The organism is Flavobacterium sp. AC274 (assembly GCF_979258275.1).
The window spans coordinates 288358-346028 of sequence record NZ_OZ409852.1 but is presented as its reverse complement, the minus strand read 5'-3'; the positions used below and the strand labels follow the sequence as shown (position 1 = coordinate 346028).

General features: G+C 34.5%; 46 protein-coding genes and 4 pseudogenes (2 of these 50 only partly in view). 9 read left to right on the top strand and 41 right to left on the bottom strand.

What is annotated here, in order from left to right:
• The 13 genes and pseudogenes from ACZZZT_RS01535 to ACZZZT_RS01475 form a co-directional block, all read right to left on the bottom strand.
• Positions 1–1363, bottom strand: the 5' end (the start) of a protein-coding gene (locus ACZZZT_RS01535) for an Ig-like domain-containing protein (protein ID WP_463459203.1). The gene continues 1751 nt to the left of window position 1, outside the view; only the first 1363 of its 3114 coding nucleotides appear in the window; it begins with the start codon at positions 1361–1363; its stop codon lies off the left edge, out of view.
• A gap of 229 nt (positions 1364–1592) precedes the next feature.
• Entirely contained in the window at positions 1593–3773 is a 2181-nt protein-coding gene (locus ACZZZT_RS01530) for a glycoside hydrolase family 97 protein (RefSeq protein WP_463459202.1), read from the bottom strand.
• A gap of 47 nt (positions 3774–3820) precedes the next feature.
• A complete protein-coding gene (locus ACZZZT_RS01525; protein ID WP_463459201.1) occupies positions 3821–4102 on the bottom strand; it encodes an alpha-glucosidase C-terminal domain-containing protein in 282 nt (93 codons plus the stop codon).
• Positions 4078–5202, bottom strand: coding sequence for an alpha-amylase family glycosyl hydrolase (locus ACZZZT_RS01520; protein ID WP_463459200.1), 1125 nt, complete (start codon positions 5200–5202; stop codon positions 4078–4080). Before ACZZZT_RS01520 ends, ACZZZT_RS01525 begins: the two co-directional genes overlap by 25 nt.
• A 91-nt stretch (positions 5203–5293) precedes the next feature.
• A complete protein-coding gene (locus ACZZZT_RS01515; protein ID WP_463459199.1) occupies positions 5294–6376 on the bottom strand; it encodes a SusE domain-containing protein in 1083 nt (360 codons plus the stop codon).
• 13 nt (positions 6377–6389) lie between these two features.
• Positions 6390–7898 (bottom strand): RagB/SusD family nutrient uptake outer membrane protein, encoded by a 1509-nt coding sequence (locus tag ACZZZT_RS01510; RefSeq protein ID WP_463459198.1) that lies wholly within the window; start codon positions 7896–7898, stop codon positions 6390–6392.
• Between the two features lie 8 nt (positions 7899–7906).
• Complete coding sequence (locus ACZZZT_RS01505; RefSeq protein ID WP_463459197.1) at positions 7907–11119, bottom strand: TonB-dependent receptor; 3213 nt, start codon at positions 11117–11119, stop codon at positions 7907–7909.
• A gap of 189 nt (positions 11120–11308) precedes the next feature.
• Positions 11309–12433: a FecR family protein gene (locus tag ACZZZT_RS01500; protein ID WP_463459196.1), complete on the bottom strand. Its 1125-nt coding sequence runs from the start codon at positions 12431–12433 to the stop codon at positions 11309–11311.
• 438 nt (positions 12434–12871) lie between these two features.
• Complete coding sequence (locus ACZZZT_RS01495; RefSeq protein ID WP_073394580.1) at positions 12872–13435, bottom strand: RNA polymerase sigma factor; 564 nt, start codon at positions 13433–13435, stop codon at positions 12872–12874.
• Positions 13436–13816: 381 nt separating this feature from the next.
• A complete protein-coding gene (locus ACZZZT_RS01490; RefSeq protein ID WP_042564741.1) occupies positions 13817–14473 on the bottom strand; it encodes an aspartate kinase in 657 nt (218 codons plus the stop codon).
• Between the two features lie 115 nt (positions 14474–14588).
• A pseudogene (locus ACZZZT_RS01485) lies at positions 14589–14960 on the bottom strand (YraN family protein).
• 84 nt (positions 14961–15044) lie between these two features.
• Positions 15045–15944: a S66 peptidase family protein gene (locus ACZZZT_RS01480; protein WP_302094251.1), complete on the bottom strand. Its 900-nt coding sequence runs from the start codon at positions 15942–15944 to the stop codon at positions 15045–15047.
• Positions 15945–16107: 163 nt separating this feature from the next.
• Positions 16108–17184, bottom strand: coding sequence for a serine hydrolase domain-containing protein (locus ACZZZT_RS01475; RefSeq protein ID WP_463459195.1), 1077 nt, complete (start codon positions 17182–17184; stop codon positions 16108–16110).
• 132 nt (positions 17185–17316) lie between these two features.
• Here ACZZZT_RS01475 and ACZZZT_RS01470 point away from each other — a divergent pair, with 132 nt between their 5' ends.
• A complete protein-coding gene (locus ACZZZT_RS01470) occupies positions 17317–18423 on the top strand; it encodes an endonuclease/exonuclease/phosphatase family protein (RefSeq protein ID WP_463459194.1) in 1107 nt (368 codons plus the stop codon).
• A gap of 121 nt (positions 18424–18544) precedes the next feature.
• On the top strand, positions 18545–19084 hold the full coding sequence (locus ACZZZT_RS01465) for a 3-hydroxyanthranilate 3,4-dioxygenase (RefSeq protein ID WP_463459193.1): 540 nt from the start codon (positions 18545–18547) through the stop codon (positions 19082–19084).
• Between the two features lie 156 nt (positions 19085–19240).
• Here the strand turns inward: ACZZZT_RS01465 and ACZZZT_RS01460 are convergent, their stop codons facing one another.
• Positions 19241–20200 (bottom strand): MBL fold metallo-hydrolase, encoded by a 960-nt coding sequence (locus ACZZZT_RS01460; RefSeq protein WP_463459192.1) that lies wholly within the window; start codon positions 20198–20200, stop codon positions 19241–19243.
• A gap of 181 nt (positions 20201–20381) precedes the next feature.
• Here ACZZZT_RS01460 and amaB point away from each other — a divergent pair, with 181 nt between their 5' ends.
• On the top strand, positions 20382–21935 hold the full coding sequence (amaB, locus tag ACZZZT_RS01455) for an L-piperidine-6-carboxylate dehydrogenase (protein WP_463459191.1): 1554 nt from the start codon (positions 20382–20384) through the stop codon (positions 21933–21935).
• A gap of 71 nt (positions 21936–22006) precedes the next feature.
• Here amaB and ACZZZT_RS01450 read toward each other — a convergent pair whose 3' ends face one another.
• From ACZZZT_RS01450 to aspS, 18 genes and pseudogenes are all read right to left on the bottom strand, one after another.
• Positions 22007–24766: a pectate lyase family protein gene (locus ACZZZT_RS01450; RefSeq protein WP_463459190.1), complete on the bottom strand. Its 2760-nt coding sequence runs from the start codon at positions 24764–24766 to the stop codon at positions 22007–22009.
• 582 nt (positions 24767–25348) lie between these two features.
• Positions 25349–26122 (bottom strand): Bax inhibitor-1/YccA family protein, encoded by a 774-nt coding sequence (locus ACZZZT_RS01445; RefSeq protein WP_042563247.1) that lies wholly within the window; start codon positions 26120–26122, stop codon positions 25349–25351.
• 163 nt (positions 26123–26285) lie between these two features.
• Positions 26286–27677: an NADH-quinone oxidoreductase subunit N gene (locus ACZZZT_RS01440; RefSeq protein WP_463459189.1), complete on the bottom strand. Its 1392-nt coding sequence runs from the start codon at positions 27675–27677 to the stop codon at positions 26286–26288.
• A gap of 64 nt (positions 27678–27741) precedes the next feature.
• The gene (locus tag ACZZZT_RS01435; protein ID WP_463459188.1) at positions 27742–29181 is read right to left on the bottom strand and encodes a complex I subunit 4 family protein; all 1440 of its coding nucleotides are present in this window, start codon (positions 29179–29181) and stop codon (positions 27742–27744) included.
• A 10-nt stretch (positions 29182–29191) separates the two neighbouring features.
• On the bottom strand, positions 29192–31075 hold the full coding sequence (gene nuoL, locus ACZZZT_RS01430; RefSeq protein WP_463459187.1) for an NADH-quinone oxidoreductase subunit L: 1884 nt from the start codon (positions 31073–31075) through the stop codon (positions 29192–29194).
• A 6-nt stretch (positions 31076–31081) separates the two neighbouring features.
• On the bottom strand, positions 31082–31402 hold the full coding sequence (gene nuoK, locus ACZZZT_RS01425; protein WP_026982591.1) for an NADH-quinone oxidoreductase subunit NuoK: 321 nt from the start codon (positions 31400–31402) through the stop codon (positions 31082–31084).
• Positions 31402–31941 (bottom strand): NADH-quinone oxidoreductase subunit J family protein, encoded by a 540-nt coding sequence (locus tag ACZZZT_RS01420; RefSeq protein WP_042563250.1) that lies wholly within the window; start codon positions 31939–31941, stop codon positions 31402–31404. Before ACZZZT_RS01420 ends, nuoK begins: the two co-directional genes overlap by 1 nt.
• Positions 31942–32486 (bottom strand): annotated as a pseudogene (locus ACZZZT_RS01415) (NuoI/complex I 23 kDa subunit family protein).
• Between the two features lie 88 nt (positions 32487–32574).
• Positions 32575–33633 carry an NADH-quinone oxidoreductase subunit NuoH gene (nuoH, locus tag ACZZZT_RS01410; RefSeq protein ID WP_207384878.1) on the bottom strand — a complete coding sequence of 353 codons (1059 nt, stop codon included), beginning with the start codon at positions 33631–33633 and terminating at the stop codon, positions 32575–32577.
• On the bottom strand, positions 33633–34664 hold the full coding sequence (locus ACZZZT_RS01405) for an NADH-quinone oxidoreductase subunit G (protein ID WP_042563252.1): 1032 nt from the start codon (positions 34662–34664) through the stop codon (positions 33633–33635). The genes nuoH and ACZZZT_RS01405 overlap by 1 nt, the downstream gene beginning before the upstream one ends.
• 93 nt (positions 34665–34757) lie before the next feature.
• Positions 34758–36128: an NADH-quinone oxidoreductase subunit NuoF gene (nuoF, locus tag ACZZZT_RS01400; RefSeq protein ID WP_463459186.1), complete on the bottom strand. Its 1371-nt coding sequence runs from the start codon at positions 36126–36128 to the stop codon at positions 34758–34760.
• A 1-nt stretch (position 36129) separates the two neighbouring features.
• Entirely contained in the window at positions 36130–36660 is a 531-nt protein-coding gene (locus tag ACZZZT_RS01395; RefSeq protein ID WP_029271565.1) for a complex I 24 kDa subunit family protein, read from the bottom strand.
• A gap of 171 nt (positions 36661–36831) precedes the next feature.
• Entirely contained in the window at positions 36832–38070 is a 1239-nt protein-coding gene (locus ACZZZT_RS01390) for an NADH-quinone oxidoreductase subunit D (protein WP_042563254.1), read from the bottom strand.
• Positions 38071–38095: 25 nt separating this feature from the next.
• Positions 38096–38617, bottom strand: a complete 522-nt coding sequence (locus tag ACZZZT_RS01385; protein ID WP_463459185.1) for an NADH-quinone oxidoreductase subunit C — start codon at positions 38615–38617, stop codon at positions 38096–38098.
• Between the two features lies 1 nt (position 38618).
• Positions 38619–39167, bottom strand: coding sequence for an NADH-quinone oxidoreductase subunit B (locus tag ACZZZT_RS01380; RefSeq protein WP_042563256.1), 549 nt, complete (start codon positions 39165–39167; stop codon positions 38619–38621).
• A gap of 155 nt (positions 39168–39322) precedes the next feature.
• A complete protein-coding gene (locus ACZZZT_RS01375) occupies positions 39323–39688 on the bottom strand; it encodes an NADH-quinone oxidoreductase subunit A (RefSeq protein WP_463459184.1) in 366 nt (121 codons plus the stop codon).
• A 239-nt stretch (positions 39689–39927) separates the two neighbouring features.
• A complete protein-coding gene (locus tag ACZZZT_RS01370) occupies positions 39928–40122 on the bottom strand; it encodes a cold-shock protein (RefSeq protein WP_007137066.1) in 195 nt (64 codons plus the stop codon).
• A 360-nt stretch (positions 40123–40482) separates the two neighbouring features.
• Positions 40483–42234, bottom strand: a complete 1752-nt coding sequence (gene aspS / locus ACZZZT_RS01365) for an aspartate--tRNA ligase (RefSeq protein WP_463459183.1) — start codon at positions 42232–42234, stop codon at positions 40483–40485.
• Between the two features lie 157 nt (positions 42235–42391).
• Here aspS and ACZZZT_RS01360 point away from each other — a divergent pair, with 157 nt between their 5' ends.
• The 3 genes from ACZZZT_RS01360 to ACZZZT_RS01350 all read left to right on the top strand — a co-directional run bounded on the left by ACZZZT_RS01360 (position 42392) and on the right by ACZZZT_RS01350 (position 43943).
• On the top strand, positions 42392–42958 hold the full coding sequence (locus ACZZZT_RS01360) for a hypothetical protein (RefSeq protein WP_463459182.1): 567 nt from the start codon (positions 42392–42394) through the stop codon (positions 42956–42958).
• Positions 42955–43386, top strand: coding sequence for a TlpA family protein disulfide reductase (locus ACZZZT_RS01355; RefSeq protein WP_463462363.1), 432 nt, complete (start codon positions 42955–42957; stop codon positions 43384–43386). Before ACZZZT_RS01360 ends, ACZZZT_RS01355 begins: the two co-directional genes overlap by 4 nt.
• A 209-nt stretch (positions 43387–43595) precedes the next feature.
• Positions 43596–43943 (top strand): toxin-antitoxin system YwqK family antitoxin, encoded by a 348-nt coding sequence (locus ACZZZT_RS01350; RefSeq protein WP_042563260.1) that lies wholly within the window; start codon positions 43596–43598, stop codon positions 43941–43943.
• A 47-nt stretch (positions 43944–43990) separates the two neighbouring features.
• On the opposite strand, the gene ACZZZT_RS01345 is transcribed toward ACZZZT_RS01350, so the two are convergent.
• The 7 genes and pseudogenes from ACZZZT_RS01345 to ACZZZT_RS01315 all read right to left on the bottom strand — a co-directional run bounded on the left by ACZZZT_RS01345 (position 43991) and on the right by ACZZZT_RS01315 (position 51662).
• On the bottom strand, positions 43991–45106 hold the full coding sequence (locus ACZZZT_RS01345) for a PepSY-associated TM helix domain-containing protein (protein WP_463459181.1): 1116 nt from the start codon (positions 45104–45106) through the stop codon (positions 43991–43993).
• A gap of 62 nt (positions 45107–45168) precedes the next feature.
• Entirely contained in the window at positions 45169–46389 is a 1221-nt protein-coding gene (locus tag ACZZZT_RS01340) for a PepSY-associated TM helix domain-containing protein (protein ID WP_463462362.1), read from the bottom strand.
• A complete protein-coding gene (locus ACZZZT_RS01335) occupies positions 46338–46721 on the bottom strand; it encodes a PepSY domain-containing protein (RefSeq protein WP_463459180.1) in 384 nt (127 codons plus the stop codon). Before ACZZZT_RS01335 ends, ACZZZT_RS01340 begins: the two co-directional genes overlap by 52 nt.
• 1 nt (position 46722) lies before the next feature.
• Positions 46723–47025 carry a hypothetical protein gene (locus ACZZZT_RS01330; RefSeq protein WP_042563263.1) on the bottom strand — a complete coding sequence of 101 codons (303 nt, stop codon included), beginning with the start codon at positions 47023–47025 and terminating at the stop codon, positions 46723–46725.
• A gap of 15 nt (positions 47026–47040) precedes the next feature.
• The gene (locus ACZZZT_RS01325) at positions 47041–47373 is read right to left on the bottom strand and encodes a hypothetical protein (protein WP_073394596.1); all 333 of its coding nucleotides are present in this window, start codon (positions 47371–47373) and stop codon (positions 47041–47043) included.
• A 191-nt stretch (positions 47374–47564) separates the two neighbouring features.
• Positions 47565–48806 carry a 2-oxoglutarate dehydrogenase complex dihydrolipoyllysine-residue succinyltransferase gene (odhB, locus tag ACZZZT_RS01320; RefSeq protein WP_463459179.1) on the bottom strand — a complete coding sequence of 414 codons (1242 nt, stop codon included), beginning with the start codon at positions 48804–48806 and terminating at the stop codon, positions 47565–47567.
• Between the two features lie 82 nt (positions 48807–48888).
• A pseudogene (locus tag ACZZZT_RS01315) lies at positions 48889–51662 on the bottom strand (2-oxoglutarate dehydrogenase E1 component).
• 116 nt (positions 51663–51778) lie between these two features.
• Between ACZZZT_RS01315 and ACZZZT_RS01310 the strand changes: the two are divergent.
• On the top strand, positions 51779–52330 hold the full coding sequence (locus tag ACZZZT_RS01310) for a hypothetical protein (RefSeq protein WP_463459178.1): 552 nt from the start codon (positions 51779–51781) through the stop codon (positions 52328–52330).
• Between the two features lie 101 nt (positions 52331–52431).
• On the opposite strand, the gene ACZZZT_RS01305 is transcribed toward ACZZZT_RS01310, so the two are convergent.
• Positions 52432–52785, bottom strand: a complete 354-nt coding sequence (locus ACZZZT_RS01305; protein WP_463459177.1) for a hypothetical protein — start codon at positions 52783–52785, stop codon at positions 52432–52434.
• Positions 52786–52825: 40 nt separating this feature from the next.
• Positions 52826–53851 carry a LacI family DNA-binding transcriptional regulator gene (locus tag ACZZZT_RS01300; RefSeq protein WP_042563269.1) on the bottom strand — a complete coding sequence of 342 codons (1026 nt, stop codon included), beginning with the start codon at positions 53849–53851 and terminating at the stop codon, positions 52826–52828.
• A gap of 209 nt (positions 53852–54060) precedes the next feature.
• Between ACZZZT_RS01300 and ACZZZT_RS01295 the strand changes: the two genes are divergently transcribed.
• Positions 54061–56655, top strand: coding sequence for a TonB-dependent receptor (locus ACZZZT_RS01295; RefSeq protein WP_463459176.1), 2595 nt, complete (start codon positions 54061–54063; stop codon positions 56653–56655).
• A 97-nt stretch (positions 56656–56752) separates the two neighbouring features.
• Positions 56753–57671, top strand: a pseudogene (locus ACZZZT_RS01290) (MFS transporter) (it continues 301 nt past the right edge of the window).

Below are 57671 nucleotides of genomic sequence, written 5' to 3'. Positions count from 1 at the left end.
CCAAATATTCGTAAGCGGCAAACGATCTTGTTGCGCCAGCAGTTAAAGTTACTGAAGCATTATTGTTATACGGATTTACATAAGTTCCCGCCAATGCAGCCGGAATTACATACGATTTTGAAGCATTTCTTAAATTCGACATTACGATTACTTTTTCAGTACCTAATGTTTTAGTAAAAATACTGATATCATCGTTTGCATACATCGTTAAATCTCCACGTCTGATCGCTGCGCTTGCGGTTCTAAAGTTTAGAATTTTAGCAAAATCGGCTGCCGCAGTTGGGTTTTGCGACCAGTTGAATTTGAATCCCTGCCATGGCCAATCTGTTTTTGGTTCGTAATCAATTTCCTGACCGCTCATTAAAAACGGAACGCCTTTCATATAAGCAGAAACTAAAAAGTTTGCCACAATTCCGTTATGATTGTTGAAGATTACAAAAGGCCTTTGTACACCATTATCATTCGTATATGTATCATGATTTCCAGTATAACGAACGGCTTGATTTGAACCCGTTGCATTTGCATATTCGTAATCATTTATTGTTTGAAAACGCTGCGAAACCGGACCTCCGGCAGCAACATCTTTTAAGGCATTCCAAAACCATCTGTCGCCAAAATTCATATCAAAACCTGCCGTAAAATTGGCTTGTCTGTCTCCTTCGGCTAACATTAATAGTTTATGAGACGAAATTCCACGGATGTTTCCGATAACTTCTGACCAGAAATCAAGCGGAGGATTATTAGCATAATCACAACGGTATCCGTCGACGTTTGCTGCCAGAATCCAATAACGCATGGCATCTTTTATGGCATTTCTTGTAGCGGAACTATTAAGATCCAGAGCGGCTATATCTGAAAAGTTTCCTAATTGCTGGATGGTTGTTCCGCTTCGCAGATAATACTCAGGATGCGAAACGGTCCATGCATTATCCCAGGAAGTTCCGTTGATGGCAATATCTAAAATAACGGCCATTCCGCGGCTGTGAGCGCCATCAACCAAAGTTCTTAAATCTGCAAGTGAACCATATTCTGATCCTACGGCTTTAAAATCTTTGATACAATAAGGTGAAGGCGAACTTTTGGAATCGGTTCCGTGTGGGTAAATGGGCATTAAATAAATAACATTGGTACCAAGTGCTTTTATATTATCTAATCGGGCGGTTACTCCGGCTAAGTTTCCGTTGGCACTAAACGGACGAATATGTACTTGATACATGTTTACGTCACGAGTATCCGGAACGCCTGCAAATGGTGTTCCGTACTGAGGCGGATCTTGTGCGTAAAGGGAACTTGCAAATAATAATAGAAAACAGATTAGTGTTTTCGTGAAATGAAAAAATCTGGTGGTAATTGTAGTTTCCATAATTTCGGTTTTTGCATGCTTGTCGGCATCTTAACTAAAATTCATTCTCACTCGCATTGTTTTTTTAATTCGACAAACATTTTGTGGTTAATAGTTTTCAAGTAGTATAATTCTTAATTTTCGCCCATAAAAGAGCATAGATTTTTAGCCACGAATTCACGAATTAAGCATTTATTTAAAATCTTAATTTTGAAAAATTCGTGAATTCGTGGCAAAAAAACTTAGTAATTTATAACTTTTTCAATCCCTTTAATTCTGATGCATTTCCTTCTTTGATGCTGATGGCAACACCTCCGCCCGGAGCTAAATACTGTTTTAAAATTGTTTTTGAGGTTACAACAACTTTAGTCACCGTATATTTTTGTGGATTTTTGTCCCAATTCGCTTCTTTAGCATCGGCATAAATTGTGGCTATGAATTTTTTTCCGGCAGGTAAATAATCAAAAGTAATGTTGGCAGTTCTGGCATTTTCATCTGTAATTCCACCAAGAAACCAGGCATCTTTTCCTTTGGCTTTACGGGCAATTGTGATGTAATCTCCAGGTTCTGCTTCCAAAACATAACTGTTATCCCAATCTACAGCAACATCTTTAATGAACTGGAATGCATCTGGAAAACGCTCGTAATTCCCCGGAATATCTGCCGCCATTTGCAACGGACTATACATCGTAACATAATACGCCAATTGTTTTACCAAAGTCGTATTCACACGCTGTGAACTTCCTGTTCCGTAATAAGATAAATCAGTTTGGAAAATTCCCGGAGTATAATCCATTGGTCCACCCATTAAACGGGTAAATGGTAAAATAGTAGTGTGATCCGGTGCTAAACCTCCCATAGATTCAAACTCCGTTCCGCGCGCAGATTCCTGAGCAACCCAGTTAGGAAAAGTTCGGTGTAAACCCGTTGGTCGAACCGCTTCGTGACTGTCAATCATAATTTTATAATCGGCGGCACGTTTGGCTACGTTAATGTAATGATTGACCATCCATTGTCCGTCATGATGTTCGCCACGCGGAATAATTTTCCCTACATAACCTGTTTTTACAGCATCATAACCGTTGTCATTCATAAATTGAAAAGCACGATCTAAACGACGCTCGTAATTGGTTGCAGATCCTGAAGTTTCGTGGTGCATGATAATTTTCACTCCTTTTGAAGCAGCGTAGGCGTGAATAGCTTTTACATCAAAATCAGGATAAGCGGTTACGTAATCAAAAACTTCTTCTTTCCAGTTTCCAATCCAGTCTTCCCAACCAATGTTCCATCCTTCAATAAGGATTGCATCAAAACCATTTTTAGAAGCAAAATCAATGTATTCTTTTGCGCGTTCTGTTGTGGCTCCATGTTTTCCATTCGGCGTAAGCTTCGTGAAATCATCAGTTAATTTTACATTGTTTTCTTTTCCGAAAGCCCATGTACTTTTTCCGGCAACGAAATATTCCCACCAAATCCCGATGTATTTTACCGGTTTTATCCACGAAACATCTTTGTAGCTTGTTGGTTCGTTGAGGTTCAGAATTAATTTGGATGCTAAAATCTCAGTTGCTTTATCGCTTACCACAATGGTTCTCCAAGGCGATTGCGCATCGGTTTGCATATATCCTTTTGCTCCAACAGCATCTGGCGCCAAATGACTTTTCATTTTGTTGTTTACAGCATCAACTTCAAGATACATTGCCGGATAATTGATTAATCCTGCTTCGTGAATATTGATATATAAACCGTCGTCAGATTTCATCATAGTTGGCGTTTGCACTGATAATTCTTTTATCGGCCATTGCGAATTGATTTCGATCGTCGCTTTTTTCATCAACGAAGGAACTTCAGAAATTTTCGAAGTTGTATACGCATATTCATTGGTATCATAATCTCCCGGGATCCAGAAAATTTTATGATTTCCAGCCAGATTAAATTCAGAACGTTCTTCTTTTATAACAAAATAACTCAAATCATTTTGCTTTGGAAATTCATATCTAAAACCTAATCCGTCGTTGAATAAACGGAAACGAATTCTAATATATCTGTTATTGTTTTTAGCCTGAGCCAAAGTCACAACCAATTCGTTATAGTTATTGCGTATTGTTTTTTCTTCACCTAAAACAGGATTCCAAGAATCATCAACAGAGGATTGTGCTGTATTTGTGATGGTAAAACCATCCATAAACGAAGGCAAATTTTGCAGTTCTAAACCCAAAGAACTTGGCTTTATAACTGCTTTTTGTTTGTATGATAATTGGTAAGACGGAACTCCGCCTTCTTTTAATTCAAATTTTAAGGAAATATTTTTGTTTGGCGAAGTTATTTCCTGCGCGTGAATCCATAAGGAATTGGCACAGACAATAAAACACAACGCGATTTTTTTGCCTAAACGAATTTGAAGCAATGATTTGTGGGATTGAAAATTCATGTTTTATTTAGTTTTTTGCAAATCTAATTTATTAAAGTGCTTTTATCTTAGTTTTTCAATACTAAATATTGAAAAGGTTCTAATGTTATTTCTGCACTAACGGTTACAGTTGTTCCTGTGAAAGCATCTTTCCATGTTGCTTTTAAAGCAGACGGAACCAAATATTTTACAGCATTATTGGTTAAATTAGAAAGTACCAGCACTTTTTCAGTATCGTTTACCATTGTAAAAGCACTTACGGCATCGCTGCTATATCCTGTAAAAGTTCCTTTTTTAATAGCATTGCTTGTATTTCTAAAGGCGATTATCTTTTTGTATTCAGCAAGCATTTCTGTATCTGCAACAGACCAATTGATAGGGTGCGCGCGAAATAATTCAGTCTTTGCGCATACCCAATTTCCTGACCGTTGTAGATCATCGGAACAGATTTTAAATATGCTGCCACAACAAATGCTGCCACAGATCCTTTTTTACCTCCAAAAAGCTCTAGTGGTGTTCCATCTGAAAGATTTACGTCATGATTGGTTGTGTAACGTACAACTCTGTTTGATGAATTGTAATTATTGGCATATTCTGTAGCATTAGAATCCTGCATTGTAGTAGCAGATTTATTTTCTTTAAAAACTTTTTCTAATGTGCTAAAGAAATTGAAACCAAATGTATAGTCAAAACCAGAAACGAAATGGCTTACCTTAGAACCTTCGGCCAACATTAAAATAGTTTGATTTGGTTTGATGCTTCTTAGTTTTGTAATGGCATCTGTCCAAAAACCTTGCGGAACAAAATCGGCATAATCGCATCTAAAACCGTCTACATTTGCCGTGTAAACCCAATACGACATTGCGTCGATCATTGCGTTTTTCATTTCGGTATTATTGAAATCCAATTGTGCTACATCAGCATAATTTGTTCCCGGCGGCATTATAATTTCGCCTTTTTCATTTTTTTGATACCAGTCCGGATGTTGTGTAATCCAGGCGTTATCCCATGCAGTATGATTGGCAACCCAGTCCAGCACTACAGCCATGTTTTTTTTGTGCGCTTCTTCGACCAAAGTCTGAAGATCCTGCAAAGTTCCAAAATCCGGATTTACGGCTTTATAATCCTTTACGGCATAAGGCGAACCTAATTCTCCTGAAGCTCTTTCTTTTCCAACAGGAAAAATGGGCATTAAATAAATAACATTTGCTCCCAATTCCTGAATTTGGGTCAATCTGTCCTGAACTCCTTTTAAAGTTCCGGCTTCGCTAAAAGCACGAATATTTACCTGATAAATGATGGCGTCTTCTTTCTTTGGCATTTTTTCAAATGAAGCCCCAAATTGCGGATAGGCAGGTTCTGTATTTGTATTGTTATCATCTGATGAACTACAAGAAACAAACGCAAGTGTAAGCAGTAGTGTATGGATGATTTTTATATTAAATTTCATATTTTCTGAATTTTAAGCATTAAAAATGATTTAAAGTAACCTGCCTTTCAAAATCGAAAGACAGGTACAACTCAAACCAAACTAACTTTTGTTATTTTTTTGTAATTGTATAATTTGCTTCTGCAGGATACCCGAGACCAAGAGGATCTACATCATTTATCTTAAATGTGATTTCATAACTGCCGGCTTCACCAATATAATGCGCTCCCGAATTATCAAGATGAGCAACAAAGTCTGTATTGTTTTTAGAACCGTAGTTAATTGCCCAGTCATTATTTAGCCTGAATTTTACGTTTCCTGGTACTAAATTCACAGTCACTTTCCATGTTTTTGTCTGGTAATTGTAGTTCATTGGTGTACTGGTTCCCCAGCCTCCCGGTGTTCCGTCACCAACAACTCCCCATGAATATACAATTGAGCTCCATTTTAAAGTATTTAAATTTACTTTTACCTGATAAGAACCTTCTCCCGGAAGTGCAAAATCAGTAGTACTCATATTTTTCACGTCATTGTTTGTAGCACCTGCACCAAAATACTGATCCCAGCCTCTGGCCATATTTAATTTAAATACTGTACCATAACCCGGCAGAACAGTTACATAACCCTGATAAATGCCTTTTGAAATTTCTGGTAAAACCAAAGCCGTATCTATATTCCAGTCACCCTGATAAGCTCCCGGCATATAAATTTCGCCAAAAACTTCACTTTTTTCATAAGGTGTAACTGTTATTGTAGTGGTGTTTGAATAGATTTTGCGATCCATTGTAGCTTCTATACGAACCGCTAATTGTCCCGGAACATTTATAGGAAGTCCTAAATCTGTTGCGATTTTGTTTAAATCCCTGTCAAGGAAAGATTTGCTCAAAACATCTTCGCCCACAACAATTCGTTTTGCTTTTTGCCATGCCTGACTTCCGCTGATATCATTTACTAAATCAAATTGTATGGCGTAAGTAACGGGTGCAGCAATTGGAAAAGTAACTGCCGGCCACGAAACAAGCAAAGCCTGATCGTCTGCAGTCTCTTCACTAAGTACAATGTCGCTTGACGAAACTTCAAATGAAGAAGGAAAACTTGTCGCTTTTAAAGTTGTTAATTGACCATCGGTTTCGCAGGAAGTGCCTAAAAACAGCAAGCCGCCCAACAGGAGTAATTTATTTATATATTTTTTCATGATAGTTTTGTTTTTAGTAACCAGGGTTTTGTTTTAATCCTCTGTTGGCATCTAAAGCAGATGTTGGAATTGGGAACAATTTTCTATAAGCCGGAGAGGCTGGTCTGAACTCGCTTGCCAATAAAAACTTATCAAAACGAATCATGTCTTGTCTTCTGTGACCTTCCCAGTTTAACTCAAATCCTCTTTCGTTATAAACATCGTCCAAAGTTGGGTTTGCGGCTAATTCGTTTAAACCTGCACGAAGTCTGATTTCGTCAATAAAAGGTTTTGCGGTACCGGCGTTTCCTAAACGAACATGGCACTCGGCTTTCATTAAAATTACATCGGCATATCTAAAAATAGGGAAGTCATTTGAAGCTCCTCCACCGGATCTTGGTGCTGCAGGATAAAATTTAATATTACGAACACCTGCCTGTGGCGCAGCTCCGGGATTGTCTAAAGAAGCAACATCAAGCGTGTAATTAAATCCGCCAGGTTGTTCTCCTACTAAAAATTGTTTTATTCGAATATCGTTTGCATCATATTTCAGGAAGAATTCTTTAGGCACAATAGTCCCGTTCCAGCCATCATATCCAAATAAACTTTTACCATGTGGACCGTACAAACTACGAGTTGCATAAATATTACGGGAAACGACATCAAGCGTTGCGTAAATTGGCAGAATGGTTTCATCATCCGGAAGTACATCTCCAAACAATTCGTAATATTTATTTCCTAGCGGACTAGCGTCGTTTGCTGCACCAGAGTGAAGACTATATCCGCCTTCGCTAACTTTGTTACAAGCCGCTAAACATTCGTTCCATTTTGATTCTCCGGTATAAACTTCTGCATTCAAATATACTTTTGCTAATAAGGTATAACCCGCCCATCTGTTGAATCTTCCGTAATAATTTCCTCCTTTTGTGATAGAAAGAAGATCTACGTTTTCAGTAATTTCTTTTACAACAAAATCAAAAACTTCTTTACGGCTTGATTGCGGAATTTTATCAACTGTAATATTATTATCCGTATAAAAAGGAACATTTCCGAAATCATCAATCAATAAATAATAAAAGAAGGCACGCAATACTTTTGCTTCGGCAATTTTTGAAGCTTCGGCATCTGATTTTTCTAATAATTGAATGGCTAAATTGGCGTTAAAAATAGATTTGTACAACCAGTTCCACGTATTGTTAATAATGAAATCTGTTGGCAGCCATTCGTGTTTGTGTAAACGGGCAAAATCCTGTTGCCAGTCACCGGTATTTCTATGCGGAATTACCTGCTCGTCTGATGACATACAGTTCATGTCGTACCAGCCGTTATCTGCTCCGGCGTAACCAACACCCGGTACATTATTACGCTGAAAGTCACCCGGAATTTCTGCATAAACGCTGGCAAGAGCAATATCTGCCCCTTCCGGAGTTCCGTAAAAGCTGTCTGGCTGATATTTGTCGTATATGTTTTCGTTGATATCTGTACAGCTAAAAAGAGTTAGGAAACATGCGCTTCCTGCTATTAGTATATTTTTAATTTTCATTTCTTTTACTATTTAAATTTTACAGTCAAACCAAATGCAACACTTCTGGTACGCGGATAAATTCCGCGGTCTCCACCAAAATTATCATTAGGATCACCACTTCCGCTGATGTTCAATTCAGGGTCAACGCCTGTATAATCTGTAATCAGCAGTAAATTGTTTCCTGTAAGAGAAAGTCGAACATTGTCTATATATTTATCAGTAAAGCGGAAAGTATATCCTGCAGTAAGGTTTTCTAAACGTACAAATGAACCGTCTTCTAACCATACATCAGATCCGTATGGAGAAGAGTGAATTCCTTTGTCGACAGCACTTTCTAAAATGTTTGACTTACCTGTATTTTCCAGCATACTTAAGTTTTGATTAAGCGCGTTGTAAATTTTATTTCCTCCGGAACCTCTAACTAACATTGAAGCATCGAAGTTTTTGTAACGGTAAGATGGATTAAATGCAAAAGTGTACGTTGGCAATGCCGAACCTGCATAATAACGATCCGGACTTTTTACTCCCTGATCGATTAAACCGTTTCCGTCACGATCTGAAACTGTTTCAACACCATTGTCGTTTACGCCGGTATGCTCTAAAATATAAAACGCGCCAACAGGTTTTCCCTGAACTAGGTAAGAGTTTGCCGCTCCCCAGCCCACATAATCAGTATTTAAAGGAATACCGTTAATACTTCCGCTTAAATTAAGTACTTCATTTTTCATGAAAGAAACGTTTCCGGCTAATGTCAGCGTACTGTTTTCAGTTCTGATCACATCGTAGCCAAGGGCAATCTCCAAACCTTTGTTTGAAATACTTCCTACGTTTGCTTTAATTTCTTTGAATGGAAAAGGAGGCTGAGGTACAGTATAATTAAATAATAAATTATCTGTTCTGGAATCGTAAACATCTACGCTACCTCTTAATCTGCCATCTAAAAGAGAAAAATCAAGTCCGATATTAGTTTGTTTTTTGGTTTCCCATTTCAAATCGGCATTTGCGTTTTGAGAAATTCCAAAATTGGTAATAAGCGCTCCACCAAAATAAGTGTTTCCTGCACTATCTACAAGTGGCAATGAAGTTTGCGGATAAAGACCTTGCTGATTACCGGTTTCTCCATATCCTACACGTAATTTTAATTCGTTAAACAAGGTTTGATTGAGCATAAATGACTCTTTGTTGATTTGCCACGCCACAGATGCTGAAGGGAAATTTCCCCATTTGTTGTTTGTGCCAAATACAGATGAACCGTCTCGTCTGATACTTGCTGTAAGTAAATAGCGGTCTAATAAGGAGTAATTTAATCTTCCTAAATAAGAAACTAAAGATCTGTCGTTTTTATATGATCTAATATCTGATGGTCTTACTTTAGACAAATCACCAAACTGAAGCGCATTGTAAGTTGCTTCATCGCTTATAAATCCTCTTGCCTGAGCAAAATTTCCCTGATAAGTCTGGCTTTGCCATTCGTATAAAGCCAACGCGTTAAAACTATGAACTCCGAAAGTTTTTTTATAAGTAAGACTTAAATTGGTTAGTTTTTCGTTTTGTCTCTTATTTTCAATATTAGCATAACCTTTTTGTTCAACAGCAAAAGCTTCTGTAGATGATAAAGGCAAAAAATATCCCTGTGTTGAATTTGTTTTTCTCCAGCTTCCAAACCAGTTCGCAGAGAATCCTTTGCCTAAATCTAAATCTGCTTTTAAACTTCCAAATAAATTATCTTCCTGTCTTTCATTTTTTACCGATTGTGCAGCTGCATAAGGGTTTAAGTATTGAAATACGGTTGAATCAGTAAAATAAGATCCGTCAGTATTATAAACCGGATCTGTTGGTCTGGCCAATAACGAGTTTGTAATTAGGTTGGACTGATAGGAAACCGCACCAATTTTAGCAATACTTCCCGTTACATTATTTACACCTGTATTTAAATTAAAAGTCAGTTTTAATTTGTCATCAAGCGCCAATTGCGTTGCCTGAACACGGCCAATATATTTTTGATTACTAGAATTAATTACAACTCCATCCTGCATAATTGCTGTTATGGAAGCTCTGTAATTGAATTTATCAGTTCCTCCGCCAAACGATAACGTGTGCGTTTGTGTGATTCCGGTTTGAGTCAAAAGACCGTACCAATCTGTATCAGAACCGTGATTTGCAGATGCAGGAACACCAACGCTTTGAGCAGTTTCCCACCATTGGTTTGCGTTCAGCATTTCTAGTTTTTTCGGAATAAAATCGATAGAAGTATATCCAATATATTCCATAGTTGTTTTTCCTGCTTTATTTTTTTTAGTCGTTACAATGATAACTCCAGGCGCACCTCTGGAACCGTAAACTGCTGTAGCCGAAGCATCTTTTAGAACATCGATACTTTCAATTTCACTTGGTGGAACCTGATTTAGTAAATCCATGTTTCCCTGAATTCCGTCAACAACAACAAGCGGATCATTTCCTCCAATTAAAGAAGAAATACCACGAATACGAACGCTTGGTCCTGAACCCGGCTCATTACCAATTTGCGTAATATTTACACCCGCAGCTTTTCCTGAAATCAACGATAACGGATTTACAATTGCACCCTGATTCATGTCTTTTGCAGCTATTGAAGAAACTGCTCCAGTAACATCTTTTCTGGCTGTAGTTCCATAACCAACCACAACAATTTCCTGTAAGTTTGTAGCATCCGGAAATAATTGAATGTTGATATTGCTTTGGCTTGCCGTAACTTTTTTCTCTTTGTAACCAATAAAAGTTGCCACAATTACAGAGGCAGAGCTTTCAACGGTAAGTTTATATTTTCCGTCAAAATCAGTTACCATTCCGTTTTTAGTTCCTTCTTCGATAACAGAAGCACCCGGCAATGGCAGACCATTTTCATCGGTAATTATTCCTGAAACTGTTTCTTTTTCATCGCGAATAGTTTCGGTTCTCAGTTCCGGTTTTTTCAGTATAATTTGTGTGTCGCGAACTTTAAATTCGGTTGGAGTTCCTTTAAAAAGTTTATTTAAAACAATATCAATGGGCTGGTTTTTTACCGAAATTGAAATCACACGATCAAGATCAATGTCATTTAATTTGTAAATAAACCTGAAATCTGTTTTTTGTTCTATGGTCTCAATAACCTTTTCGATTGTTGAATTGTTTAATTCAAGGGTTACTTTTGTTTTTTGGGCATAAGTATTTCCTCGAATATTAAACATGGCGACCAAAATAAGTAGTGTAGTTAGTTTCAATTTTAGGTCATTTTGGAATATAGAGTATAGGAACCCAATATTCTTAGATTTTTTTTTCATAATTTTGTTAATTGATTGTAGTTAATTCGTTATATTCAATCACTTAGTAAATCGGAAATTGTTCGCAGCTCTTTCCGATTTTTTTATTCCTGTACTTTTAGTTCTTCATGTTTTTTCATTGGTTATTGGTTATTTAATTAGTATCTGATTGTTTTTTATGGTGTAATTAATGCCATGAATATCATTAAAATAACTCATCACATTTTCTATAGATTCTTCTTTAAAACTTGCGTTGAATTTTTCGTTAGCCAGTTTTTCGTTTTTATTGATGATCGTCACATTATAGCGTCTTTCCAATTTTGTTATGATATTTTTGAAAGTCATATTCCTGAAAGTCAATCCGCCATTAATCCATGAAGTGTAAATGTCTGTGATTACCGGTTTGGTCATAATTGAGGCGTTTTCTTTATTAAAACTTCCTTTGTAACCCGGCTTCAAAATCGTGTTTTTATCAGCATTAAAATCTTCATTACTATTGTACATTCCCACAGATCCTTCTACCAAAACAACATCTGTTGCAGCATCTTCGGGATAATTAGAAACATTAAAATGGGTTCCTAAAACACGCACATTTAAGTTGTCAGCATTCACTATGAAAGGGTGATTTTTATCTTTTGCAACATCAAAAAATGCTTCTCCGTCAAGAAAAACCTGTCTGTTTTCGCTCGCAATAAATTTTACAGGATATTTTAAAGTTGTTCCTGAATTCAAATGAACAAGTGTTCCGTCTGACAATTGCAATTGGAATTTCTTTCCGTACGGAATTTTAATCGTGTTATAAGAAACCTTTTCCAAATCTGAATTGTTTTCGTAAACCAGTTTATTTCCAGACTGATTTCCAACAACATTTCCTTTTGAATCTAAAACCTGAACAGAATTATCTTCATGAATAATCTGCAGTTTTCCATTTTCTAATTGTAAAACAATATCCGTGCTTTTAAAGTCGAATTTTGGCTGAATGGTTTTATTCTGAATATTTTGTTTGTAGAAAAATCCAATTCCCAATAAAACCACAACCGAAGCTGCGATTGCAATGTATTTTTTGAAGTGAGATTTTTTAGGAGCAATATCAATAGTAGTTTCATTTTCTTTTGATGAAGTCAAAATGTTCATAAAAATATCATCGGCCTTTTGCTGACTCATTTTCGGCATTTCTCCCAAAAGATTTTGAATATCTTCTACAGAAGGAAAATCATCCGTAAGTTTATTTTTTTGTAATATGCAATTACCTCGTTTGTTTCTTCGGGGGTACATTGGTTTAAAACAAACTTTTGTAATAGGTCTTTTATTTCAGAATTTGAATTCATTACGAATTGATTTTAGTTCGGGTTTTATATAATACAGTTGAAAGGAAGTTGAGTACTACTCAAACGTTGTAATTTTTTTAATTTTAACATATTGAAGAAAGGAAAAAACCTGTGAAGTGCTGATTTTGTTGAGGTTTTTAATAAAAAATATTTTTAAAATTTTTTCAGGTTTTTTGAAGAAACGAACCATTTTTGTCATCCTGACGAAGGAAGGATCACACTAGTAGATCGACAAAGATTGGTGATTTTGTTTGCGGAGTTTCTTGTGTGATTTCTCCCTTCGCTCGAAATGACAAAAATATAGCATAAACCCTGGCGTCCTTTGTGGTTAAAACAAAAAAATCACCCGGAAAGGGTGATTTTGATGGTTAAAGCGTATTTTGGTTTAGATAATTTCATCATGAACCTGAAAAAAGACTCGCATCGATTCTAATGCTTTGCTCATTTGATTCCTGACTGTATTTATAGAGATGCCGAGTTCCTGACTTATTTCTTCGTAACTCATGCCTTTCTTTCGTGACATTTTAAAAATTTGTTTCCGTTTAGGAGGTAATTGATTCATAGCTTCTTTTCGAAGTTTTTTGCAATCTTCTTCGCGAATCGAGTAATCGCCATATTCATGAGATTTTTGGCTTTCATAGAAAATCTCTTCTTTAAGAAGTACTTCGTTTGCTGCTTTGTTTAAGAAATTAAAAGCCTGATTTCGGGCAATTGTAAAAATATAGGCCTTAAAAGATTGTTCCAGATTTAAGTTTTCCCGATTTTGCCAGACTTTCATAAAAACATCCTGAACATTTTCTTCAGCAGCTTCTTTTGATTTTAAAATGCTAATGCTATAACCATAGATTTCCTGATAGTATAAATCAAAAAGTTGACGAAATGCTTTTTCGTTGCCATTTTTGAGTTCACTAACCAATAATTTTTCGCTATTGTTGTTCGCTTCTAACATTAATTTAATTAGTCTTTATTTAATTCTAATTATATTAGGATACTATCAAAATGAGTGGTCTTATTTGTTGACAGGTTAGCAAATATATAAAAATATAATTCGCAACAAATAGCATATAAAAAAAACTTAATTAAAGTTTTTTTAATAAAATTTTAACGAATCCCTAGCAACGGTGCATAGGAATTGATTTTACGGGTTTATAAAATTTTTGATGGAATTTGTTAAAAAGCTGTAATTGCTGATATTTACAAGGAATATTCTTATGCTGAACTTTAAACACAACTCAATTTACAATATGATTAAAAAGAAAAAATCCTTTTATCTAAAAGACAAAAGGATTTTATAAGTGCAGAATTGTAGGATTCTATTTTTTTATTTTAATTAGTTTTTCAAATCTTTAATTACTTTAAAAGCAACATCAACCTGATCTTCACCAACTAAAATGGTGAATTCATTTGAAGTTGAAATTACCTCATTTATAATAATTCCTTCCCAAGCCAAACGCTGGAAAATGAAATAATAAATACCAGGAACTACGATGTTTTCTTTTGGTAATTTTACTGTTATTGAAGCCAGATTATCTAATTTCTGAATTAGTTTTTCGCGCATAAAATGTTTTTCAACTAAATGATTTACGCTGCTGCTAACCACGATGTTAGTTTCATTTACACCACGGGATGAGGTATAAAAAATATCAGATAAAACATTAATATCAGAAATTAAATCTGCTTGTTTGTTCAATACAGTTTCTGAAGCTGCAAAGGTATAATCTGTTAATTCAGAACGAACTGTAATCTCACCAATATTCTTAATTACCTTATTAATTTTATGGTTCAATTTAAAATCTAATTCTTCTGTGAGCCGTTTTAGCGACATTACAACGGCGCCTTGTTTCACTTCTTTACCAAATTCACTTTCAAGCTCGGTCATAATGTTCCTGGACAGAGAAGTTAAGTTGATAATTCCAAGCGACAATGCATTTAATAAAAATGGCTTTGTTTTGATGTAATTTTCTACAATTGATGAAACGGTTTTCATAATTCTTTTTTTTTGTAACTTAATTGGGTTGGTTTAGTTTAATAGGGTTGTTATAAAACCTTGCAAATATAAATAAAAAAACAATTTGTTACAAATATAACAATAAAAAATTATGTTAAAAATGGTAAAAAGCATCTGTAAGATGTTCAATTGCAAATGTTTCATTGTTTTTTTGTACGGCAATTATGTCAAAACGAATTTCTAAATCTTCTTCAAAATCCTTTTCCCTATAGTTTATGTAGGCATTTATTGCTTTTACCAGTAATTGAATTTTTTTTGCTTGACAAAATCTTGAGGCAATCCAAAATCTGTACTTGATCTTGTTTTGACTTCTATTACAGCTAAAAAATTATCTTTTTGTGCGATTATATCTATTTCTGCCTTTTGAAAAACCCAGTTTCGATCGAGTATTTTATAACCATTTTCGCGAAGATATTCTACCGCAAGTTCTTTCTCCTTTTTTTCCGAGTTCGTTGTGTTCTGCCATTTTTGCTTTTTAGCCACGAAGTCGCAAAGACACAAAGTTAATTTCTTTGCGTCTTTGCGACTTCGTGGCTATTTTGAGTTTATATTATTTCTTAAAAGTAAGTGTGCTTCCGGATGCGTTTACATCAATTGTCACGGTGCTTCCCATAATTAAAGCTCTGTTATCCTGAATATGACCTGCCGGGAAATTAAAAATTACCGGGATATTGTATTTTTTAGTAACGTCATCAACAATTTCAACTGCATTTTTCCCCCATGGCACTTCGTTATCTTTCATTTTGGTCATGGCGCCAACTACAATTCCTTTTAGGTTTTCGATACAGCCATTTCTGCGTAAATTCATCATCATACGATCAATATGATATAGATATTCGTCTAAATCTTCAATAAATAAAATTTTATCCTTACAGTCTATTGCCGATTGTGAACCTAATAAACTGTATAAAATAGACAGATTTCCACCCACTAATTCGCCGGTTGCAGTTCCAAAACGGTTCATTTTATCCGGACCAACAGAGTAGGAAAGAGGTTCGCCAAATAAACTCGATTTCATTGAGCTAATAGCCGCAGGAGTCGCACGCGGAATCGTTACGGGCATTACACCATGAATTGATTTGTAACCCATCGTATTTAAATGGTTGTGTAAAACAGTAACGTCGCTAAAACCAATAATCCATTTTGGGTGTTGTTTAAATTTGGTAAAATCAAGTAAATCAATCATTCTAACAGTTCCATAACCACCACGAACACACCAAATTGCTTTGATATTTGGATTGTCTAATTGTTTTTGAAAATCAGCGGCACGCTGTTCATCAGTTCCTGCAAGTTGATTAAAATCGAGTCCAATTGTAGTTCCGACAACAGCTTCCAGACCCCAGCTATGCAATAAATCGATTGTAGGCTTTAAGTTGTCATCTATATTCTTTCTGGCAGTTGCTAAAATGGCTACTGTATCTCCTTTTTGTAAATAAGGTGGTGTGATCATGTTTTGTTGAGATTGACAGGTGAATGATTGTAAGGCAAAAATAAGAAATACGAATTTACAGCAAGCAAAGTGTTTCTTTAAGTGACGGAAATTATTCGTTTTCATGTTTTTTCTTTTGCTTAAAATTATAAATTATTTTTTAAATCAGATTTTGGTTAAATAATTAACCGCCATATTGGTTTTGCAATTTTTCTAAAAGCAGTATTAATCCTTTGTCGGCTTCTTCAGACTGTACATTTGCAAACAGAATAAAAGCTTTGTTTATTGCAGGGCAAATATACACTTTGGTTAAAAAAGTTCCCGGATTTCCATTGTGAAAAGAATATTGTAACTCATTATTCTTTTTAATTTCAGATTCCCATCCAAACGAAAATTCGAATAAACCAAAATGCATATAATTAAATTCTTTTGCGGTAAAATGTTTTGATTTTCCCAATAAACCCTGCAATTGCATTTGCGTAAATTTACAATAATCAGGCAAACTAACATTTACATTTCCTGCCGATGAAAGCCAGTTGAGTTTATAATTTAATGCCGGAGCTTCGGGCTTTAAATCTTCATCATGTCCCCAAGGCTGTTTGATGTCTTTTAAATTTGGCTGACTAAAATCAAAATCGATATGTAAACTTTTGCCTAAATCTTTTACCAGAGTTTCATAAGTTTTGCCTGTTGCTTTTTCGAGCATCAATCCCGCAGCAACATAACTTGGGTTTGACCAATAAACATCTTGTTTTTCTGAAATAGCAGGATTTTGTTTGAAAAACCAGGCGATAAATTCATAACGCTGTTGTTGATCGCTTCCCTTAATTTCTTTTTGGGTGGGCGTTTCATTTCCGTAAGACCATGTCGGTATGTGGGCTCTAAAAGTGATAAAATCCTGTAAAGTAAAATCGAAAGTTGCAGGATTGCTTTTTGCTTTTAGTTCCGGATAAAAATCAAAAAATTTTGTATCCCATTTTATTTTTCCTTCTTTAACCAACACAGCAGCAATATAACTTGTAATAGTTTTTGTAAGCGATCCTAAACGAAATTTATCATCCAGATTTGCTTTAAAATTGGTGTTAATTCGTTGATATCCCAAAGCTTCGATTTCTATAATTGAATCAGATGAAACAACGGCATAAGCCAATTCGGGAATATGATATTTTATTCTGATGCTATCTGCAAATGAACTTTTTTGCTGACTATGAGAAAGGTTGAAAACAATAAATAAAACAGCAGCAAAAAGATTTTTTTTCATTTTTTAATAAAGGAATTGAGTCAGCAAGTTACAAGACAAATTGCAATAAAAAAACACAAAACGAAAATTAAAATAAATATAATTTTCTTACAAATAATTAAATGCTTTACTTTAGATTTTTATTCAACACCAATGACACATAAGCGTAAAGTAAAGTTCTTATTCGTATTCTTTTTTTCAATTTCGTGTTTGTTTGCACAATCTAAAAAGTACACAATTCACACCGTAGCTTTTTATAATTTCGAAAATCTATTTGACACTATAAATGATCCAACTACACATGATGACGAATGGACGCCAACCGGAATTCAAAATTGGACAAAAGAAAAATATCAGCAAAAATTAAAAAACCTTTCAATCGTTTTGTCAGATATTGGAAGTCCGGAGAACCCAAACGCACCAACAATAATTGGTGGTTCTGAAATTGAAAACAGAGGTGTTTTGGAAGATTTAATCAAAGAACCCAAATTGCTTAAATTCGATTACGGAATCATTCATTTTGATTCTCCGGATAAACGAGGAATTGATGTGGCGTTATTGTATCAGAAAAAATATTTTAAGCCAACTTCATATTCAAACATACCTTTATATATTTTCAAAAATAAAGAGGCTATCAAAGAAGATGAAAAGGAAGAAACTGAAAACGAGGAAGTAAAAATAAAACATCAAAACAATAGGGTTTTTACAAGAGATCAGCTTTTAGTGACCGGCTATTTAGAAGGTGAAGAAATAAGCGTTATAATCAACCACTGGCCATCGCGCTCCGGCGGAGAAAAAGCTTCGAGTAAATTTCGTGAAGAGGCTGGCAAATTAAACAGAAGAATTATCGATTCGCTACAGCGTATAAATCCAAATGCAAAGGTAATTACGATGGGAGATTTAAATGATGGTCCTTATAATAAAAGTGTAAAAGAAGCTTTGGGCGCAAAAGCAAAAAAAGCAGATGTTCCTGAATTTGGCGTTTATAATCCTTTTGAAGAAATGTTTTATAAAGGAATGGGAACTTTGGCTTTTCGGGATTCCTGGGATATTTTTGATCAGATTATAGTATCAAAATCATTGATTGATCCTGATTTTGAATTATTTAAATTCTGGAAAGCCGGTATTTTCAACAGATCTTATCTTATCCAGACTTCCGGAAAATATAAAGGATATCCGTTGCGGCATACATTGACAGAAGTTGGTTTTAGCGATCACTTTCCGGTTTATATTTATTTGATAAAAGAAATGCATCTCTAGGGGTAATTGTAGAGGCGAACCGCAGTGCGTCTACGTTCCTATAATAAAATCTGATAAGGTGTTCTGCGGTGCGTCTCTACAAATTTCACTATCTTAGCTTTTCATAAAATTCTGAAAGAAAATGTCAATAGCAAAACCCTTTAACCTTACTAAATGGATCGACGAAAACCGTCATTTACTTAAACCGCCTGTTGGAAACAAAAATCTTTATGTAGATTCCGGTGATTATATTGTAATGATTGTTGCAGGTCCAAATGCCCGAAAAGATTATCATTATAACGAAACCGAAGAGCTTTTTTATCAGCTTGAAGGAAGTATAAAAGTGGTTATTCAGGAAGATGGTGAACGCAAAGAAATGGAATTACATGCGGGTGATATGTATCTTCATCCTGCAAAAATCCCACATTCTCCTGTTCGTTCCGAAGGTTCAATAGGTTTGGTAATCGAGCGCAAACGTGCCGGAAAAGGGTATACTGATGGATTGCTTTGGCATTGTGATAATTGCAATCATAAACTATACGAAGTGTTTTTTGAATTGCATAATATAGAGAAAGATTTCCTGCCACATTTTGAACATTTCTATAACTCTGAAGATTTAAGAGCCTGCGATAATTGCGGAACTGTAATGGAAAGTGATCCTAGATTTGTTGCGAAGAAATGATAGTTTTTTGAACCATTAAGAGATTAAGAAAAATTAAGTTTTTATACTTAAATAACTTAATTTTTTTAATGCTCAAAAACCTTTGTCAAAGTTTTAAACTTTGACAAAGGTCTACACAACAAAAATCTTTTTAATCTAATAATCTGTGGCAAAAAATTACAATTCAAAACGTTTCCCTTGTTCAGGATAAATAATTTTCAATCCTAAATCGTTTTGATTTTTGATTTGCTCTTTAATTTTAGTGATGTTTTTTGTTGGAGGTTTTAAATGTGTAATGATAATTTTAAAACCTTTTAAAGTATCTTTTCCTGCAAGTTCTTCCAAAACATGCATTTCCTGCATTAAATAATTAGGAGTCAAATGACCAAACAAAAATTTATCTGGTTGTTCATTCGGGAACGAAACTTCAATAAAAATTCCTTTCAATTGTTTGCTTTTTACCAGCGGAGCAATTGCTGTCCATAAATCTCGTAAATCGTTGCTTTTTTCTACAGCGTCTGGTCCTGTATCGCCGAGATATAGTGCATAATCTTCATTATTTTTAATTAGAAAAGCCGTGCTCTCAAAAGGGTTTACATGACTTAACGGAAACGCTTTTACCGTCATTGTTGTATTTGTTAAAGGAGTTTCTTCGTCAATATTTAAAGTTTGAAAGTGATATTTTTTCAAAGGAAAACCAACTCCGGCATCTCCAAAATTTGCCCAGGTTTGATCGTTAAAATAATGGTTTTCCATCATTTGCATGCATTTGTCAGTTGCGTAAACTGTTTTTGAAGAATCGGCAGGAGAATTAATGATTAAACCTGAAACGTGATCTAAATGTGCATGCGAAATCAAATATCCTTTTATATATTTTCGTAAAACTTCACTTATAGAAACTTTAAATACCTTGTTTTCAATTGCTTTTTCAATTCCCGCATTTACAGTTCCGGCGTCAAGGCAGATATAATCCTTTGTATTTATTGGAGCCAATAAATATGCAGAAAGATTTTTTTCGTCGATTCCGCCCTTTATTCCCAATGGAACAACTTGAAAAGAAGCTTTTTGTTCTTTTTGAGAAAATGCATTAAATGAGATTAAAAGGAAACAAAGTAAAAGCCTGTTGAAAGTGGTCATGTCCGTATTTTTTAGGATACAAATTTCATTAATTAAAGTGAATAAATAGAGGCTTATTCCTGAAATTCATATGAAATAACGCTAAATTTACGTTTATTTTAAAAGATCATTTAAATTGTATTTCAATTCGAAAATAATATCTTTACATAAAAATATAACAATTTTAACTAAAAAAGTTACAATGACAACAATAGCATCGCAATTTGGAATGAATGAGGCTCTGGATAAATTGGGCATCAAATTGATAAATGAAGGAACATCAACAGGAATCAATAATTTTTCATCAGGAGAAATTTTAGATAGTTTTTCACCTGTTGACGGAAAATTGATTGCTTCGGTAAAAATGTCAACTCAGGAAGATTACGAAAAAGTAATGCAGGCTGCAACAGAAGCTTTCAAGACATTTCGCTTAATTCCGGCTCCGCAACGTGGAGAAATTGTACGCCAGTTTGGAGAAAAATTACGTCAGAATAAAGAAGCTCTTGGTAAATTAGTTTCTTATGAAATGGGTAAATCATTGCAGGAAGGCTACGGTGAAGTTCAGGAAATGATTGATATCTGTGATTTTGCCGTTGGTTTATCAAGACAATTACACGGATTAACCATGCATTCTGAAAGACCGGGACACCGTATGTATGAGCAATATCATTCATTGGGAGTTGTGGGGATTATTTCAGCATTTAATTTTCCGGTTGCAGTTTGGGCCTGGAACACAGCTTTAGCTTGGATTTCAGGAGATGTTTGTGTTTGGAAACCTTCTGAAAAAACACCTTTATGCGGAATCGCTTGTCAAAATATTATTGCTCAGGTTATCAAGGAAAACAATTTACCAGAAGGTATTTCGTGCCTGATTAATGGCGATTACAAAATAGGAGAATTAATGACGGCAGATACACGAATTCCGTTAATTTCTGCAACAGGTTCAACCAGAATGGGAAAAATCGTAGCTCAGGCAGTTGCAGGGCGTTTAGGGAAATCGCTTTTAGAATTAGGAGGAAATAATGCCATAATTGTAACTCCGGATGCAGATATTAAAATGACCGTAATTGGTGCTGTTTTTGGTGCTGTAGGAACGGCAGGACAACGTTGTACATCGACGCGTCGTTTGATTATTCACGAAAGTATTTATGATAAAGTAAAAGATGCTTTGGTTGCGGCCTACAAGCAATTACGCATAGGAAATCCGCTTGACGAAAATAATCACGTTGGCCCCCTAATCGACACTCATGCAGTTGAAATGTATGCAATTGCATTAAATAAAGTTGTTGCCGAAGGAGGAAAAATTCTGGTTGAAGGTGGAGTTCTTTCAGGAGAAGGTTATGAAAGTGGATGTTACGTAAAACCTGCAATTGCCGAGGCTCAAAATTCATTTGCAATTGTACAGCATGAGACATTTGCTCCGGTTTTATATTTAATTAAATATTCGGGCGATGTAGATAGTGCTATCGAAATTCAAAATGGAGTAGGTCAGGGATTGTCTTCGGCTATTATGACAAATAATTTGCGTGAAGCTGAGAGATTTTTATCAGTAGTTGGTTCTGATTGTGGTATTGCAAATGTAAATATCGGAACTTCAGGAGCTGAAATAGGTGGAGCTTTTGGTGGAGAAAAAGAAACCGGAGGCGGACGTGAATCAGGTTCTGATGCCTGGAAAATTTATATGCGTCGTCAAACCAATACCATTAATTACACAACAAGTTTGCCATTGGCACAAGGTATAAAGTTTGATTTGTAATTAAATTAAATGATAATTAAGAAAAAAGGCTTCCAAATACGGAAGCCTTTCTTTTAAAATTTAGTTAGCAATTATTTCTTTAGAATGGTTTGATTAATTGTACCATTGGATGTGTAAATTTTCGCAAGATAAGTTCCGTGAATAAGTTTGCTTATATCGATACTTTCGGTATTTTTCCCTGATGAATTGACCAATGTTCCCGAAATATTATAAATCTCAATTTTTTCTACTGTTTGGTCTGAATTAGAAAGGTATAATACATTAGTAACAGGATTAGGGTATAAAACAACTTTTGCGGTTTCTGTTTCTGCAGTTGGTATTTGTGCTATACGTAAAGTGCTTCCGCTATATTGCGTGTTCATATAGAATAAGTTAGCTGTATCTTTTTTTGTTATTGTATGGTTTCCTGCAGCAAGTGTCACAGTCACAATTCCTCCTGAAGCAGTTTTATCTACGTTGTCCACTTTAATTGTTCCCGCCGTTTCAACAAATACCAAAGTCAAAGTGCTTGACTGAGTTGTTGTAAAAGTTATACTTGTAGATGACTCAATTTTAAGGCATTGTGTCAATGTCAAGCCGTTGTATGTTGCAGTTCCTTTTGTTGTAGATAGATTTCCCGTTATGTTGTAGAAAGAACTCGTTTTTCCTGAAGCTGTAAAATTGTGTATTTCATTTCCACCTGGATTATTTGTTGTTACCGTTATTGTTCCAGATCCTGTTGCAGCTGTTCCGGATGATCCGGTTGTAGCGATTGAATAAGATAAAGTTGCAGTTGGTGTTCCCGTAATAGTAATCGTTTTTGCAGTACTGTTTTTCACAAAACTAATTCCCGATGCCGGTAATCCTGTTACTGTTGCATCTGTTGCGCTACCTCCCCATGTAAATACGATTGAACCTATTGCAGTTCCGCTCGCAACTGTTTGATTATTATTGGCAGTTGAAGTTAAAGTTTGTGTTGAAGTTGCTGTAACAGTTATAGTTCCAGATCCCGTTGCTGGTGTTCCTGTTCCTGTTGTAGCAATAGAATAGGTTACAGTTGCAGTTGGTGTTCCTGTAATTGTGATTGTTTTTGCTGTTGTGTTTTTCACAAAGCTTATTCCTGATGCAGGTAAACCGGTTACAGTTGCATCAGTAGCATCTCCTCCCCATGTAAATACAATAGAACCAATTGCTGTACCACTTGTAACGGTTTGGTTATTGTTTGTAGTTGAAGTTAAAGTTTGAGAGCTTGCAGGAGGATTATTTGTCCCATCCTGAACAAATACTAAAGTTGTCTGATAATTCACAAGGGCAGCTTTAAGAGCTGTATTAACAGCATCTGCAGTATCATCTACAGCATTATTGAAAGTCCATTTTAAATCTCCGCCAGAAACGCGCCCTGCATATTGCATTACATTTGTTTTTGCAGTTTCAGGGCTATCAGGAGTGTAAGAATACATAACACTCGAATTAGTATCAAAATTGTTGTAAGTATTAGCGCCCTGTTTAGATTTTATACTGCTGCTGATAGTTTCGTTTCTTGTTGAAGCAATATAAGCATCAAATTCAACCGGATTTGTGCTTGCGTCATAACCTACAAAACGTGTTTGCCCGCTAATCGTGTTGTTGAATGCTTTTATTGTTCCGCCATTTTCACTTGAAAAAGTTCCTTCAGCCCCGTTATATACATCAGTTCCCTGCATCGAAGTTAGCATTGGATATTTGCAATTACGGAAAAAGTTATTTTCAACAAAAACAGATGAACCTAATGTTGATCCTACGCCGTATTTTGAATTTCCGTCATAATAATTATTGTAAACGTGAGCTGAATAATAGCGCACACGAGGATGACGAGAATCAGAATGGTCGTACCAATTGTGATGATACGTGATGTATAATCCCGCAGTTGTTCCTTCGCTTAATCCTAATAGATTTGATTTTCCCGAATCCCAAAAGTGATTATATGAAAACGTAACATAAGTTGACTTTTTGCAATCCATTGCTCCGTCTCCTTTTACCTGATCAGCATCACTTCCTGCATCTCCATAGAATAAATCGCAGTTGTGTACCCAAACATAATCGTTGTTTTGCTGTAATCCGATATTATCACCTTCGCTGCTGTTACAGTTCATAGTTCCAATATTTCTAACTTCGATATTAGAAGCGTTTTTAATTCTTATTCCCCATCCGTCTGCTACAGCATCGTTTCCAATACCTTCAAGAGTAATATAGCTGGATGCGTTTTTATTATTTTCTATCGCTATATCGCCACTTTGCATATACGATAGATCTGTAATTTGTCCCACCAAACGAACAATTAGTGGGCGTAAATCCTGGCCTTTCTTGTATCCATCCAAAATAGTTTGTAAACCTACGCAGGGATTTGTTGTTGCTCCCGTAACATTTAGTGATACAGTATTTTTTGTTTGTTCTGTAATGTATAGGATTACAGCATTACTTTTTATCGTACCATCAGCATTGTAACCACCTGGCACACGTCCGTTTGAAAAAGCGAAGCCAGTTCGATCCTGTGCTTTCACAGTAAGTGAGCCTGTTGTTGTGCCTGTTCCTTCTGTTCCTGAAATTACAGGTTTTATTTTTACGGTGTAGGTGCCGGCTTTTAGCCCGGGAATGTCCGCACGGAAATAAGATCCATAACTGCGAATAAGCTGATTGTCAATTTTTCGATCAGTAATTCCTTCGCCTGTATAGTATACATTATACGATTGAGCATTGCTTACAGGTTGCCATTTTACAAATACAGATTCGAGCCATCCTGTAGATTCGGTAATTTGTTGCGCCCATGATTGCATAGATAGCAAAAAAATCAAAATTAGTAAGTTTTTTTTCATAATAGTTGGTTTAAGGTTAGTAAAGAATAATTTGTGGTTATTTACTAATTACAAAAAGTGGTTTTATTGTAATCGATTACACAAAAATAAATAAAATTTCGATATTCAAAATATTTTTATCATAAAAAAACATATATAATAAAAAATATTATGTTAAATTATGTATTATGTAATAAATTGCATTAATTGTAATTTATTACATAATATGAAAAATATTTCTTAAGTATTATTTTTACTACACTTTTAAGTACGGGTTAAATTTTATAATCAAATTATTTTAATTATAAATAGGAGATTTTAGAGTAATAAAAGAAAAGGAATAAAGTACAGAAAAAGACTGTTAATTTGTTTTAAATAGTATAACTGCAATGAGTTTTTTGTCTCAATTTGGACTTAAATTTTGATAAACAAGAATGGAGTTTTGCTTTTTGGCGTTAAAAACTTTATTGATAATAGTATTGTGAAAAGTTAATTCACAACATAATTTCAATTAAAAAAAGATGTGGAGAACTAATATTTTGCAATAAAAAAGGCCTTTTTGAATTTTCAAAAAGGCCTTAGATTTTATGATTAAAAAAGAGATTAGTCTTTACTGGATAATTTTGATAATAATCTTAAAAATTCAATGTATAACCAAACTAATGTTACCATTAAACCCATTGCACCGTACCATTCCATAAATTTTGGCATTCTTTGCTGTACTCCTTTTTCAATTTGATCAAAGTCTAAAAATAAGTTCAAAGCAGCAATAATAATAACAAAAACACTAATTCCAATACTCATCATAGAATTTCCATGATGTACAGGAGTAAAGCTTGTAAACATAGATACCAGCCATGAAATTAAATAATAAGTTGCTATTGCTAATGTAGCGGCAACCACTACTGACTTGAATTGTTCTGTTACTTTTACGATTCTAAATTTATATAAACCTAAACAAACTAAAAAAGTAACTAAAGTTGCACCAACTGCGTTAATCACAATTCCAGGATACATTGCTTCAAAAATAGCAGATATACCACCAATAAATAGTCCCTCAAACAAGGCATATCCGGGAGCCAGATAAGGAGAAAGATGTGGTTTAAATGCAGAAATTACAACTAAAATAAGTCCAACAACGGCACCACCAATCGCTGGCAGCATAATATTAATTCCGTTAAACGCCATCCACCATGTTACCATAGCAGCTCCGCATAAAATTAAAAATAAAATTGCTGTTTTATTGATTGTACCCGAAACACTCATTTCCTGATTGTAATCAATAATTTGTGCTTGGTGTACCTCTTCAGCTTTTGACACAGCATTTGATGAAAAACGCTTGTTGCTTAAAAATGGATTTTTTGAATTGAAGTTCATATTTTAATACATTTAATTGACCCCAAATATATGGAGTTTTTTTGATGTGCAATTAGTTCTTCATTTTTTTTAACATGATTTTTTCTTCGGAATAAATTCATCTTAAAATAAAAAATCCATTCGTTAAGAGAATGGATTTTCTATATATTTTTTAATGAATTTTTTATCTCAATAAATCTAAAACTAATGAAGGAAATAATCCAAGTACAATATTTAATGCAATAGAGATTACAGCAACAGCATATATAAGAAATGGTTTTCCGGTACGTTCTTCGTTAGCTTCTTTAGAATACATTGCCAGAATTAGTTTAAAATAATATCCAACACTAATAATTGAATTAATAACTGCTACAATTACCAATGCTATATAACCAGCCTGAATCGTTTGGTCAAACAAGAATAATTTAGCAAAGAAACCTGAAAAAATTGGAATACCAGCCATAGATAACAATGATCCTGTTAAAATAGCAGCCAATAATGGATTCGTTTTTCCAAGACCGTGGAAGTTGGTAATATCTTCGTTATCCTGATTTTTACAAACATATAAGATAACACTAAAAGATGCAATTCCTGCTAAAGCGTATGCTGCAGTATAATATAACAATACACCCGCAGAAGTTGAAATAGTCAAGAAAGTCATCAACATAAAACCAGCATGTGAAATTCCTGAGAATGCCAGCATACGTTTTACATTTACCTGGCGTAATGCCATAATGTTTCCAACAGTCATTGACGCAATAGATACAATCACGACAATATTTTCAAAAGTTCCTAAAAGTTCCTGATTTTCAAGCGATGGAATAAAATTTAATCCCGAAATTAATTTAAAAAGGGTTGCTATAGCTATTACTTTAGCTAATGTACTCATTAAGGCAGTTGTTAAAGCCGGAGAACCTTCATAAACATCCGGAGCCCAAAAGTGAAATGGAACTGCTGCTATTTTAAAGAACATACCAATAATCATCAAGATCATTCCGATAGGAAACCAGATTGGTAATTCTGCAGATAATGAACTTTCGTGAATTTCGGCAACATCAAAACTTCCCATTGCTCCGTAGATCAAACAAATTCCAAATAAAATAATTCCTGATGCAAAAGATCCCATCAAAAAGTATTTCATACCAGCTTCGTTACTCTTTAAATTCAAACGGTCACTCGCTGCTAAAACATATAATGCAATAGATAGAATTTCGATTCCTAAGAAAAACATAGCCAGATTGCCAAAAGAAACCATTGCTACACCACCAGCTAATAAAAATATTTTTATAGCAATAAAATCTGAGATTTTAGTGGGATGGTTTTCATAAAAATTATGACTTAGCGCTACCAGGAAAATGGTCAGAATAATAAACAACGATGAAAAAGCAGTAGAGAATTTACTCACTGTAATCATGTTATTATAATAACTTTCTGTTGTGCCGAATTCTGAAAAATTAAGTGCCAAAACAGCCAGTAATCCAATTATCGTAAATGGAATAATGGCTTTTCTTAAATTAAGAATTTCAAATAATAGGCAGAAAATACCCAATCCTGTTATAGCTATTAATGTATTCATTTTTGTTTTTTTGATTTAGGAAACCGAAAACTAATGATGCCCTAATTTATTTTTATTTAAAATATTAATTTTTATTGATAACGTTTAAGATAGTTTCTAAACTTGGTGTTATCAAATCTGTAATTGGTTTTGGATAAAATCCGAAGAATATTAAAACCGCAATAATTACTAGAAATGATATTCCTTCATTAACAGAAACATCTGCAAAAGTTTTAGAATTTGTATCTCCCAACATTACATTCTGAAACATTTTAAGCATATAATAAGCTCCTAATATAATCGTTGTTCCGCCTAAAACAGCAAACCAAACATTAATTTGAGAAAGGCTATATAAAACGGTAAATTCTCCAACAAAGTTAAAAGTACTTGGTAAAGCAACTGACGCTAAAACCAAAATCAAAAACATTGAAGTAAATTTAGGAGATTGAATACGAATTCCGCCCATTGCGTCAATTTCTCTTGTTTCAAATCTTCTAAAGATAATCTCAGCAGCAAAGAATAAACCAACTACAACAAAACCGTGTGCAATCATTTGCAAAACTGCTCCGCGTAAACCGTCTATTGTTAAAGTGTAAGTTCCGGCAGCAATTAACCCAACGTGCGCTAATGATGAATAAGCCAATAATTTTTTTAAATCTTTTTGTCTTAAAGCAACAATAGATCCGTAGATAACTCCAGCGATTCCCAAAGCAATAAAAATGTTCATATATTCTTTTGCTGCAAGTGGCGCAATTGGCAATTGCCAACGAATAACACTATACAATCCCATTTTTAGCATAATACCAGATAAAAGCATTGTTCCAACTGTTGGTGCTTTTTGGTAAACGCTTGCCTGCCATGTATGAAATGGAATGATTGGAATTTTAATAGCATAAGCTAAAAAGAATGCAAGGAAAATCCATAATTGCTCACAAGCAGATAAATTCAATTTGTATAAATCTTCGATAAGGAAGCTTTTTGCTTTTGTATATAAATAGATAAAACCAATCAACATAAATAAAGATCCTGCAAGTGTGTAAATAAAGAATTTTACAACTGCTTTTCTGCGTTCTTCAGCATCACCATTCCCCCAAATAAGGGCAATAAAATATATAGGAATAAGTGATAATTCCCAAAAAATATAATATAAAAGTCCATCTGCCGCAAGGAAAGTTCCTGTCATAGCAAAGGCCATAAATAAGATTAAAGCATAAAAACCTTTAGCATTTTTATATTCATTTCCAAAAGAAGAAAATATAATGATTGGCGTTAGTGCAACAGTTAACAAAAGCATTGCAATTGCTAATCCGTCGGCATTTAAAACGAATGAAATTTTAGGTTGTGTAATCCAGGCGTTGACAAAACTAATGTTTTCGCCTGCATTAAAATGACTTAACAATACTAAAGAACAGCCTAAAGCCGCTAAACTAAAGAACAAAGCAACTTTTGAAGCTAGTTTGTCACCAACAAAATAAGTGGCAAATGCACCAATTAAAAGAATAATTAATATAAGAGAAACGTTCATAGTTGTTAAATTATTTAGCTAAAAATATATAGGAAACAATGGCGCAAAGACCTAAAACAAAGGCAAAAAGATATAATCCGATGCTTCCGTTTTGTAATTTTTTACCTTGAAAACCTATTTCATTGGTTACTTTTCCTAATCCGAATACAAGTGATGATAAACCTGTTTCGATAGTATCTCTAAAGAATCTTGATAATCCGTTTATAGAACGAACAAATATTGCGTCGTAAATTTCATCAACATAATATTTGTTGTAAAGTACTTTTGTTAAACCAGTAATGTTTTCATCTGCTTCAGGAACATTATCTTGTTTGAAGTATTTGATGTAGGCAATTAAAATCCCTAACAATCCGCCTAAAACAGCAACACCCATTAAAGTATATTCTGTAGTTCCTAAATGATGTTCTTCACCTGCCACTTTCGTGAAAAGCGGAGCCAAATATTCGTTTAACCAACTATTTTCAGGCAAACTAATTAATCCGCCAAAAGTAGCTAAGACTGCAAGAATCATTAAAGGGAAAGTAATTAAACCGTCACTTTCATGTAAATGATGTTTTTGCTCTTCAGTTCCTCTAAAATCTTTAAAGAAAGTAAGGAACATCAATCTGAACATATAAAATGCCGTCATGATTGAAGCAACAGATCCAATAACGTAAAGTGGAATACTGTGGTGAAAAGCAGTCATTAAAATTTCATCTTTAGAGAAGAAACCAGAGAAAAATGGCACACCTGAAATCGCTAATGATGAAATCAACATAGTCCAGAAAGTGATTGGCATTGCTTTACGCAAACCACCCATTTTACGCATATCTTGCTCTCCGTGCAATCCGTGAATTACAGATCCTGATCCTAAGAACAAACAAGCTTTAAAGAAAGCATGTGTAATTACGTGGAAAACAGCTACTTCATAAGCACCGAATCCTAAGGCTAAAAACATTAAACCTAATTGAGACACGGTAGAGTAGGCCAATACTTTTTTAATATCAGTCTGAACCAAACCAATTGTTGCAGCAACTAATGAAGTTACAGCTCCAACTATTGCAATTACAGTCTGAACATCTGGCGCTAAATCAAAAACAAAGTTTAATCTCGTTACCATAAAGATACCTGCAGTAACCATCGTCGCTGCGTGAATCAATGCCGAAACCGGAGTCGGTCCAGCCATCGCATCAGGTAACCAAGTGTATAACGGAATTTGAGCTGATTTACCACAAGCTCCAATAAACAAACATAAAGCTGCTAACGAAAGCAAAGGTATGTTTAGATTTGTCGCTCCGGCAATCGCCGTTTTTAAAGTTGCATAATCTAAGGTGGAGAACATTGCACCAAGAATGAACATTCCGATTAATAAACCTAAATCTCCAATTCTGTTCATGATGAAAGCTTTTTTCGCAGCATCATTGTAATCCTGGTTTTTATGCCAGAATCCAATTAATAAGTACGAACAAAGTCCAACGCCTTCCCATCCAATAAATAATACTAATAAGTTACTTCCGGTTACCAATGTAATCATGAAGAATATGAACAGATTCAAATATGCAAAAAACTTATGCATATTCTCATCGTCGTGCATGTAACTGATAGAGTATAAGTGAATCAATGATCCAATTCCGGTTACAAAAAGCAACCAAAGAACAGAGAGTTGATCTAATAAAAATCCTAAATCAATATGAAGATTACTGATCTGGATCCAGTCAAATAAAGTTACCTGAATGGCTTTTCCAGTTGAAGTAATTTGATTAAAAAGTATAAGAGTAACCACAAAAGAAACTGCTACGGCAACTGTTCCGATAATACCCGAAACCGTTTTTCCTAAGCTTTTCCCGAAAAAAACATTGATTAAAAATCCTAAAAAAGGAGATAAAACTAAGACTAAAGCTAAATTGGTATCCATTTCCATTTATCCTTTTAAATTTTTTAAATTATCGATACTAATCGAACCTAAATTTCTAAAGATCGAAACTAAAATAGCCAATCCAACTGCAACTTCTGCCGCAGCAACTGCCATCGAGAAGAATACAAAAACTTGTCCTTGCGCATCTTGATGATAAGTTGAAAAAGCAACAAATAAAAGGTTAACAGCATTCAACATGATTTCGATAGACATGAATACAATGATTGCATTTCGTCTATACAATACACCAAAAACACCAATACAGAAAAGCACAACACTTAAAAAGATGTAGTTTTCAATACCTATTTGATTTAATATATTACCCATTATTTATTTAATTTTTCTTTTTTAGACAATAGTACAGTTCCAATCATCGCTACTAAAAGTAAAACTGAAGCAAATTCAAACGGAACCATATATTCATTCAACAATATTTTACCCAATACTTTAATAGATTGGAAATCTTCTCCGGTCGAATCGTAATCACCAACAATTGGTTTTGAATTAATGAAAATTGCAATCAATACAATGCAAATCAAACAAAAAGAGACAATTGCACCCAAGCGTGTAATTCTTGGTCTGTGTACTTGATGACGTTCGTTAAGATTCATCAACATAATTGTAAACAGGAACAAAATCATAATTGCTCCGGAATAAACTATAAGATGTACTATAGCTAAAAATTGAGCATTCAATAGTAAATAGTGGCCAGCAATTGAGAAAAAACAAATCACTAGATAAATAGCACTATGAATTGGGTTTCTGCTAAAAATGGTCAGGAAAGCGGTGATTACCGTAATAAACGCTAAGAAACAAAATATAATTTGTACAGTTGTTGCGTGTGCAAAATCAGGAATATGTATCATTTAGTTAGCATTATTAAGTTGAGCATTTTTGATTGCCACATCAAGAGGCATCACTAATCTGTCTTTTCCAAAAATAAAGTCTTCTCTTTCATAACTTGATGGAACCAAAACTTTTGAAGTAGTCAGGTAAATTGCATCTTTCGGACATGCTTCTTCACATAAACCACAGAAAATGCAACGCAACATATTGATTTCATATATAGATGCGTATTTTTCTTCTCTATACAAATGTTTTTCATCTGCTTTACGTTCTGCAGCTTTCATCGTGATTGCTTCAGCAGGACATGATAAAGCACATAATCCACAAGCTGTACAGTTTTCACGACCTTGTTCATCACGTTTTAACTGGTGTTGACCACGATAAACCGGACTCATTTCACGCACTTGCTCAGGATAGTGAATCGTCACTTTTTTCTGAATAAATGTTTAAGGGTGATATATAATCCTTTCACAATCGCCACAAGATACAATCGCTCCCAAAAAGTCATCTCTTTATTAGAGACCATCTTTTTTCTACCCGATAATGATATAGTTTCTATTGACATTTTATAATGTATGATTTACGATTCGCAATTTGACGGTAAAATCAAATTCTAAATCTATTTATTTTTATTTGAAGCTGACAATACGGTTTTAGAATCCTAAAGCGGCAGCTATATCGTGTCTCAAAATAACAGCACCCGTAATCATTATATTAATAATTGAAAGCGGAATCAAAATTCTCCACCCTAAATTCATTAATTGATCGTATCTAAATCTTGGAATTGTCCAACGTACCCACATATAGAAAAATATGAAGAAACATAATTTTGCAAACAATGCTGCAATTCCTAATATATTAGCAATATTTACTCCTGCATGTTCTACCATCCAGCTCATTCCAGGATAGTTATATCCTCCAAAGAATAAAACAGATATGATAGTAGCTGAGATAAACATACTCGCATATTCAGCAAATAAATAGAATCCCATTTTCATTGATGAATATTCTGTGTGATAACCTCCAATTAATTCATTTTCACATTCTGCTAAATCAAAAGGAGTTCTGTTAGTTTCTGCAAACGAACAAATCAGGAAAATCAAGAAAGATAAAGGTTGGTAAAATACGTTCCAGTTCATTTCTTGTTGTTGAAGAGAAATTTCTCTTAAACTTAAAGTTCCGGTCATCATCAACAAAGCAATCATTGATAATCCCATTGCGACTTCGTAAGAAACCATTTGAGATGCTGCACGAACAGCTCCCATTAAAGAGAATTTATTGTTAGAAGCCCATCCACCAATCATGATGCCATAAACTCCAATAGAAAGTACTCCAAAAATATATAGAATACCAATATTAATATCAGTTGCTTGTAAAAGAACATCACGACCAAAAATGTGTAATTTGTCTCCCCAAGGAATTACCGCACTTGTCATTAAAGCTGTACTCATGGCAATTGCCGGTCCTACAACAAATAAAAATTTGTTAGGTGTGTTTGGAAAAAACTCTTCTTTTGAGAATAATTTCATACCATCTGCAAGCGGTTGTAATAACCCTCCCCAACCGGCGCGGTTTGGTCCTACACGATCCTGAAGAAAAGCCGCAACTTTACGTTCAGCCCAGGTAGAATACATTGCCATGATCATTGTTATGGCAAAAACCACAACAATTACAACACTTTTCTCTATAATAAACGTACCATCTACCATCATTAAGAAATTTTGTTGTTAGTGTTTAATGGAATTTCAGCCATACTAATTTTTTTACGGTCTATGTCTCTACCCATAAGGATAGTTTTTTCAGTATCGATTTCTACTTTCTCTAATTTTTGAGTGTAGTTATTTTGATTGATAACAGAATCTTTTTCAAATTCTCTTGGTCCTTCAATTGTCCAATCGTTTACATTTTTATGATCAAAACGACAAGAGTTACAGATAAACTCTTCCACTTCATGATATTCGTCTTTACGACCAGTTACACGCTGAATTTCTCCTCCAAACATCCAAACTGTTGTTTTTCCACAACATCCTGGAGTTGTACATTCTCTGTGAGCATTATAAGGTTTGTTGAACCAAACTCTTGATTTGAAACGGAAAGTTTTATCGGTTAATGCTCCAACCGGGCAAACATCGATCATATTTCCAGAAAACTCATTATCAATAGCTTTTGAGATACCAGTAGAAATATTAGCATGATCTCCACGATCTAATACTCCATGTACTCTATTGTCAGTCAACTGATCTGCAACTTGTACACATCTTTGACATAAAATACAACGGTTCATATGCAATTGAATATTCGGACCAATATCTTCTGGCTCGAATGTTCTTTTTTCTTCTATAAAACGTGATTTCGGATTTCCGTGCTCGAAACTTAAGTTTTGTAAATCACATTCACCGGCTTGATCACAAACTGGGCAATCTAATGGGTGATTGATCAATAAAAATTCTGTTACAGATTTACGGGCTTCCGTTACTCTGTCAGAAGATTTACTGTTTACTTCCATTCCGTCCATACATCCTGTTACACAAGATGCCATTAATTTTGGCATTGGTCTTGGGTCAGCTTCACTTCCTTTAGAAACTTCAACTAAACAACAACGACATTTACCGCCGCTGCCTTTTAATTTTGAGTAATAGCACATGGCTGGCGGTACCAAATCTCCACCAATCATACGTGCAGCCTGTAGAATCGTTGTTCCTGGCTCTACGTCTATACTTTGACCGTCTATGGTTACTTTCATCTCTTATTGATTTGAATGTTGAAAGTCGGAATATTGAAAAGAATTGCTGTCCTTTTTTATATTGTTAACTTTATAACTTTCTGCTTATATTTTTTATACGATTACTTTACCGCCTACTAAATGCTTAACTTGCGAAAAAGGTTCAGCAACAAAGTGATCTCTATGTTTAATTTTTTCAGGGAAACGAACATGGTATTCAAATTCATCTCTAAAATGACGAATAGCTGCTGCTACCGGCCAAGAAGCTGCATCTCCAAGCGGGCAAATTGTGTTACCCTCGATTTTACTTTGAATACTCCACAATAATTCGATATCTTCTTCGCGGCCTTGACCGTTTTCGATTCTCCACAATATTTTTTCTAACCAGCCTGTTCCTTCACGACAAGGTGTACATTGTCCACAAGATTCGTGGTGGTAAAAACGTGCAAAATTCCAAGTGTTTCTTACTACACAAGCAGTATCATTGTAAACGATAAATCCTCCTGAACCTAACATCGATCCGGTAGCAAAACCACCATCACTTAAAGATTCGTAAGTCATTAAACGATCTTCACCATTTGCTGTTTTGAAAATTAATTCAGCAGGTAAAATTGGCACTGAAGATCCTCCAGGTACAAACGCTTTCAAAGGTCTGCTCGAAGACATTCCTCCTAAATACTCATCAGAATTCATGAATTCGTCAACACTCAATCCTAATTCAATTTCATAAACACCAGGATTTTTAATGTGTCCTGAAGCAGAAATTAATTTAGTTCCCGTTGAACGTCCAATTCCGATTTTAGCATAATCATCACCAGAATTGTTGATGATCCAAGGCACAGTTGCGATAGTTTCAACGTTGTTTACCACTGTTGGATTTGCCCAAAGTCCTGAAACTGCCGGGAATGGCGGTTTAATACGAGGGTTTCCTCTTTTACCTTCCAAAGATTCAATAAGTGCAGTTTCTTCTCCACAAATATAAGCTCCGGCTCCACAGTGAACATGAAGTTCTAAATCGTAACCTGTTCCTAATATATTTTTTCCTAACCAACCGGCAGCTCTTGCTTCGTTGATTGCTCTTTCTAAAATTTTGAAAACCCACATATATTCTCCACGAATGTAGATGTAGGATAAGTTAGCGCCTAAGGCAAAACTTGAAGTAATCATTCCTTCGATCAATAAATGAGGAATAAATTCCATCAAATAACGATCTTTAAAAGTTCCTGGTTCAGATTCGTCGGCATTGCAAACTAAATGTCTTGGTTTTCCTGATTTTTTATCAATAAAACTCCATTTCATTCCAGCTGGGAAACCAGCACCACCACGACCACGAAGTCCTGATTTTTTTACTTCTTCAACAACTTCGTCTGGCGTAAGTGTTTTCAAAGCTTTTTCTACAGAAGCATAACCACCATTTTGGCGATATACTTCGTAGGTTTTAATTCCTGGAATGTTGATTTTATCTAATAATATTTTTTGTGACATATTATTTATCGTGTAATATTATTTTATCATCTCTGCAATCAGCAATTAACTGATCGATTTTTTCTTCTGTCAATTTTTCTTTGTAGAAATCGCCTAATTGCATCATCGGAGCATATCCGCAGGCACCTAAACATTCTACTCCGGCAATGGTAAACATTCCATCTGGAGTTGTTTCTCCCATTTTAATACCTAATTTTTCAGAAGTATAATCCATTAAATTTTCGGCACCATTTAAACAACAACAAGAAGTCTGGCAGAATTCGAACATGTATTTTCCAATTGGTTTCTGGTTGTACATGGTATAAAAAGTAACCACTTCGTAAACCTCAATTGGTTTGATGTGCAAAATTTCAGCAACCTTATCCTGCAACTCAATACTTAGCCAGTTGTCGTGTGCGTCCTGCACTTCATGCAAAACAGGCAACAAAGCTGATTTTCTTTTGTCTTCAGGATAATGACTGATCAATTCATTGATGCGAGTCATCAATGCTTCAGTCATGTTTATTTCTTGTTTGTAATGTTTTCTTTCCATTCTTAATTTTAGATTTTAGATTTCTGATTTTAGATTTTTCAATCTGCAACCTATAATCTACATTCTGCAATCTTTTATTAGTTTTTAGATTTTCCAATCTGAATTCTTCAATTCTTAATGTTTAGTTTAGGTTTTCCAATCTACATTCTAAAATCTAAACTCTACAATTCTTTAGGCGTCTAATTCTCCGGCAATTACATTTAAACTCGAAAGGATAACAATTGCATCTGATAGTAAAGAGCCTTTAATCATTTCAGGATATGCTTGGTAATAAATAAAGCAAGGTCTTCTGAAATGTAATCTATATGGAGTTCTGCTTCCGTCTGTAACTAAATAAAATCCGATTTCTCCATTTCCACCTTCAACAGGATGATAGATTTCTGCAACCGGTACAGGAACTTCTCCCATTACAATCTTAAAGTGATAAATTAATGATTCCATAGAAGTATAAACATCTTCTTTTGGAGGAAGATAGTAATCAGGAACTTCAGCATGATATTCGTTTCCTGCCGGCATTTTATCCAACGCTTGACGAATAATGCTTAAACTCTCCCAAACTTCAGCGTTACGTACACAGAAACGATCATAAGTGTCACCTGATTTTCCAACAGGAACAGCAAAATCGAAATCCTCGTAAGAGGAGTAAGGCTGTGCAACACGAACGTCGTAATCAACTCCGGCAGCACGTAAGTTTGGACCTGTAAATCCATAAGCCATTGCTTGCTCTGCTGAGATTGCACCTACGTCTACGGTTCTGTCAAGGAAAATTCTGTTTCTTTCGAATAAGTTTACAAATTCTTGCCAAGCGACAGGAAAATCTTGTAAAAACACATCTAATTTGCGGAATGCTTCTGGTGACCAATCTCTTTCGAAACCACCAATTCTTCCCATATTTGTTGTTAAACGAGCACCACAAATTTCTTCGTAAATCTCGTAAACTTTTTCTCTAAATTGAAAAACGTACAAGAAACCAGTATATGCACCAGTATCTACACCAAGAATCGAGTTACAGATTAAGTGGTCTGTAATACGTGCCAGCTCCATTACAATTACTCTTAAATATTGAGCTCTTTTAGGAACTTCAATATTAAGTAATTTTTCTAATGTCATCCACCATCCCATATTGTTTATAGGAGAAGAGCAATAGTTCATACGGTCTGTAAGTGGCGTAATTTGATAAAAAGGACGATTTTCGGCAATTTTCTCGAAAGCTCTGTGAATGTAACCAATAGTTGGTTCAGCCTCAAGGATTCTTTCTCCATCCATCAACAGGATATTTTGAAAAATACCGTGTGTAGCTGGGTGTGTTGGCCCTAAATTTAGGACAGAAAGCTCGCTTCCGTCTTCGTTTAGTTTTTCCTTTATTATTTTAGCATATCTATGCTCTGGTGGTAATAATAGTTCTGACATTTTATAATGTTGAATTATTTATTTTTTAGCAATTTGTTGTTGTTCTTCCAAAGAATCTGTCATCCTTATCTGTTCTTCCGCTGTCTTCCATTGGGAATTCTTTTCGCATTGGGAACGATATCATTTCATCCATATTCAAAATACGTTTCAATTGCGGATGTCCAATAAAGTTAATCCCGTAGAAATCGTATGTTTCTCTTTCCATCCAATTTGAACTCAGGAAAATATTTGAAATGGTTTTTATCTCTGGTTTTTCACCGTTTAAGAATACTTTGATTCTAATACGTTTATTTTCGTACCAATTGTGCAAATGATATACTATTGCAAACTGACGATCTGTTTCGTTGTCCGGATAATGAACACCACATAAATCGGTTAAAAAATGAAATCGTAAATCAGAATCGTTTTTCAAAAAAAGAATCAGGGCTGTGATTTTGTCAGCAGTAGTTTCTAGTGAAAAAATATCTCTTTCTTGTTGAAAGTTAAAAACACTTGCGTCAAATGTTTCTGTAAGTTTATCTTGGATCAGGGTATTTTCTAAAGCCATCTTATGAAATGTTATATGAAGCTAGTAATTCTTGGTATTCTGGAGAACTTCTGCGTCTCACAGATTCGCTTTTTACCAATTCCTGAAGTTTCATTACTCCATCAACAATTTGTTCTGGTCTTGGAGGGCATCCGGGAACGTAAACGTCAACAGGAATTACTTTATCAATTCCTTGTAAAACAGAATAAGTATCGAAGATTCCGCCTGATGAAGCACAAGCTCCAACTGCAATTACCCAGCGAGGTTCAGACATTTGTTCGTAAACTTGTCTTAAGATAGGTGCCATTTTTTTAGAAATAGTTCCCATAACCAGCAACATATCTGCCTGACGAGGAGAAAAACTCACACGCTCAGAACCAAATCGTGCTAAATCGTAGTGTGAAGCCATTGTGGCCATGAATTCGATACCACAGCATGAAGTTGCAAAAGGCAAAGGCCATAATGAATTGGCTCTTGCTAAACCTACAACATCATTTAGTTTTGTAGCGAAGAAACCTTCTCCTACAACTCCTTCTGGCGCTGCAACCATATTTACATTTGAATCGCTCATTTTATTTTAGATTTTAGATTTCTGATTTTAGATTTTGTAAACCTGAAAATCGAAATCAATTTTAAAAATCGATTATATTTTTAAGAAACTTATTTTTTCAAACCTAAAATTCTAAATCAAACAATCTAAAATTTAAAATCTGAAATCATAAATTATTATTCCCAGTCTAAAGCTTTCTTTTTGATGATATAGAAGAAACCAACTAAAAGCAAAGACATAAAGACAATCATTTTAAGCATTCCCTCAACACCAAGCTCTTTAAAGTTTACTGCCCAAGGATAAAGGAAAATTACCTCTACATCAAACAATACAAATAAAATGGCTACTAAGAAGTATTTTACAGAAAAAGGAATACGGGCGTTACCAACAGATTCGATACCACACTCAAAGTTTTTATCTTTAACTTCTGAAGTTCTTTTTGGACCTAATTTTCCGGAAACAATGATGGTTCCTACCACAAAACCTACAGCTAAAATAAACTGCATTAAAATAGGAAGATAACTGTATTGATCAGATTGCATAATCTTGGGGGTTTTTACTTAAAAAATGAGCCACAAAGATAGCTTTCAACTCTGTAAATCACAAGCTAAAAAAGGATTTAAGTGTATGACAAAAGGGTTAATAATTGTAATTTTTATTCATTATAAATAACAACGATCCTTTTTAAGTTTTTTTTAAGATTTGAGCAAAAAAAACGTCTCGAAATTAATCGAGACGTTTGAACCATTCAGAGGCAAAAAAATAAATTGCTATATTTTTCTTAGATTACTGCTACTTTAGCAGCAACTTTCCCTTTTCTTCCTTCTTCTTCTTCATAGCTTACACGGTCACCTTCGCGTAATTCTTCCGCGTTAATTCCTGAAGCGTGAACGAAGATATCTTTTCCTGTTTCTTCGTCTGTAATGAATCCATAACCTTTAGATTCATTGAAAAATTTTACTGTACCTGTACGCATTGTAATTGTAATAATAATTTATAATGTAGCAAATGTAACATATAAATTCATACAAAAGACAATAAGGTGTTAATTTTTTGTAAAAATTATTGATTCACAGTGTTTTCGCTATTTATATTGCATCAATTGACTTATGGATATGCTTTAATTGAGAATCATTTATTGTAAGAATAAAAAGTAGGAAATTTTTAAATTATCTTCAAAATTATTTTTTAATTGAATGATTCGTCCGATCATTATAAATCTTTAGTTTAGAAAATCCTATTTCTCCTTTAAAATAGGTATTGCTTCATTATCAAGCATAAAAAAACTGCAGTTAATTTTTTAACTGCAGTTTTTAATTTTAAATTTCTTTAGAAATTATATTGTATCTACTTTAATATGTAGTTCTTTTAATTGAGCATCATCAATTTTGGCTGGTGCATCAATCATTACATCACGGCCTGAGTTGTTTTTTGGGAAAGCAATAAAGTCTCTAATAGTCTCTTGTCCTCCTAAAATGGCAACTAATCTGTCTAAACCAAAAGCCAGACCTCCGTGTGGCGGTGCTCCAAATTGAAATGCATCCATTAAGAAACCAAATTGTGCTTTTGCTTCATCTTCGGTAAAACCTAAATATTTAAACATCAATTGTTGTGTTGCTTTATCGTGAATACGAATAGAACCTCCACCAATTTCATTTCCGTTTAAAACCATATCATAAGCGTTTGCACGAACTTTTCCCGGTTCTGTTTCCAACAAAGCCATATCTTCTGGTTTTGGAGATGTAAACGGGTGGTGCATCGCATGATAACGGCCAGTTTCTTCGTCAAGTTCTAATAACGGGAAATCTACAACCCATAAAGGTGCAAATTCTTCTGGTTTACGTAATCCTAAACGAGTTGCTAATTCCATACGAAGTGCAGAAAGCTGTCCACGAGTTTTATCGGCAGGACCTGAAAGTACAAAAATCATATCTCCGGGTTTTGCTCCTGTAATTTTTGCCCATTGTGCTAAATCGTCCTGATCGTAAAATTTATCTACAGATGATTTAAAAGTTCCGTCGTCGTTGCATTTTGAATACACCATTCCTGATGCTCCAACTTGCGGACGTTTTACCCAGTCAATTAATCCGTCAATTTCTTTACGGGTATAATTCCCTGCTCCCGGAACTGCAATTCCAACTACTAATTCTGCGGCGTTGAATACAGGAAAGTCTTTATGTTTTGCAAATTCGTTTAATTCTCCAAATTCCATTCCGAAACGAATGTCCGGTTTGTCATTTCCATATGTTTTCATGGCATAATCGTAGGTAATTCTAGGGAATTTATCTACTTCAATACCTTTAATTTCTTTTAATAAATGTCTTGTCAATCCTTCAAAAACATTCAAAATGTCTTCTTGTTCTACAAATGCCATTTCGCAATCGATTTGTGTAAACTCAGGCTGACGGTCTGCACGTAAATCTTCATCACGGAAACATTTCACGATTTGGAAATATTTATCCATTCCACCCACCATCAACAATTGTTTAAAAGTTTGTGGAGATTGTGGCAATGCATAAAATTGTCCTTCGTTCATTCTACTTGGAACAACGAAATCTCTTGCGCCTTCCGGAGTCGATTTAATTAAGTAAGGAGTTTCTACTTCGCAGAAATCTAAATCAGATAGATATTTACGAACTTCCATCGCTACTTTATGACGGAATAATAAACTGTTTTTTACAGGATTACGACGAATATCCAAGTAACGGTATTTCATTCTGATATCTTCACCGCCATCAGTTTCATCTTCAATTGTAAATGGAGGCGTTAATGCTGCATTTAAAATATTCAGTTCAGAAACTAAAATTTCGATTTCACCAGTCGGAATGTTCTTGTTTTTGGCTTCTCGCTCAATAACAGTTCCTTTTACCTGAATCACAAACTCTCTACCAAGTGTTTTAGCCAGTTCAAAAACGGTTTTATCAGTACGGCTTTCGTCGAAAATAAGTTGCGTAATTCCGTAACGGTCGCGTAAATCAACCCAATTCATAAATCCTTTATCGCGTGATTTTTGAACCCAACCTGCAAGTGTAACCTCGGTATTAATATTTGAAGCGTTTAACTCGCCGCAATTATGACTTCTATACATGATCTAAATTTTAGACTGCAAAAGTAAACACAAAATTCAAAATAATATAGTAAAGTGATAACTTGATGCTCAATAATTTGAAATATTTTGTTAATTGTTAAATTTCAAACCATGAATTTCTTTAGATTTGAATTACTAAAAACAAACTTTAATGTATATGAAGAAATTTTTCGTTTCCGGAATGTTGATTTTGAGCACTTTGAATATTATAGGTCAAGCCAAAAATCAAATTGCTTTTACGGCCAAAATTACCAATAGAAACAGCGATACCTTAGTAATTAAAGGAGCGAATAATTTTAAACAAATAATTCCCATTAATAAAAAAGAATTATTTGTTGCCAATTTCGAGGCTCCAAAAGGATTTTATATGTTTTCTGATGGTGTAGAATCATCTAATTTTTATTTAAAACCAAATTCTGAAGTAAATCTGACAATGAATGCCAAAGAATTTGACGAAACGATAGTGTATAAAGGTAAAGGGGTAAATGAAAGTAACTTTCTTGCGCAATATGCTTTATCTAACGAAAAGTTTATTAATGAAGCTTCTGGTAAAGAAGCAGCCGAATTTGCAGCATCATTAGAAACAAAGAAAAAAACGGATTTAGAAAATATCGAAAAAGGAGATTATGATCCTGAATTTAAAGCCGCTTTAAAAGATCTTTTGAAGAATTTAATCAATATGCCGTACAAGATTATGAAAGAACATCAAAAGCTAAAAAGCTGAACGGGAAACCTTCTGTAATATTTGATTATGAAAATCATAAAGGAGGAAAAACAAAACTCTCTGATTTAAAAGGAAAGTATGTTTATATTGATCTTTGGGCAACCTGGTGTGGACCTTGTAGAGCAGAGATTCCTTATTTGCAAAAAATAGAAGAGAAATATCATGGCAAAAATATTGAGTTTGTAAGCATTTCTGTTGATGTTCCGAAGGATCATGATAAATGGAAAAAGTTTGTAACAGATAAGCAATTAGGCGGAATTCAGTTATTTTCTGATAACGAATGGAAATCAGAGTTTGTAACAAGTTATGAAGTAACCGGAATTCCGAGATTTATTTTAATTGATCCAAAGGGTAATATTTTAAATTCAGATGCTGACAGACCCTCTTCTCAAGACCTTCAAACGCAGTTGGATGCATTATTAAAGTAATTTAGTGTCAAATTTACAACGTTATCGTGAATTTATATTTTTTATAAAAAACCAGTAAAACCAGTGCCTCAGCACTGGTTTTTTTGTATGTATTTAATTTCCAATGTTAAGTTTTTATTCAATGTTACCAAATTGTTAAGTAAAAGTTTGTTTAATGTAAACAATTAATTATATTTGATAACGATTTGATAACATTAAAACCTAAAGATATGAAAAAGTGTGTGATTTTAGTTGCAATGATGTTCTCTGGAATTTTAGTTGCACAAGAGGTAAAACCAGAATTAGAAGCTGTTGGAAACAAAGTAAAAGCTACTTATTATTATGATAATGGCAGAGTACAACAAGAAGGTTTCTATAAAGATGGTAAATTAGACGGTGCTTGGGTATCTTATGACGAAAAAGGAAATAAACTTGCCGTTGGAGAATACACAAACGGAATGAAAACTGGAAAATGGATTTTCTTTAATGCGAATAATCTTTGTGAAGTGGCTTTTGAAAACAGCCAGGTAGCATCAGTTAAAAATTTACAAAAGAATGCTTTAGCAAATAGAAACTAAGGTAATTTCTACTATAGTTTGCAAAACCGCTTTTACGAGCGGTTTTTTTATGTCTTCAATTTTTTACAGCTCTTTTTTCTTCGTCCGTACCAAATTACAAAACCCGTGACTGGCAAAGCTGCCGCAATTAAACTTACTGTAAAAGCAATAATTTTTCCGGGTAAATCTAAAATTTGTCCTGTATGAATGCCATAATTCATTTCAACTACCTGTAAACCTAAACTTTTTTTATCGTAAGGCTCGCTTTGTATTAGTTTTCCGTTTTCAGGATGAAAATAATAATTCGTTTGATGATCGTATCGTAAAGTATGCGGGTAAGCTCCGGTATTAATAATATCACCTTTTTGTTGTGGAGTTGTTACATAAAACATTTCGGCTGTTGGCTGCAACTTCATGGTTTGTGTAAAAGCACGATCCGTAGCAATGATTTTATTTGCTTTAAATTTTGTTGTGTCTATTGTTGGTGCTTTTGTTTCTAAAGCTTTATCTCCGCCAAAATTGAAAGTTTTATAAATTCCATCACCAACCCATTCATAAGTAAAGGTTAAACCTGTAATAGCAATAATAACGGCGATAATCGAAATGTAAAACCCCGATGTATTGTGCCAATCGTAGTTTACACGGCGCCATTTGGCCGACCATTTTACGGAGAAGCTTCTTTTAATATCACTTTTTCGTTTTGGCCACCATTGAATTATTCCCGTTATAAGTAAAATAATAAAGATGATTGTTGCGCCACCAACAATATGTTTGCCAATATAATCGGGTAGAAGCAAGTATAAATGAATGTATTCGACAATAATAAAAAAATCGGTTTCCGGATTTTCTGTTTTTAAATATTTTCCGGTGTATGGATTAAAGTACAGATATAAATTTCCCGTGTCAGAATAGGTATAAACAATTGCAGATCGATTTTTTCCGTAATAAGAAACCATGCTTGATTTGTAATTCGGAAGAATTGCTTTGGCTTTTTCCTGTAAAACCGAAGGCATTAAAAATGGTTTGTTTTGAGGTTCTACCAAACGCCATTCTTTTCGCGTAATATCTTTTATTTCGTCATGAAAACAAAAAATACAGCCGGTAATGCTGACAATAAAAACAATAAGCCCGGAAATTAATCCGAGCCATTTATGTATAAAACGTATTTTCGTTTTGAATCCCATTTTTGAATAAAACCGTAAATGTATACGGTTAATCCATAAGGGGCAAATAATTTGTAGTGTTTTTAGTTTTTTGTGACAGTTTTAGGTTTTAAATGATAAGTAACATAAAGCGATATCGAAGCCAGAACAATCCAAAAAACATCTATAACGAAAACCTGAATATGATTTTGTATAAACGAATTCCAAAACCAATCGCCGGAAACAATTCCATTTGCAATTGGAATTAAAAATCCTAAAATACTTCCTGAAATCAGGCAAAATTTATTCGTGAAGTCATCATTCTTTTTAATGATAAAAAAGACTGCAAGCAATAACCATCCGCCAAAATAAAGTGTAAATAAATTAGATTGACTTAACGGATAAAAAACTTTAGCAGCAATAAAAGCCAAGGCTGTTATAGGGTACATACTTAAACAAATAGCCAGATAAATGCGAACAACAGCTGCATTGAAACGTCTTTTCTTTTCGGGCATATTGTTTTTTTGTCTTGCAACTAACCAAATCATAACTCCTGAAATGATTACAAAACAAGTGATAATTCCTAAAATGAAACTCACAATTTTTAATGCATAACCTCCGTAATCACCGTAATGAATGCGGTACAATACGTTTTTTACAACATCTAAATAATTGTTTTCCGTAATAGGATTTTTTCTGGCGATTTCTTTTCCGTCAGCGATACGGTAAATTACTTTTCCAACTCCTGTGAATTTTTTATCGTGTGGCATTTCACCTTCTACAACAACATGCATATTCGCATCACCATAATTTTGGATGAAAACACGTGTAATTTCAAAATCTGACCAATTGCTTTTTGCTTTTGCAACCAACTGATCGATATTAAAAGGAGTTGCAAATTTTTTATTATCAAATTTATACTCAGGGTCTTTATATTCTAATTCCTTATATAATTTATCCTGATCGCCTTTGTATAAAGCCATTACTGCGGGAGCAACGATCAAGAGTTTAATCATAAAAAAAGCGCCGGTCACCGCATATACAAACTGAAAAGGCAAACCAATCATTCCTAATGCCGTGTGAGCATCTGTCCATAATGTTTTTAATTTTTCCTTTGGGCGGAAAACATAAAAGTTGGATACAATTTTTTTCCAATGTAATAGAACACCCGTTATAATTGCAAATAAAAAGAATAAAGCAATAAATCCTGAAAGATAATACCCAACAGGATAAGGTATTTGCGCCAAAAAGTGCAAACGGTATAAAAATTCACCTAAAGAATAAGATTCTTCATAAGTGAATGACTTGTAATTTTGAGTGTCCAGATAAAAAAAGTTCCCTCTTTTTGTTTGGCTGGAGCCAAAGTATCTTTAGTGCCTTCTAAATAAATGGCAACTCTTCTTTCTGTACTTGGTTTAGAAATCGTAATGTTTCTTCCGTGTAAAACATATTTTTTGTCAAGTGTATCTAAAGCTGTGCTGTAATTTAATTGAATTTCTTTTGTATTTGCAGTAGATTCGCTTCTTTCCCAATTGATGATTTCATCTCTAAAAAAAGAAAAAGATCCTGCGAAGAAAATCACAAAAAGAACTACACTAATAACGATTCCGCTTACGGTATGTGTATGAAAATAGATATTGTAATTACGGTTACTCATGTTATTGTGCCGTTGGATTATAGGTTTGACCCAAATAAATAAAAAGAGAAAAAACTAAGGTAAGAAGTATGTAAATTCCCCAGATTTTCCATCCGCTTTTTGCTAAAAAGGCAACTACCATAAGTGCTACCCAAAGTATGAAACCGCTAAAAGCCATTGTCATTAAAACATTGGCGCGATTAAACCAGGATGCCAAAGCCAGATGAAAAGTAACAGAAACAAAATAACCACCTAAAATAGCAGCTGTGATTTTGGCAAATCGTTGCCACTTAGATTGGGTTAAATATTTAGGATTAGCAGGCATATAAGTGAGGAATGTTTAGTTGTAATAGATTTCTAATAACGCAACAATTACAAATAATGCCAATAGTGCTTTAGAACTTACTTTTTTTAATGGAGTTAAAATGATAATCAAACTTCCAATTGTCATTAACTGAATAAAGAACATTAAAGTTCCGCAGCCTAAAGATTGTGTAAATAACCAAAATGCATAAGCGATTAAAAGTAAACCAAGACCTGTGATTTTGGTTTGCTTCGGATTGTTCTTCATCCATTTTTCAAAACCTAAATCATACGATAAAGCCGCTCTTTTTGAGGTGTAGTACAAAGTATAAAAAGCTAAAAAAACGATAAGACTTGCTATTGTTATCATAATTCTTAATGATTTAAAAAATCAGAGGTTATTTAGAATAGATTTTAATAGCGCAAATCTAAGTTAAGAATCCAAACAAAGCAAATTATTTTTATTTATTCTAAGTAAGATTCTTGAAATAATTTAAAACATAAAAAAACCTGCTCAAATTAAAGAGCAGGTTTTTGATATAAATTAAAAAATATTAAATATTACAATTCTAAAGCACGCTTAGCATCGCCATTCATTAATAATTCTAATGGATTTTCTAAAGCTTCTTTTACAGCCACTAAGAAACCAACAGACTCACGTCCGTCAATAATTCTGTGGTCATAAGAAAGAGCAACATACATCATTGGGTGAATTTCAACTTTACCGTTTACAGCAATCGGACGCTCAATAATGTTGTGCATTCCTAAAATTCCTGATTGAGGAGGGTTGATGATTGGTGTAGATAACATAGATCCGAAAACACCACCGTTTGTAATGGTGAAAGTTCCACCTGTCATATCATCAACAGTAATTTGACCGTCACGAGCTCTAAGTGCTAATCTTTTAATTTCAGCTTCAATTCCGCGGAAAGTTAATAATTCAGCATTACGAACAACAGGAACCATTAAACCTTTTGGTCCAGAAACAGCGATAGAGATATCAGCAAAATCGTAAGCGATTTTGTAATCACCATCCATCATTGAGTTAACATCTGGATATAATTGTAAAGCTCTTGTAACTGCTTTTGTAAAGAATGACATGAAACCTAAACCTAAACCACCATGTTTTGCTTTGAAAGCATCTTTGTATTCATTACGAATTTGGTTGATTGGCGTCATGTTTACTTCGTTGAAAGTAGTAAGCATAGCAGTTTCGTTTTTAGCCGAAACCAATCTTTCTGCTACTTTACGACGTAACATTGATAATTTTGTGCGCTCACTTCCACGGCTTCCACCAGTTGGAGTTCCCATAGAAGGTACTGCATTTACAGCATCATCTTTAGTGATTCTTCCACCTTTACCAGTTCCTGAAACTGTTGCAGGTGCTATGTTTTTTTCGTCTAATATTTTTCTTGCTGCAGGAGATGGAGTTCCAGCTGCATAACTTGTTGCTGCCGGAGCCTGAACCGGAGCTGCTTTTGGAGCTTCAGCTTTTGCTTCTGCCTTTGGAGCCTCAGTTTTTGGTGCTTCAGCCGCCGGAGCTGCTGCGTCACCTGCAGGTTTTGCTGCATCTGTATCAATTAAACAAACGACAGCTCCTACTGCAACTGTATCACCTTCTTCAGCTTTTAACGTAATAATTCCGCTCATTTCAGCAGGCAATTCAAGAGTAGCTTTATCTGAATCAACTTCAGCAATGGCTTGATCTTTTTCTACATAATCTCCGTCTTTTACTAACCAAGTTGCAATTTCAACTTCTTTTATTGACTCCCCTGGTGATGGGACTTTCATTTCTAAAATCATCTTTGTTTTTGTTTAAGGTTTATATTGTTTAAGGCGTAAAGTGTTTGGTCTAACTTTAAGTCTTAAACGTTAAACTAATTTTTTATCTGAATAAATTTTTATCGAATACCATTCTAATCGCATCTGCATGACGACGTTTAGCTCTTGTATAACTTCCTGAAGCCGGAGCAGCATAAGCTTTTAATGAAGCCAATCTCCATTTTACAAGATCAAAGTTCATTAACATAAAGCTGTAAGCCCCCATGTTTTTAGGTTCTTCCTGAGCCCAAACATAATCATCAGCATTTGGATATTTTGCAATAATTGCTTTTAACTGCTCAACAGGTAATGGGAATAATTGCTCGATACGAACAACGGCAACGTCTTTTCTTCCGTTGATTTCTCTTTCTGCAACGATGTCATAATAGAATTTACCAGTACAGAAAACTAAAGTTTTTACTTTCTTTTTATCTACTGTATTATCATCAATTGTTTCCTGGAAACTTCCTGTTGCTAATTCTTCAGCTGTAGATACACATCTTGGATCACGCAATAAACTTTTTGGAGAGAAAACTACCAAAGGTTTACGGAAATTTGTTTTCATTTGTCTTCTCAACAAGTGAAAGAAGTTCGCTGGAGTTGTACAATCTGCAACATACATGTTTTGTCTTGCACAAAGTTGTAAATAACGCTCCATTCTTGCAGAAGAGTGTTCTGCACCTTGTCCTTCATATCCGTGAGGCAATAATAAAACAATACCATTTTGGTTGTTCCATTTGTCTTCACCACATGAAATATATTGGTCAATCATGATTTGGGCTCCGTTAGAGAAATCTCCAAATTGTGCTTCCCAAATTGTTAATGCGTTTGGATTTGCTAATGCATATCCGTAATCAAAACCAAGAACACCATATTCAGATAAAAGTGAATTGAATACGCCAAATTTTCCTTTTTTGTTTTCGATTGCATCTAATAAGATTACTTCTTCTTCAGAATCTTCAACTTTAACAACAGCATGACGGTGAGAGAAAGTACCACGCTCAACGTCCTGACCTGAAATACGAACATCAAATCCTTCTGTTAAAAGTGAACCGTAAGCTAAAGCTTCAGCAGTTCCCCAATCAATAGTATTATTGTCGTATCCGGCTTTTCTGTCCGTAACAATTTTAGTGATTTTGTTGATGAACTTCTTGTCTTCCGGTAATGTTGAAATTGTATTGATGATAGAATCTAATCCTTTTTTATCAAAAGTAGTGTCAACTTTTTGAAGCATTTGAGTATCAGTTACCTGAACAAATCCATCCCATTCGTTTTTCATGAATGGCGTTATAATTGTCAAATCTTTTTTACGGGAAGCTTCTAAATTCTGCTCTAAATCAGATTTGTATTCTTTTTCTAAAGCATTTACATAAGAAGCATCAATTACGCCGTCAGACAATAATTTTTCAGCATAAATATCTCTTGGATTTTTATGTTTTGCGATGATTTTATATAATACTGGTTGCGTAAAACGAGGTTCATCACCTTCGTTATGACCGTATTTTCTATATCCTAATAAATCGATAAATACGTCACGTCCAAATTGCATTCTGTAGTCTAATGCAAAAGACATAGCGTGTACAACAGCTTCAGCATCATCAGCATTTACGTGTAATACCGGTGAAAGCGTTACTTTGGCAACATCTGTACAATAAGTAGAAGAACGTGCGTCTAAATAATTCGTTGTAAAACCAACCTGATTGTTGATTACAATATGAATTGTTCCTCCGGTTTTGTAACCGTCAAGTTGTGCCATCTGAATGATTTCATACAAGATACCTTGTCCTGCAATTGCAGCATCTCCGTGAACGGCGATAGGTAATACTTTAGAGAAATCATCAGCATAATATTTATCTTGTTTTGCTCTTGTAATTCCTTCAATTACAGCTCCAACCGTTTCAAGGTGAGAAGGGTTTGGTGCTAAATTGATATTGATGTTTTTCCTGATCTTGTTTTTTTGTCAGCCGTAAGACCTAAGTGGTATTTTACGTCACCATCAAAATATTCCTGATCGTAATCTTTACCGTCAAACTCACCAAAAATATCCTGAGTTGATTTTCCGAAGATGTTTGCCAAAACGTTCAAACGACCACGGTGAGCCATTCCCATTACGAATTGTTCAACACCTTTTTCAGCAGCTTGTTCGATCAAAGCGTCAAGAGCCGGAATGATAGATTCTCCACCTTCTAATGAAAAACGTTTTTGACCAACATATTTAGTATGAAGGAAGTTTTCGAAAGAAACGGCTTCGTTTAATTTATTTAAGATTGTTTTCTTTTCTTCTGTAGAAAAATTAGGCTGGTTAACATTAACAGCCAGTTTTTCCTGAATCCATTTTACAACACCAGGATTTCTGATGTACATATATTCAATACCAATATGCTGGCAGTAAATAGCTTTAAGACGATTTACGATAGCTTCTAGTGATGAAGGCGGGATTCCGATAGTCTGAGCTGCATCAAAAACTGTTGAAAGATCGGCAGATGTTAAGCCGAAATTTTCGATATCTAAAGTTGGAGATGACGTTCTACGATCACGAACCGGATTTGTTTTGGTAAACAAATGACCACGTGTACGGTAACCATCGATTAATTTTAGTACGTTGAATTCTTTTTGCAGTTTTTCTGAAACCTGACTGTAATCTGTGTTGGGGCTAGTCACGTACTCAACGATTTGCTGCACCGGATTTTCGTCATTATAAGTAGTCATTCCAAAGTCGAAACCTTGAAAAAAACTTCTCCAGCTAGGCTCAACGCTGTCTGGGTTTACTAAATATTGATCGTATAATTGTGCAAAAAACTCTGTATGTGCTGCATTTAAAAATGAAAACCTATCCATAATATTAGTGAATATACTTTTTGTTAAATAGAATGGCAAAAGTACAACAATGCATTTATTTAAATCTTTTTTTTGCTTACTTTTACGTAAAAATTTGTTAAAAAAAGTGTTAAGCCATGAATAAAAATCAAATTTCAAACGTTTTCAAATCATTATTTGTGATTTTGACAGTCTTGTTTTCAAGTTATTCAATGGCACAGGAAATTTCAGCCGTAGATAGTACTACTAATTTTTGGGATAAAGTTCAGTTTGGTGGCGGACTTGGTCTGGGAATTGGTTCAGGATATACTGATATTTCGGTTATGCCAAGTGCGATTTATAATGTTAACGAAATTGTTGCCGTTGGAGTTGGTTTGCAATTTGGTTATTTATCTTCAAAAAATTATTATGAATCTTATGTTTATGGCGGAAGTTTAATTACGCTTGTAAACCCAATTCCCGAAGTTCAATTGTCGGCAGAATTAGAACAAGTAAGAGTGGATACAAGATATGAAACCAACGTCAACAGACCTGCTTTTTCTGATAGTTATTGGAATACCGCTTTATATCTTGGAGCAGGTTACAGAACAGGAAATGTGACAATCGGCGCCCGATACGACGTATTATATGATCCGGATAAAAGTCTTTATGGATCCGGATTTATGCCTTTTGTGAGAGTTTATTTCTGAGAGGTTCAAAGGTTGAGAGCAACAAAGGTTCAAAGTTTTGTATAATGGTTAAGACTTGTCGCAAAGAGAGAAAACCTCTGTCGCTTTGCAACTTAGCACCTTTACTTGTAATGATTCCTAAACCAAACCTTCTGCCATTCTCTTTTTAAAATCAAAAAAGAAACCTGCTCAGCTAACATCACTAAATCAGAACCATCGAGTTTTTTGATTTCGATTTCAGAAACATCAATGATATAAAGGAGATTTAAATATTCAGCAAATTTGTACTGAATCATTCGGTAGATTTTTTCGTGAAGCTGAATTTTTAATTCATCGGGAGAAATACTTAACGGAAAATCGATTCCTTCATTCGCCAAATTAAAATCCTTATTGATTTGTTCAATCAAACTTAAGTATAGATTTCCATTTTCGGCATCAGCCAATAAAATATCGGTATTTTCAGGAATCGGAAACATTGATGCGTTTTAAAGTTGAAGCAAAGTTAAAACTAAAAAATCATTTAACGGTCGATTCTCGTTCTATGATTCTTGTTGGAAGTTCTATAATTTGATGCGTAACTGGTCGATGTTCTTTTATGTCGGCAATTTCATCAATTAAAATAGAAACTGCGGTGTGTCCCATTTCAAACCCGGGCTGATCAATTGTAGTTAATTTTGGAGAAATAACCGTACTCATAAACCAATTACTAAACCCAAAAACAGCAACCTGATCCGGTGTTTTTATTCCGGCTTCATTAAAATATTTTATAATTCCGATAGCTACTAAATCTGTGATCGCAAAAATAGCATCGATATCCGGATGCTCATTCATTATTTTCTGGGCATTTTCGTAACCGTCTTCAAAATCGGTATTGTTGTCGCAAACGTAAACCAGTTTAGAATCATATTCTATTCCGTGTGCTTCAAGTGCTCTTTTATACCCTAAAAAGCGATCAATGGAATTTTGCGGAACATAAGAACCTCTAAAATGTGCAATTTTTTTAAATCCTTTATTAATAAGGTACGAAACCGCATCAAAAGCCGCTTTTGCATCGTTGATTACGACTTTGGAACAATCTACTCTTTTGGCAATTTTATCAAATAAAACAACCGGAGTATTTTTTCGAATGGCTTCATTAATATGAGAGAAATCGTCTGTTTCATTCGAAAGTGACATTAAAACACCATCAACACGTTTCTGAATCAATAAGGCAAGCTGTTTTTTCTCCAGTTCATACTTTTCGTTTGATTGTAGAATAATAACCAGATAACCTCTTTTTTCGGCTTCTTCCAAAATACCATTCAAAACACTGGAAAAAAAGTGATGAACCGTTGCAGGAATGATCACACCAATAGTTTTGGTTTCATTGGTTCTAAGATTTACGGCGACAGAATTAGGAATATAATTCATCGTTTCTGCCATTTCGATCACTTTTGCACGCGTCGATTTACTGATATCGGTATATCCTTTTAGTGCTTTTGAAACCGTTGTGACTGAAATTCCTAATGCCGAAGCAATATCAATTAGTTTTGTGTCATTCATGAAATAAATGTACTAAAAATAAAATGTATTAGTAAAATATTAACTTCCGAAAACGTTTTAGGTGATTTCGAAAACGTTTTCGATTCCGAATTCTTAAATTGAAGTTAAATAGTAATTAAGTTTACATTCAATAAAAGAAAACTTTACTAACCAAACCAAAAAATCATGAAACAGCAACATTCGTATTTAAGCATACTATTTTTATTATTGTGCTTGATTTTGCTCCAAATAATGTATTTGCTCAGGCAAAAAATACCGTTTCCGGAAAAGTATTAGATGAAACCGGACAAACAGTTCCAGGTGCAAACGTATCATTGAAAGACACGGGAAAAAATACAGTTACAGATGAAAACGGTGCTTATGTTTTCTCTGATGTTATCGCAGGAAATTATACTGTAGAAGCTACAAATGTGGGTTACAAAACCTATACAAAAGCAATTACCGTAAAAGAAGGCGAGTCGTTACAAGTAAATTTATTGCTTGAAGGCGAATCGCAAAACCTTAAAGAAGTTGTAGTTACAGGATCATCTACACCAAGATCTAAACTAGAATCGAGCGTTGCCATTACTACAATGGGCGCAAAAGCAATCGAAGACAGAGCGCCGTCAAGCACAGCAGCTTTATTGCAGACGATTCCCGGATTTGTAGTGGAAGCTTCTGGAGGAGAAATAGGAAACAACCTTTTTGCAAGAGGGATTCCGTCTGCCGGAGCGTACGAATATGTACAAATTCAGGAAGACGGTTTGCCGGTTTTTGAAGATGGCGCACTACAATTTGCCAACGCAGATACTTTTTACAGACTGGATGAAACAGTAAGCAAAATGGAAGCGGTTCGTGGAGGTTCTGCATCCATTTTTGCTAATAATGCTCCTGGTGGAATCATTAACTTTATTTCGAAAACCGGGCAGAATGAATTTATGGGAAGAGCCAAATTCACGACTTCAGATTACGGAATGTTCAGAACAGATTTGAATTTATCTGGCGCATTAATTCAGGACAAATTATTTTTTAATGTTGGAGGATTTTACAGAGCCGATAATGGTGTAAGAAACACAGGTTTTACAGCAAACAAAGGCGGACAAATCAAAGGAAACATTACCTATAAATTTGATGACAGCGATTATTTGAGAATAAACTTTAAACATCTTGACGACAGAAATACGTTCTATTTACCAATTCCGCTGAAAAGCAATAACGGAAAAATTGAAGGAATCGACGGATTTAATCCAAATTACGGAACGTTGACTTCAGTAAATTTCAGTCATTTAAATGTGCCTCAATATGGCGGCGGAACTTTCAGCGCAGATTTAGAAGATGGTTCTCATCCTGTAATCAACTCGATTGGAGCAGAGTTTAAAAAGAAAATCTCTGAAAAAGTGACTTTCAAAAATGCCTTCAAACAAACTTCAATTGACTTGAACTACAACGCTATTTTTCCAAACGGCGGACCCTGGACACAAGATGCTTACGCAACAGATATTCAAAATACAACTGCCGGAAACCTTGCTTATTCTTATGTAGATAATGGCGCGGCTTTAGATCCAAATGCTTTGATTATGAGAGCAGATCTTTGGCATATTGAGAAAAAGATGAACAACTTTGCGAATAATTTCTCTTTTACATTTGATCTGGATCCTGTACAATTAACAGCTGGTTACTATTATTCAAACTGGAAATCAAATCAATACTGGAACTGGAATTCGTATTTAGTAAGTGTTTCAGACAATCCAAGATTATTGAATGTGACTGATAATACAACAGGCGTTGAACATACTTTTAATGGTGTAGAAAGAATTACATGGTTAGAAAGAGATGCCCAAACGAAAGGACTTTTGAATGATATTTATGCTGACGCCGAAATTAAAGCAACGGATAATTTAACTTTCAACGCAGGTTTAAGATACAACAAAGACAAATATTCAGGATACAGAGACAATGCCCGTTTTTTTGCTGAAGATTTAGGAATTTTAGACAACAATACGGCAGATGATGCGGTGACAACAGTAAAAGGAAATCCGTATACCTATTGGAGATATGATGTAAGCGAATGGTCTTATACTGCCGCTGGAAACTACAAATTCAACGAAAAGATGGCTTCATATGTTCGTTACAGCCATGGTTTTAGATCACCAATTGAAGAATCATTTTATGACAATGCAGCCGATTTAAGCAAACTGGAAAATACAGAAGTAAATCAATTTGAATTGGGTTATAAATATTCAGGTTCGTTCTTCTCGGTAAATGCGAATTTGTTTCATATGAATTTAAAAAATGTTGCTTTTACAGATATTTTATCTGACGGATCTTCAGAAAATAAATTTGCCGACGTAAACAATATTGGTCTTGAAGTTGAGACAAATGCCAGATATGAATTTGTAAAACTGAATTTTACATTCACCGTTCAAAAACCGGAATACGATAATTTCACCGGAACAAATGCAGACGGTTCGACTTTTGATTTTAACGGAAATACAGCCAGAAGAATCCCTAAATTTTTCTGTAACCTAAGACCCGAAGTTGATATTACAAAAGATTTCACGGCTTATGTTCAGTTTTCGTATTACGATAAAAAATTCACGAATCAGGATAACAGACAAGTTTTACCGGCTTACAAAGAAGTTGGGGCAGGTTTAAATTATACCTATAACAATCTTCGTTTTGCAGTTGATGCTTCCAATTTATTTAACGAAATTGGTTTAACAGAAGGAGATCCAAGACAAACAACATCTGCAGCAAGTGATGTATTTATGGCAAGACCAATTTTAGGACGCGCCTTTAGATTTTCTGTAGCCGTTAATTTTTAAAAAATATAATCATTACAATATAAAAGTTACAAGATTGTAGAGACGCACAGCAGTGCGTCTCCGCAACGTAACCACAACGCACAGACAAATACAACAAATGAAAAACATCGGAATTAAAATCTCACTTTACCTCAATTATTTTGTCTTTGCTATTTTATTAAACAGCGTAGGAATCGTGATTTTAAAATCACAAAAAAACTATGGAGTTGATGAAGTTCAGGCCAGTATTTTAGAAGCTTTTAAAGACATGCCCATTGCCATAGTTTCCTTTTTTATAGCTTCTTTTTTACCAAGAATTGGCTATAGAAAAGCGATGCTTACAGGTTTGGCTTTGGTGACTTTGGCTTGTATTTCTATGTATTTTGGTAACTCGTTTGACAATGCTAAAATCCTTTTTGCAACCGTTGGCGTTTCCTTTGCTTTGATCAAAGTTTCTGTTTATTCTTTGATAGGAACCGTGACCGAAACCAAAAAGAACACAACGCATTAATGAGTAGTATCGAAGGTTTTTTTATGGTGGGAATTGCTTTAGCATATTTTTTATTTCCTGCTTTTAATAACGAAAACGATCCAAATTCATGGTTGAATGTTTATTGGTTTTTAGCAGGATTATCGTTCCTTTCTTTCTTGTTTTTATTCTTTGTAAAATTTGAAGAAGCAGAAGTTTCAGCAGGCGCAAATATCAAAGACGATTTTCTGCAAATGTTCAAATTAATGGCAAAATTGCTGACCGTTATTTTTGTAATTAGTGTGTTTTTGTTTGTTATGATTGAGCAGGGAATTCTTTCCTGGCTGCCAACATTCAATACAAAAGTGTTGCATTTGCCTGAGAATATTAGCATTATGATGGCGAGTATTTTGGCCATTTCATTAGCAATTGGAAGATTAATTGCCGGCATTGTAACCAAAAAAGTAAACTGGATTTGGGTTCTGAGTTTCTGTATTATCTCAGCGATGCTGTTGGTCATTTTTGTACTTCCAAAAACCGTTGGATTAGAAGTAAAAAATATCAATAC

Coding starts and splice junctions, on each gene's coding strand:
- ACZZZT_RS01310 (WP_463459178.1), top strand. CDS start 51,779: ATGAATAAAAATCAAATTTCAAACGTTTTCAAATCATTATTTGTGATT.
- ACZZZT_RS01510 (WP_463459198.1), bottom strand. CDS start 7,898: ATGAAAATTAAAAATATACTAATAGCAGGAAGCGCATGTTTCCTAACT.
- nuoH (WP_207384878.1), bottom strand. CDS start 33,633: ATGATGGTAGATGGTACGTTTATTATAGAGAAAAGTGTTGTAATTGTT.
- ACZZZT_RS01495 (WP_073394580.1), bottom strand. CDS start 13,435: ATGTTAGAAGCGAACAACAATAGCGAAAAATTATTGGTTAGTGAACTC.
- nuoK (WP_026982591.1), bottom strand. CDS start 31,402: ATGGGTAATATATTAAATCAAATAGGTATTGAAAACTACATCTTTTTA.
- ACZZZT_RS01450 (WP_463459190.1), bottom strand. CDS start 24,766: ATGAAAAAAAACTTACTAATTTTGATTTTTTTGCTATCTATGCAATCA.
- ACZZZT_RS01475 (WP_463459195.1), bottom strand. CDS start 17,184: ATGAAAAAAAATCTTTTTGCTGCTGTTTTATTTATTGTTTTCAACCTT.
- ACZZZT_RS01515 (WP_463459199.1), bottom strand. CDS start 6,376: ATGAAAAAATATATAAATAAATTACTCCTGTTGGGCGGCTTGCTGTTT.
- ACZZZT_RS01440 (WP_463459189.1), bottom strand. CDS start 27,677: ATGAATACATTAATAGCTATAACAGGATTGGGTATTTTCTGCCTATTA.
- ACZZZT_RS01385 (WP_463459185.1), bottom strand. CDS start 38,617: ATGGCTTTAGAAAATACCCTGATCCAAGATAAACTTACAGAAACATTT.
- ACZZZT_RS01470 (WP_463459194.1), top strand. CDS start 17,317: ATGACACATAAGCGTAAAGTAAAGTTCTTATTCGTATTCTTTTTTTCA.
- ACZZZT_RS01500 (WP_463459196.1), bottom strand. CDS start 12,433: ATGTACCCCCGAAGAAACAAACGAGGTAATTGCATATTACAAAAAAAT.
- aspS (WP_463459183.1), bottom strand. CDS start 42,234: ATGTATAGAAGTCATAATTGCGGCGAGTTAAACGCTTCAAATATTAAT.
- ACZZZT_RS01530 (WP_463459202.1), bottom strand. CDS start 3,773: ATGAATTTTCAATCCCACAAATCATTGCTTCAAATTCGTTTAGGCAAA.
- ACZZZT_RS01350 (WP_042563260.1), top strand. CDS start 43,596: ATGAAAAAGTGTGTGATTTTAGTTGCAATGATGTTCTCTGGAATTTTA.
- ACZZZT_RS01360 (WP_463459182.1), top strand. CDS start 42,392: ATGAAGAAATTTTTCGTTTCCGGAATGTTGATTTTGAGCACTTTGAAT.
- ACZZZT_RS01480 (WP_302094251.1), bottom strand. CDS start 15,944: ATGATCACACCACCTTATTTACAAAAAGGAGATACAGTAGCCATTTTA.
- ACZZZT_RS01520 (WP_463459200.1), bottom strand. CDS start 5,202: ATGAAATTTAATATAAAAATCATCCATACACTACTGCTTACACTTGCG.
- ACZZZT_RS01380 (WP_042563256.1), bottom strand. CDS start 39,167: ATGAGCGATTCAAATGTAAATATGGTTGCAGCGCCAGAAGGAGTTGTA.
- ACZZZT_RS01435 (WP_463459188.1), bottom strand. CDS start 29,181: ATGAACGTTTCTCTTATATTAATTATTCTTTTAATTGGTGCATTTGCC.
- ACZZZT_RS01330 (WP_042563263.1), bottom strand. CDS start 47,025: ATGCCTGCTAATCCTAAATATTTAACCCAATCTAAGTGGCAACGATTT.
- ACZZZT_RS01325 (WP_073394596.1), bottom strand. CDS start 47,373: ATGATAACAATAGCAAGTCTTATCGTTTTTTTAGCTTTTTATACTTTG.
- ACZZZT_RS01305 (WP_463459177.1), bottom strand. CDS start 52,785: ATGTTTCCGATTCCTGAAAATACCGATATTTTATTGGCTGATGCCGAA.
- ACZZZT_RS01405 (WP_042563252.1), bottom strand. CDS start 34,664: ATGAAAGTAACCATAGACGGTCAAAGTATAGACGTAGAGCCAGGAACA.
- amaB (WP_463459191.1), top strand. CDS start 20,382: ATGACAACAATAGCATCGCAATTTGGAATGAATGAGGCTCTGGATAAA.
- ACZZZT_RS01395 (WP_029271565.1), bottom strand. CDS start 36,660: ATGGAAAGAAAACATTACAAACAAGAAATAAACATGACTGAAGCATTG.
- odhB (WP_463459179.1), bottom strand. CDS start 48,806: ATGATTTTAGAAATGAAAGTCCCATCACCAGGGGAGTCAATAAAAGAA.
- ACZZZT_RS01420 (WP_042563250.1), bottom strand. CDS start 31,941: ATGATACATATTCCTGATTTTGCACACGCAACAACTGTACAAATTATA.
- nuoF (WP_463459186.1), bottom strand. CDS start 36,128: ATGTCACAAAAAATATTATTAGATAAAATCAACATTCCAGGAATTAAA.
- ACZZZT_RS01345 (WP_463459181.1), bottom strand. CDS start 45,106: ATGGGATTCAAAACGAAAATACGTTTTATACATAAATGGCTCGGATTA.
- ACZZZT_RS01300 (WP_042563269.1), bottom strand. CDS start 53,851: ATGAATGACACAAAACTAATTGATATTGCTTCGGCATTAGGAATTTCA.
- ACZZZT_RS01335 (WP_463459180.1), bottom strand. CDS start 46,721: ATGAGTAACCGTAATTACAATATCTATTTTCATACACATACCGTAAGC.
- ACZZZT_RS01465 (WP_463459193.1), top strand. CDS start 18,545: ATGTCAATAGCAAAACCCTTTAACCTTACTAAATGGATCGACGAAAAC.
- ACZZZT_RS01460 (WP_463459192.1), bottom strand. CDS start 20,200: ATGACCACTTTCAACAGGCTTTTACTTTGTTTCCTTTTAATCTCATTT.
- ACZZZT_RS01370 (WP_007137066.1), bottom strand. CDS start 40,122: ATGCGTACAGGTACAGTAAAATTTTTCAATGAATCTAAAGGTTATGGA.
- ACZZZT_RS01375 (WP_463459184.1), bottom strand. CDS start 39,688: ATGCAATCTGATCAATACAGTTATCTTCCTATTTTAATGCAGTTTATT.
- ACZZZT_RS01445 (WP_042563247.1), bottom strand. CDS start 26,122: ATGAACTTCAATTCAAAAAATCCATTTTTAAGCAACAAGCGTTTTTCA.
- ACZZZT_RS01390 (WP_042563254.1), bottom strand. CDS start 38,070: ATGTCAGAACTATTATTACCACCAGAGCATAGATATGCTAAAATAATA.
- ACZZZT_RS01525 (WP_463459201.1), bottom strand. CDS start 4,102: ATGCTTGCTGAATACAAAAAGATAATCGCCTTTAGAAATACAAGCAAT.
- ACZZZT_RS01490 (WP_042564741.1), bottom strand. CDS start 14,473: ATGAAAACCGTTTCATCAATTGTAGAAAATTACATCAAAACAAAGCCA.
- nuoL (WP_463459187.1), bottom strand. CDS start 31,075: ATGGATACCAATTTAGCTTTAGTCTTAGTTTTATCTCCTTTTTTAGGA.